Below are 54,973 nucleotides of genomic sequence, written 5' to 3' on the forward strand. Positions count from 1 at the left end.
GCGGTCCTGTGCAGCTCGGCGAAGGCCGACCCGCAGGGCTTCCTCGACCGCGCGGCCGCGGCCCGCTCCGGGGGGACGGCGCCGCTGGCGTCGACGGTGGTCAGCCGCTGGCTCACCCCGCCGTACGCGGCCGAGCACCCCGACCTGGTGGCCCGCCTCGAGGCGATGATCGCCGCGGCCGACGACGAGGGGTACGCGGCCTGCTGCGAGGTCGTCGCCGGCATGGACCTGCGGGAGGACCTGGGCCGGATCTCCGCGCCGACGCTCGTCGTCTCCGGCGCCGAGGACCCGGCGCTGCCGCCGGCGCACCAGGAGGGGATCGCCGCCGGGATCGCGGGATCGGAGCTCCTCTCGGTGAGCCCGGCGGCGCACCTGGCCAACCTGGAGCGCACGCTCGAGGTGACCGGGGCCCTGCTGGCGCACTTCGACGGGGCCGGCCGGTGAGCGACGCCCCGGTACCCGGCGGGCTGCCGGCCACCGACGAGGAGCGCCGCGCCGCGGGCATGCGCACCCGGCGCGAGGTGCTCGGCGACGCGCACGTCGACCGGGCGGTCGCCGGCACGACCCCGTTCACCGCCGGCTTCCAGGACTACATCACCCGTGTGGCCTGGGGCGACGTCTGGCAGCGACCGGGGCTCTCGCGCCGCGAGCGCAGCATCGCGACGCTGTCGATCACCGTCGCGCTGCGGCACTGGGACGAGTTCGCCCTGCACGTGCGCGCCGCGGTGAACAACGGCCTGACCGACGACGACATCGCCGAGGTGCTCCAGCACGCGGCCGTCTACGCCGGCGTGCCGGCGGCCAACCACGCCTTCAAGGTGGCCGGGCCGATCCTGGCCGAGCTCCGCGACACCACCGACGACTGAGGAGGGACACCCATGGCACTGCTCGAGGACGGCGCCTGGCACGGCAAGATCTGGACCGGCTCGTGGACCGACGGCTCCGGCGGCACGTACGACGCCGTCGAGCCCGCCACCGGCGACGTGATCGCGCCGGTCGGCAGGGCGACGCCGGCCGACGTGGAGGCGGCCGCCACCCGGGCCGCCGCCGCGCAGCGGGACTGGGCGGCGGCGCCGTTCGAGGAACGGGCGCGGGTGCTGCGCCGGGCCGGCCAGGTGCTCGAGGAGAACGCGGACGAGATCAGGGGGTGGCTGGCCCGCGAGTCCGGCGCCATCCAGCCCTTCGGCGACTTCCAGGTGCACACCAGCGCCCAGGAGTGCTACGAGGCCTCGGCGCTGCCCTCGCACCCCTACGGCGAGCTGCTGCGCACCGGCTCCCCGCGGCTTTCGTTCGCCCGCCGGGTGCCCGCCGGCGTGGTCGGGGTGATCGCTCCGTTCAACGTGCCGACGATCCTCGCCATCCGCGCGGTCGCCCCGGCGCTGGCGCTGGGCAACGCCGTGGTGCTCAAGCCCGACCCGCGCACCGCGATCTCGGGCGGCGCGATGTTCGCGCGCGTCTTCGAGGAGGCCGGGCTGCCGGCCGGGGTGCTCCAGGTGCTGCCCGGCGGTGCCGACGTCGGCGAGGCCCTGGTGACCGCGCCCGCCGTCCGCGTCGTCGCCTTCACCGGGTCCACCCGCGCCGGTCGCGCCGTCGGGGCGCTGGCCGGCCAGCACCTCAAGCGGGCGCACCTGGAGCTCGGCGGCAACTCCGCGCTGATCGTGCTGCCCGACGTCGACGTGACCGCGGCGGCGTCCGTCGGCGCCTGGGGGACCTTCGCCCACCAGGGCCAGATCTGCATGGCGACGTCGCGGCACCTGGTGCACGAGTCGATCGCGGAGGAGTACACGCAGGTGCTCACCGAGAAGGTCGCGAAGCTGCCGGTCGGCGACCCCTTCCGCGAGCAGGTGGCGATGGGGCCGCTCATCGACGCCGGCCAGCGCGACCGGGTACACGGGCTGGTGACCGCGTCGGTGGAGGCCGGCGCCTCGGTGCGCACCGGCGGCGAGTACTCCGGGCTGTTCTACCGGCCGACGGTGCTGGGGGACGTGACCATCGAGCACCCCGCCTACCAGGAGGAGATCTTCGGCCCGGTCGCCCCGGTGACCCCGTTCTCCTCGCTGGACGAGGTGGTCGGCCTCGCCTCCGGGACGGAGTACGGGCTCTCGCTGGGCATCCTCACCCGCGACGTCTACGCCGGGCTGCAGCTGGCCGAGCGGATCCCGTCGGGGCTGGTCCACGTCAACGACCAGACGGTGAACGACGAGGCGGTGGCCCCGTTCGGCGGGGTGGGCGCGTCGGGCACCGGTTCCCGCCACGGCGGACCGCAGGCGAACATCGAGGCCTTCACCGAGACCCAGTGGGTGACGGTGCGCGGGGACCTGCCCGCCTATCCGTTCTGACCGGCCGCCCGGCCTCCGGACAGGACGGCGGCGCGGCCGGCGGAGTCCGCACCGTGGAGCTCAGCCGGTCGGAGCTGCGGGACGTCGCCGGGTACGCGGTCGCCTGCGCGCTGCCGGCCCTGGAGGTCTACGAGCGGGCGTGTCCCGACGACGCGCGTCCGCGGGCCGCGGTGGAGGCCGCGCGGGCCTTCGCCGAGGGTGGCGAGCGGACGAAGGCCATCCGCGACAGCGCGTGGGCGGCGCTCCGGGCGGCGGGGGAGTGCCGCGACGCGGGGCGGGCCGCGGCGAGCGAGGCGGCCCGGGCGGCCGTCGCCGCCGCCGGGGCCCCGTACCTGCACCCGCTGGCGGAGGCGACCCAGGTGAAGCACGTCCTGGGCGCCGCCGCGCACACCGCCCGGGCGCTCGAGCTCGCCGCCGGCGAGGACCTCGACGGCGTCACCGCCACCGACCACCTCGCGCGGTGCCGCGACCTCGCCGGACCGGCCGTCGTCGACGTCCTGCGGCGCTTCCCCGCCGCCCCCGGCGGCGGCGGGCGGGTCGGCGAGCTCATCCGCCGGCTGGACGCGTCGCTCCGCTGACCCCGGTGCCGCGGCCGGGGGGCGCAGCGGGCGCCTCGTCCAACTCCCGTGCGGCCGCCTGCAGCACGGCGGCCCGGACCCGGTCGAGGGTCGGCGAGCGCAGCTTCCACTGCTGCCAGTGGAGGACGACGTCCACCCCGGCGGCCGGGTCGAGCGGGACGAGCCCGGTCCCCGACCCGCGCTCCTGCAGCCGCGGCACCATCCCCCAGCCCAGGCCCAGCGCGACGGCGGAGAACCAGTCCGCGGAAGCGGGCACGTAGTGCGCCGGCGGGCTCGCCCCCGGCCCGGCCACCGCGTGCAGGAAGCGGTGCTGGAGGTCGTCCTTGCGGTCGAACACGACGACCGGCGCCCGCGCGAGCGCCTCGACCGTGGGCCCGTCGGGGAGCCAGCGGCGCACGAAGCCGGGCGTGGCCATCGGCCGGTAGCGCATGCCGCCCAGCCGTGTGGAGGTGCAGCCGGGCACCGGGTCGGCCTCGGCGGTCACCGCCGCCATCACCGTGCCCGAGCGGAGCAGGGCGCTGGTGTGCTCCTGGTCGTCGCGGTGCAGGTCGAAGGCGACGTCGCCGGCCAGCGGGGCCAGGGCCGGCAGCAGCCAGGTCGCCATCGAGTCGGCGTTGACCGCGATGGGCAGGGTCGGCGGGGGAGCCGGGTCGGGGCCGCCGCCGTCGGCGCCGGGAGGACCGCCCGGACCGGCGCCCAGCTCCCGGGCGACGTCGGAGCTGAGCAGGTCGACCTGCCGGGCCAGCCGCAGCACCGCCTGGCCCGACTCGGTGACCTGCACCGGCTTGGTCCTGACCAGCAGGATCCGGCCGGTCGCCACCTCCAGCGCCCGGAGCCGCTGGCTGATCGCCGAGGGCGTCACGTGCAGGGCGCGGGCGGCGGCCTCGAGGGTGCCGCCGCGGACGGTCGCGTCGAGCGCCCGGAGCTGGGCGAGGTCGAGGTCCACGACAGCAACGCTAACGGTGCGGAAGAATCATGAGCTGGACCGGTGCGTGCGTGCTTCCTACGGTCGGTCCCGTGCTCACCACCCCGGCGCTCGTCGCCGCCGCCTCCGGGCTCGCGCTCGGGCTCGGCCTCATCGTCGCCATCGGCGCCCAGAACGCCTTCGTCCTGCGGCAGGGGCTGCGTCTGGAGCACGTGGCCGTGGTCGTGGCGGTGTGCGCGCTCTCCGACCTCGCGCTGATCGTCGCGGGGGTGGCCGGGGCCGGCGCCGTCCTGTCGAGCCTGCCGTGGCTGGTGCCGGTCGTCTGCTTCGCCGGTGCGGTCTTCCTGCTCGGCTACGGGCTGCTGGCCGCGCGGCGCGCGGCGCGGCCGGGCGCCCTGCTCACCGGGGCCTCGGGCGCGCGGGCCGGCCTGGCCGCCACCGTCGCCACGTGCCTGGCCCTCACCTGGCTGAACCCGCACGTGTACCTGGACACCGTGGTGCTGCTCGGCTCGACCGCCTCCACCTACGGCGAGCACCGCTGGCAGTTCGCCGCCGGGGCCGGCCTGGGCAGCGTCCTGTGGTTCACCGGCCTGGGCTTCGGCGCCCGCCTGCTGCGCCCGGTGTTCGCGCGGCCGGCGGCGTGGCGGGTCCTCGACGGGGGCATCGCGGTCGTGATGGTGGTGCTCGCCGTCTCCCTCGCCGTGCGCGGCGTCGCCGAGGCCTGACGCCGCCGGCGGGGAGGTCAGCCCCGGAGCCGCAGCGCCTGTCCCGGCCGCAGCTGCGCGCAGCGGTCGACGTCGTCGTCGGCGACGTAGGCGATGACCGGGTAGCCGCCGGTGACCGGGGCGTCGGCGAGGAACAGCACTGGGAGCCCCGACGGCGGCACCTGCAGGGCGCCGCGGACCATGCCCTCGCTCGGCAGCTCGCCCTCCCGCGAGCGGCGCAGCGGCTCGCCGTCCAGCCGCAGCCCGACCCGGTTGCTCTCGGCGGTGACCGTCCACGGGCGCGCGGTCAGCGCGGCCCACGCGTCGTCGCCGAACCAGTCCCGGCGCGGGCCGGGCAGCACCTGCACGGCCACCTCCCCTCCGGGGGGATCGGGCAGCGGCGCGAGGTCGACGCCGGGCAGCAGCTCCGACGCCGGTCCGACCGGCAGCACGTCGCCCACTGCGACCACGGGCGGGCCGAGGCCGGAGAGCAGGTCGGTCGACCGCGACCCCAGCACCGGCTCGACGGCGATGCCCCCGCGCAGGCCCACGTAGGTGCGCAGCCCCGTCTCGGGCACGCCCAGCCGGAACTCGCTGCCCGCCGGCAGGGCCACCGGCGCGTTGTGCGCCCGGGCACCGGAGCACCGGGCCCCCGTGGTCACCACGAGCAGGTCGGCGTCGGCCCGCAGCGCGAGGCCACCCAGGGTGACCTCCAGGAGCGCGGTGTCCGGGGCGTCGCCGAGCAGCCGGTTGGCCAGCGCCGCGGCCGCCCGGTCGGCCGCGCCGGAGCGGCCCACGCCGAGGGCGCCGCGACCGGGCCGGCCCAGGTCCTGCACGGTGGTCAGCGGGCCGGTCTCCAGGACCGTCACGGTGCGGCTCATGCCGCCACGAACCGCACCCGGACACCCGGCCGGAGCAGGGCCGCCGGGTCGCGGGACAGGTCGAACACGGCGACGTCGGTGCGGCCGATCAGCTGCCAGCCACCGGGCGACTCGCGCGGGTACACGCCGCTGAACGGCCCCGCCAGGCCCACCGCGCCGGCCGGCACGCGGGTGCGCGGGGTGTCCCGGCGCGGCACGTCCCACGGCTCGCCGTCAGGGGTGCAGTAGCCGAAGCCCGGCGCGAAGCCGCAGAAGGCGACGGTCCAGGTGACCCCGGTGTGCCGGGCGACGACGCCGTCCGGGTCGGTCCGGAACAGCGTGGCGACGTCGGCGAGGTCGGCGCCGTCGTAGTGCACCGGCAGTTCCACCGTCTCCCCGGTGCCCGCCCGTCCCGGCCGCGGCCGCACCCGCCGCACGGCGGCCTCGACGTCGGGCAGCGTGGCCGCGGCGGGGTCGGTGACGAGCAGGACGGTCCGGGCGGCGGGGACGACGTCCACCACCCCGGGGATCGGCTCGTCGACCAGCGCGGCGTAGAGGCCCAGGACGTCGTCCAGCCCGTCGAGCTCCACCAGCAGCGCGGTCGACCCGCTGGGCAGCACGCGCATCAGGCCGCGAAGGGGGCCAGCGCGACCCCCGCCCCGGTCAGCGTCTCCCGGACCCGCCGCGCGATCGCCACCGCGCCGGGGGTGTCGCCGTGCACGCAGATGGAGTCCGGGCGCAGGTGCAGCGACCCGCCCGCCACGTCGGTCACCGGCTCGCCCCGCGCCATGGCCAGGCAGCGGCCGGCGATCTCGTCGGCGTCGTGCAGCACGGCGCCGGGCTGCCGGCGGGGGACCAGCGTGCCCTCGGGGGTGTAGGCGCGGTCGGCGAACGCCTCGGCGACCACGGTCAGGCCGGCGTCGGCGGCCTGCCGCAGCCACGCCGACCCGGGCAGGCCGAGCACCGGCAGCGAGCGGTCGTACTCGACCACCGCGCGCACCACGGCCGCGGCCTGCTCCTCGTGCTGCACGATCGCGTTGTAGAGCGCGCCGTGCGGCTTGACGTAGCGGACGCGGGTGCCGGCCACGCGGGCGAAGGCCTCGAGGGCGCCGATCTGGTACAGCACGTCCTGGGTGAGCTCGTCGGGCGCCACGTCGACGAACCGCCGGCCGAAGCCGGCCAGGTCGCGGTAGGAGACCTGCGCGCCGATCGCGACGCCGGCCGCGGCGGCCTGCTCGCAGACCCGGCGGAGGATCACCGGGTCACCGGCGTGGAAGCCGCAGGCGACGTTCGCGCTGGTCACCACGCCGAGCAGCGCCTCGTCGTCCCCGAGGGTCCACTGCCCGAAGCCCTCGCCGAGGTCGGAGTTGAGGTCCATGGCGGAGATCATGGAGCCGGACATCAGAACAGGTCGATGACCGGCCGCACCGAGTTGGCCGCCAGGTAGAGGGTGACCAGCCAGGCCAGCCAGCCGATGACCAGCAGCCAGCGGGGGTAGCGGTAGCCGCCCAGCAGGTCGCCCCGCCGCGTGGCCACCCAGAGCAGGACGGCGATCCCGATGGGCAGCAGGAGCCCGTTGAAGGCGCCGGCGAACACCAGCAGCGTCGTCGGCGCCGTGCCGGCGGTGACGAACACGATCGTGCTCACCGCGATGAAGGCGACCACCAGCAGCGTGCGGGTGCGGTCGCTGGTGCGGTCGCGGGAGGTCAGGAAGGACACCGACGTGTAGGAGGCCCCGATCACGCTGGTGATCGCCGCGGCCCACAGGATCAGCCCGAAGACCCGCAGCCCGACCTCGCCGGCGGCCTCCTGGAACGCGGCGGCCGCCTGGTTCTCCTCGCCCAGGTCGGCGCCGCTGACGACGACGCCCAGGATCGCCAGGAAGAGGACGACCCGCATGATCCCGGTGACGACGATGCCGGTGACGGAGCCGCGGGTGATCGCCCGGACGTGCTCCGGGCCGGTCACGCCCGAGTCGAGCAGCCGGTGCGCGCCGGCGTAGACGATGTAGCCGCCGACCGTGCCGCCCACGAGCGTCGTGATCGTCAGGAAGTCGACCTCCTCGGGCCACACGGCGTTGCGCAGCGCGGTCCCGACCGGCGGGCTCGAGGTGATCGCGATCCACGTCGTCAGCACGATCATCGCCAGGCCGAGCACGACGACGATCCGGTCGACCGCCACCCCGGCCCGCCTGCTGAGGAAGACCCCGATCGCGACGACCGCCGACAGCGCGCCGCCGAGCGTCGGGTCGAGGCCGAGCAGGGCGTCGAGGCCGAGCCCGGTGCCGGCGACGTTGCCGATGTTGAACACCAGCCCGCCGACCACCAGCAGCCCGGCCATCGCCCAGCCGAGACCGGGGACGACGAGGTTGCCCAGCTCCTGCGCGCGGCGGCCGGAGACGCCGACCACCCGCCAGACGTTCAGCTGCAGCGCGATGTCGATGAGGATCGACACGAGGATGGCGAAGGCGAAGGCCGCGCCGAGCTGCACGGTGAACGTCGTCGTCTGGGTGATGAACCCCGGCCCGATGGCCGAGGTCGCCATGAGGAACATGGCGCCCAGCACCGTGGAGCGGGTGCCGGCCGCCATCCGGCCGCCGGCCGGGGGAGCTTCAGCGGTCGCCGTGGTGGCCGGGTCGGGCCGGTCGGCGGGGGGATGCGACATCGGCGCTCCTGCCGGGCGGGTGGCCTCGTCGGAGTCGCTCGCGAGCGGTTTCTGCGCTCGAGCGACTCCGACGACGCTAGGTCCGGCCCCGGCCGTCGGCAACGCGAGCCGGACGCGCCGGCCACTCCTGCACCCACTGCTCGCCGGGCGCCATCGCCGCCCACCGGCGCCCGGCCTCCCGCAGCGCGTCGGCCGCGGCGGCGAGCCGGTCGGCCGGGACGCCGCTGCGCGCCACCTCGCCGGGCAGCACCTCCGCGCCGTCGGCGAGGCGGTGCACCAGGTCGGCCAGCGCCTCGGCCCGGCCGATCGCGGCCGCCCGCTCCCGCTTGAGCCGCTCGGACCGCTCGCCGGCGTGCGGGGGACGGCGGCCCGAGACGTGCCGCATCGTCCCCCACACCGCGCCGTCGGCGACGCAGCCCCAGATGCCGTCGCGGATCCCGAGCTCCTCCTCGACCAGCGCGTGGACGAGGTCGTGCGGCAGCCCGGTCCCGCCGCCGGCGCCGCGGATCGCGTGGACGACGCCGTCCCGCTCGACCAGCGACTCCACCGCCCGCCGGTCGGCCATCCGCGTGAAGGTCAGCCGCACGACCCCCAGGGTCCGGGCGGCATCAAGCGGTTTCCCGCGCCGCCTCCTCCTTCACGACGTCGTAGCGGACGCACACGAACTCGCCGTTGACCGCCCACTCGGTCCGCCGCAGCTCCACGTGCCGGGGGAGCAGCGGCGCGCCGGCGCCGATCGTGACCGGGGCGATGGAGACGACGACCTCGTCGAGCAGGCCGAGGTCGGCGAGCTGGCCGGCGAGGTCGCCGCCGCCGACCACCCACAGGTCGCGGTCGCCGGCCGCCGCGACCATCTCCGCGTGCAGGGCGCGCAGCTCCGCCGGCGTGTCGGCGGCGGTGATCCGGATGTCGGCGCCGGGGTACGCCTCCAGGTCCCGGTGGGTGAGCACCCAGGCCGGCATCGAGTACGCCCACGACTCGGGGTCGTGCTCGCGGACCCAGCGGTAGGTGCTCGAGCCCATCACGATCGCGCCGATCCGCTTCTCGAAGTCGGCGTGGTTGAAGGGCCCGTCCTGGTCCATCTGCCGGGACAGCAGCCAGTCCAGCGAGTGGTCCTCGGTCGCGATGAACCCGTCGAGGGTGGTGGCGGTGTAGTAGACGGTGCGGGTCACGAGTCGCTCCTCCTGGTCAGCCAGTCGATCGGGTCGCCGGTGTCGATCACGACACCGGCCTCGCGCAGCAGGTGGCGCACGAGCTGCCGCCGGTGCGCGGCGTAGGTGAGGACGTGCGCGACGACGCTGCCGAGCACGAACGTCTCCGGCGGCTCGCACAGCGCGTCGACCAGCCGGTCGCCCCAGGCGCCGCGGCGCGCGATGTCGCGGACGGCGGCCAGCCAGCGCGGGGCGACCTCGTCGTGGCGGGCCAGCAGCGCCGCGGGGTCGTCGGCGCCGCGCACGGGGTGGTCGGCGCCCTCGATCGAGGCCAGCCACACCTCCTTGCTCCACACCAGGGTGTGCAGCAGGTCGGCCACCGACTCCTCGGCGCCGTCCCAGGGCAGCACCGACCAGCCCGGCAGCCGCCGCAGCCGGTACGCGCCGTCGTCCAGCTGCTTGGCGGCCTCGAGCAGCGCCCGGGTGTCCTCCACGTCGTGGTGGACCATCAGGGAGCTCACCTCGTCGGACGGGCCGCGGCCCGGCTCGTCGGCGACCCACAGGGACGTCGGCGGGTGGAAGTGGATGCCGTTGGGCGCCGGTAGCCAGTGCTCGTCGCGGCTGCGCGGCCCCCCGCCGGCGGTGCCGCCGCCCACGCTGCCCGGGGTGCGGCCGTAGGCGCGGGCGAACGCGCGCGCGAAGCCCTCCACCGAGTCGTACCCGGCGGCGAAGGCCGCATCGGTGACGCTCGACCCCTGGCGCAGCTGCCACGCCGCCCGCTCGAGCAGCACACGCCGGCGCAGCGCGACCGGCGGCTCGCCGGCGCCGCGGGTGACCTGCCGGCTGAAGTACCAGGGGCTGGCGTAGGCGTCGCCGGCCATCTCCGGCAGCGTGCGGTTGTCCTCGTCGAGCACCGCGTCGATCAGCTCGCGGAGGCGGTCGCGCCCCGCGGCGGGGGAGTGGCTGGACTCGGTCACGGGGAGAGTCTGGCGAGGACGGCGCCCCGCGCGCCCGACCGTTCTTGCGCTCTGCGGCCCGCCGTCCGCAGGGCCAGCATGGGGGCATGGCCGCGCCCGCCGAGCACCGCGCCCAGTACCGCGCCGGCCTGGCCGTGCCCACCTCGGGCGCCGCGCCGGGCCACACGCAGGCCAACCTCGTCGTCCTCCCGCAGGACTGGGCCTGGGACATGCTGCTGTTCGCCCAGCGCAACCCGCAGCCGGTGCCGGTGCTGGAGGTGACCGACCCCGGCTCGCCGGAGACGGCGCTGGCCCCCGGCGCCGACCTGCGCACCGACCTGCCCCGCTACCGGGTCTGGCGGGACGGCGAGCTGGTCGGCGAGCCCACCGACGTCGTGGACCTGTGGCGTGACGACCTGGTCGCCTTCCTGATCGGCTGCAGCTTCAGCTTCGAGACCGCCCTGCTCGACGCCGGGGTGCCGGTGCGCAACATCGAGCAGGGCCGCAACGTGTCGATGTACCGGACGTCGGTGCCCTGCCGCCCGGCCGGCCGGTTGTCCGGTCCGCTCGTCGTCTCCATGCGGCCCGTCCCGGCGGCGCTGGTGCCCGCCGCCGTCCAGGTGACCGCGCGGATGCCGCAGGTGCACGGGGCACCGGTGCACGTCGGCGCGCCGGACACCCTCGGCATCACCGACCTGGCCGCCCCCGACTACGGCGACCCGGTCGAGGCGCAGCCCGGCGACGTGCCGGTGTTCTGGGCCTGCGGGGTCACCCCGCAGGCCGCCGTCCTCGCCTCCCGGCCGCCGCTGGCGATCACCCACGCGCCCGGCCACATGTTCGTCACCGATGTCCCGGACGCCGCCTACCGGCTGCCGTAGGCAGAACCCTTCCGCCAGGCGGGAGACCCGTGGGAGCGGCCCGGTGACGGCGGTCACGCTGGGTGCCCTGCTGTCCGACCCCCGAGGAGACGAGCATGACGTCGATCGTCCGCGACCAGTGGTACGTGGCCGCCTACGGCCGCGAGGTCGGGCGCGAGCTGTTCAGCCGCACGATCTGCGGGGAGTCGATCCTCTTCTGGCGCACCGAGGCCGGCCAGGTCACGGCGATGAGCGACCGCTGCGTGCACCGCCGGTTCCCCCTGTCGGAGGCCCCCAGCCACCTGTCCGGCGACACGGTCGTGTGCGGCTACCACGGCTTCACCTACGGGGCCGACGGCGTCTGCGTCGCCGTGCCGGGGCAGACGCGCGTGCCGCGGACGGCACGCCTGAAGAGCTACCCCGTGGTCGAGCAGGACTCCTTCGTCTGGGTGTTCATCGGCGACCCGGAGGAGGCGGCGGGCACGCGCATCCCGCGGGCGCCGTGGCTGGACCAGGACGGCTGGGCGGTCGTGTCGGGCATGGAGCCGCTGGCCGCCCGCGCGAGCCTGCTGGTCGACAACCTCATGGACCTCTCCCACGAGACCTACCTGCACGGCGGGTACATCGGGACGCCGGAGGTCGCGCAGACCCCGATCACCACCGAGGTCGACGACGAGGCGGGCATCGTCTCCGTGAGCCGGCACATGGCCGACGCCGAGTGCCCGCCCTTCTACTCGAACAGCACGGGCCTGCAGGGGCGGATCTCCCGCTGGCAGGACATCGAGTTCACCCCGCCGTGCCTGTACAAGCTGCACTCCCGCATCGCCCCGGTCGGCTCCGTGCCGCGCGAGGACGGCAGCGACCCCGACGCCTTCCACGTCGAGGTCGTGTACGCCATCACGCCGGAGACCGAGCACTCCACGCACGACTTCTGGGCCGTCGCCCGCGACTTCGCCGTCGACGACGCAGACGTCTCGGCCTTCCTCGCCGAGAACAACCGCACCGTCGTCCTGCAGGACGTCGTCGCCCTCGACACGCTCGAACGGGTCATCGCCGGCGAGCCCGACGGCTACCAGGAGCTGTCGATCAACATCGACACCGGCGGGCTGGCCGCCCGCCGGATGATCGCCCGGCTGGCCGCGCAGGCCGACGGGACCCCGGCGGCGGCACCGGCGGCGGCACCGGCGGCGGCACCGGCGGCGGCACCGGCGGCGGCACCGGCGGCGGCACCGGCGCCGGCGGCCCGGTGAGCGCCGCGCCGTCCCGCGGGTCGCTGCCCGGCGCGGCGGTGGTCCGGGTCGAGTGGCTGCCCGGCTCCGACCGGCTGCGCGGCCGGTGCCACTGCGGCGCGGAGGCCGAGGGGGAGGACCCGGGCGCGATGTGGGAGTGGCTGCTCGCCCACCCGCGGCACCCCCGGGGCGGGCCCGGCGTCCCCCCGGCGCCCGCGGAGCTGCCGCCGCCGCCCGCGCACCTGACCAGCGGGCCGCGCCGCCGCGTGCCCGTGCCCGTCTGAGAGGAGAACCGTGCCCGACGAGGTGGAGCTGACGCTGCGCGTCGACCGCCGGACGACCGGGGCCGAGGGCGTCGTCGTCCTCGACCTGCGCGACCCGGCCGGCGCCGACCTGCCCGCCTGGGAGCCCGGGGCGCACGTCGACCTGCTGCTGACCGACGGGCTGACCCGGCAGTACTCGCTGTGCGGCGACCCGGCCGACCGCTCCGTGTGGCGGGTCGCGGTGCTGCGCGAGCGCGAGGGCCGCGGCGGGTCGGCGCACGTGCACGAGGAGCTGCACGAGGGCGCGGCCGTCGGCGTCCGCGGCCCGCGCAACCACTTCCCCCTGGTCGAGGCTCCCCGCTACCTGTTCGTGGCCGGGGGCATCGGCATCACCCCGGTCCTGCCGATGCTGCGCGCCGCCGAGGCCGCCGGCCGGGAGTGGGAGCTGCACTACGGCGGCCGCAGCCGCCGCTCGATGGCGTTCCTCGAGGCGCTGGAGGACGCGACGGGGCAGCGGGTCACGCTGCACCCGCAGGACGAGGTGGGCCTCATCGACCTCGACCGCCTGCTCGGGACGCCGCGGCCGGACACGCTGGTCTACTGCTGCGGCCCCGAGCCGCTGCTGGCCGCCGTCGAGGCCCGCTGCGCCGGCTGGCCCGAGGGCAGCCTGCACGTCGAGCGGTTCGCCCCCAAGGACGCCGGCGAGCCGGTGCGCACGGACGCCTTCGAGGTCGAGCTGGCCTCCGATGGGCGCGTGCTCACCGTCCCGCCGGAGCGGTCGGTGCTGCAGGTGCTCGAGGAGGCCGGCGTCGACGTCCTCTCCTCCTGCACCGAGGGCACCTGCGGCACCTGCGAGACCGGGGTGCTGGCCGGCGAGGTCGACCACCGCGACTCCCTGCTGACCCCCGCGGAGCAGGCCGCGAACGACACCATGTTCGTGTGCGTCTCCCGTGCGGCCGGCCCGAGGCTGGTGCTCGACCTCTGAGCGGCGTCCGGTGACCGGCGACCGGACCGCGGGCGGGAAGCTGCTCGCCGTCCTCGCCGCGTTCAGCCGCGAGCGCCCGGCCCTGACCCTCTCCGAGCTGGCCCGGGCGACCGGGCTGCCGCTGTCGACGGCGCACCGGGTGGTCGCGGAGCTGCGCGACTGGGGCGGCCTGGAGCGGGGCCCCGACGGCCGGCTGCGCGTCGGGCTGCGGCTGTGGGAGCTCGGCGCCCTGGCCCCGCGCGGGCTGGGCCTGCGCGAGGCGGCGCTGCCGTTCATGGAGGACCTCTACGAGGTGACCCACCAGAACGTGCAGCTGGCCGTCCGCGACGACACCGAGCTCGTGTTCGTCGAGCGGATCGCCGGGCGCGACGCGGTGCCGGTGCACACGCAGGTGGGTGGCCGCTTCGCGCTGCCGCCCACCGGGGTCGGGCTGGTGCTGCTGGCGCACGCGCCGGCCGAGGTGCAGGAGCGGGTGCTGGCCGGGCCGCTGCAGCGGTACACGGCGCACACCGTCACCGACCCGCGGCAGCTGCGCCGGGTGCTCGCCGAGGTCCGGCGCACGGGGGTGGCCGTGAGCGACCGGCAGGTGACCGCGGACGCCGTGTCCGTGGCCGCCCCGATCACCGCCGGGGACGACGTGGTCGCGGCCCTGTCGGTGGTCGTCCGCGGCGACTCCCCGGCCGCCGTCCGGGCGCTCACCCCCGGCGTCCGCGCCGCCGCGCGGGGCATCTCCCGGACGCTGGGCCCGGCGGCGGCGCGGACGTGGCCGGTGCACCCCGACGCGGCGGTCAGCGGCTGAGCACCCCGCTGCGGTCCAGGTCGGCGAGCAGGGTCGGCCCGGTCGGCTCCCAGCCGAGCTCGGCCCGCGCGAGGGCGCCCGTGGCCCGCTGGTCGAGCAGGAGGGCGGCGCCGAAGAGGCCCAGCCGGGCGACCGTCTCGGCGTCGGTGGAGCCCACCACATCGCCGGCGGCGGCCAGCCCGATCTCGCGCACGGTCGGGTTGTGCCCGCTGACGCCGAGGTACCAGCTGCCGGCCGGGGCCGACCGCAGCGCCAGCGCGTAGAGCCGGCCGAGGTCGGCGGCGTGCACGGTGGTCCAGTGCTGCTCGCCGCTGCCGGGGAGGACGACGGCGCCCCCGGCGGTGCGCGGGGCGTCGCGCAGCACCGCCGCGGGGATGCCCGCGCCGCCGTCGTGGACGATCCCCGGCGCGATGACGACCGACCGGACGCCGGTCGCGGCCGCCGCGCGCACCCGCGCCTCCAGCGGCACCCGCCACGCGGTCAGCTCCGGCGGGGCGGGCGGGGTCGACTCGTCGACGTCCCCGTCGCCGAGCACCCAGGCGCCGCCGGTGTGCACGTACGGCTTCCTGCTGCCGGCCAGCGCGGGGAGGACGGCGGCGAGCAGCGCGGCGTCGGCCGCGGCGCTGGTCGCGTCGCCGGGGGAGGCGGTGTGCACGAACCCGTCGGAGGCCCGCGCGGCCGCGGCGAGCAGGTGCCCGTCGGTCAGGTCGCCGCGGACGGGCGTGGCCCCGGCCGCGGCCAGCCGGGCGGCCGCCGCGTCGGTGCGGGCCAGCGCCGAGACGGTGTGGCCGTCGGTGAGCAGGGCGGGGAGGACGGCGGAGCCGATCAGGCCGGTTCCGCCGGTCAGGAAGACGTGCATCAGGGTCGGTCCTCTCGAGGGGTGGGGGTGGGGACGGGGGAGCGCTGGGCCAGGACGACGGTGGCCAGTGCGAGGGCCATGCCGGCCAGCTGGAGCGGGGTGAGCACCTGGTCGAGCAGCACCCAGCCCGCGGTCGCCGCGACGACGGGGGAGAGCAGGCCGAGGAAGCTGACCCGCGCGGTGGGCAGCGAGCCGACGCCGCGCAGCCACAGCACGTAGGCCAGCGCGGTGTTGACCGTGGCCAGGTAGAGCAGGCCGCCGGCCTGGCCGGCGGTCAGCGCGGGTGGCAGGCCCTCGGCGGCCAGCGCCAGCGGCAGCAGGAACAGCCCGCCGGCGGTGAGCTGCCAGCCGGTGAAGGCGAGCACCGGCACCGGCCGCCCCCACCGCTTGGTGAGGACGACGCCCGCGCCCATGCACGCGGTCCCGGCCAGGCCGGCGAGGACGCCGACGGGGTCGAGCGCGACCGGTCCGGTGACCACGATGAGGGCCACCCCGGCCACGCCGAGCAGGCCCAGCCGCAGGGTCCGGCCGCGCAGCCGCTCGCCGAGCAGCGGGACGGCGAGCACGGCGACGACCAGCGGCTGGGCGGCGCCGAGGACGGCCGCGACCCCGCCGGGCAGGCGGTAGGCCGCGACGAACAGCAGGGCGAAGAAGGCGCCCATGTTGAGCACCCCGAGCACGGCCGCCTTGCCCCACCAGGCGCCGCGGGGGAGCCGGCGCCCGAGGGCGACGAGCAGCAGCCCGGCGGGCAGCGCCCGCACCGTGGCGGCCAGCAGCGGGCGGTCGGGCGGCAGCCACTCGGTGGTCACCACGTAGGTCGTCCCCCAGGTCACGGGGGCGACGGCGGTCGCGAGGGTCAGGAGGCCGAGCCGGCGGTGGGCCGTCGGGACGGCCACCGGCAGGGGCAGGGCGGCGGTGGCGGTCATGACGAGATCGTTCGCCGTCATGTATCTCGATGTCAAGATATTTGAGCCCGGGTTTCTCACCGTCGTACGGGTGTGCGAGGATGGGGCCGTGACGGAGCGGGACGGCGTCGACGCGATCATCGACCAGTGGGCGGCCGAGCGGCCCGACCTCGAGACCGAGGCCATGGCGGTCTTCGGCCGGATCTACCGCGCCGCGCGCGTGGCCGGCGACGCCCAGGAGCGCTTCCACGCGCGGCACGGCATCACCCGCGCCGACTTCGACGTCCTCGCCACCCTGCGCCGGGCCGGTGGCTGGGAAGGCCTCTCCCCGGGCCGGCTCACCGCGGAGATGATGCTCAGCAGCGGCGGCATGACCAGCCGGCTCGACCGGTTGGAGCGGGCCGGGCACATCGTGCGCACCCCCGACCCGGCCGACCGGCGGGCCCTGATCGTCCGGCTCACCGAGAGCGGGCGGCGGCTGATCGACGAGGCGGTCGGCGCCGGGCTGGAGCAGCAGCAGCGGATGCTGTCCGACCTGCCCGCCGCGCGGCTGCGCCGGATCTCCGACGACCTGCGCGACCTGCTCGCCTCCGTGGAGCGGCACGCCGCCGAGCAGTGAGGGGTCAGCGGGCGCGCAGCCGCGAGTGCCGCCGGCCGTGGACGGCGTAGACCAGCCCGCCGAGCAGCAGCCACACGAGGAACCGCAGCCACGTCTCGACGCTCAGGTTGAGCATCAGGTAGAGGCAGGCCAGGGCCGAGACCGCCGGCAGCCAGGGCGACAGCGGCACCCGGAACGGACGGCGGAGGTCCGGGCGGGTCCGGCGCAGCACCGGCACGGCGGCCGAGACGAGCAGGAACGCGAACAGCGTGCCGATGCTCACCAGGTCGGCCAGCGTCCCCAGGGGCACCAGCGCGGCCAGCACCAGGACCAGCCCACCGAACAGCAGCGTGATCCGCACCGGCGTCCCGGTCCGCGGGCTCACCCCGGCGACGACCGGCGGCAGCAGCCCGTCCCGGCCCATCGCGAACCCGATCCGGCTGGCCGTCAGCAGGTCGACCAGGATCACCGACGTCAGCCCGGCGACGGCCGCCAGCGAGATCAGCGACGACGCCCACCCGGCGCCGACCTGGTCGAAGGCGTCGGCCAGCGGGGCGCCCTCGTCGAGGCGGTCGTAGCGGACCATGCCGACGACGACGAACGAGACCCCCACGTACAGCGCCGTCGACAGGGCGAGCGTGCCCAGCAGCCCCAGCGGCAGGTCGCGCGCCGGCCGCCGCGTCTCCTCCGACAGGTTCGCGACCGCCTCGAACCCGGTGTAGGCGAAGAACACCACCGCGGCCGCGGTGAGCACGCCGCCGACGCCGAAGGCCACGGGGTCCAGCCCCGCGACCGCCTCCAGCAGCGGCCGCGCGAGCCCGCCCTCGCCCTCGGCCGGCCGCGACGGCGGCACGAACGGCGTCAGGTTGGCGCCGGTGACGAACCAGGCGCCGGCCACCACGATGAAGACGCACACCGAGACCTTCACGACCACCAGCGCCGAGGTCACCCAGGCCGCCTCCCGGATGCCGAGCACCGCGACGGCGACCAGCACCACCACGATCAGCGCCGCGCCGACGTTCACCGGCGCGTCCTCGCCGAACAGCGACGTCGGCAGGTCGAGCAGGTTGCCGACGTAGCCCGACCAGCCGCGGGCCACGACGGCGGCGCCGAGGGCGAACTCGAGGAACAGGTCCCAGCCGATGATCCAGGCGACCAGCTCGCCGGCGGTGGCGTAGGCGTAGGAGTAGGCGCTGCCCGCGGTCGGCACCGAGGAGGCCAGTTCGGCGTAGCAGAGCGCCGCCAGCGCGGCGACGACCCCGGCCAGGGCGAACGACACCACGATCGCCGGGCCGGCGTTCTGCTTGGCCTGCACCCCGGTGAGCGTGAAGATCCCCGTCCCGATCACCACCCCGATGCCGAAGCCGACCAGGTGACGGGCGCTCAGCCGCCGGCGCAGCCCCCCGCTGCCGCCGGCCCCCTCGGCGTCGCCGGCCTCGGCACGGATGTCCTCGACCGACTTCGTCCGGAACAGGTCCACCCGGCCATGCTGGGTGCCCCGGCCCCGGACCGCGCGCCGGATGGGGCGCTCAGACCTCCTCGACCGGGAACGTCCGGCTCGGGGCGACGAACTCGTCCTGCGCGGCGACCAGCAGGATCTCCCGGGAGCCCGCGGCCTCGGTGGCGGCGAGCAGGCCGTGCACCGACGCCGCGGCCCGGGTGACCGCCTCGGCGGCCGAGCGGGTGTCCAGCCAGTGGGCGAGGAACAGCGCGGCGATGGCGTCGCCGGCGCCGTTGACCGAGACGTCCAGCCGCGGCGTGCGCACCCGCCAGTGCCGCCCGCCCTCGGAGGCGAGCAGGTCGACGGCGTCGTCCGGGGTGTCCTCGGCGACCAGCGAGGTGGTGAGCACCACCCGCGGCCCGAGGGCCTGCACGGCGGCGACGGCGTCCTTGACCGAGGCCAGCGAGCCGGTGGTCTGCCCCGAGAGCAGGTCGAGCTCGTAGTGGTTGGGGGTGACCAGGTCCGCGGCGGGGACGGCGACCTCGCGCATGAACTCCGGGATGCCGGGGCGGACGAAGACCCCGCGGCCGACGTCGCCGATCACCGGGTCGCAGCAGTAGACCGCCGCCGGGTTGGCCGCGCGCACCCGGGCGACGGTGCCGACGACGGCGTGCCCGATGTCGGCCGACCCGAGGTAGCCCGACAGCACGGCGTCGCAGCCGCCGAGCACCCCGCGCTCGGCGATGCCCTCGACGACCTCGTCGACCGCCTGCCCGTCGAAGACCCGGCCGCGCCACTCGCCGTAGCCGGTGTGGTTGGAGAACTGCACGGTGTGCACGGGCCACACCTCGATCCCCAGCCGCTGCAGCGGGAACACGGCGGAGGAGTTGCCGACGTGACCGTAGGCGACGTGGGACTGGATCGACAGGACGGCGGTCATGGCCCCGTACCGTGCCACAGTGCTCGTCCGCGACGCCGTCCCGTCCGACGCCGGCCGCTGTGCCGAGGTCTACGCCCCCTACGTCACCGGCGCCACGATCTCGTTCGAGACCGAGCCGCCGTCGCCGGCGGAGATGGCGGCGCGGATCGCCCGGGCGCAGGAGCGGCACGCCTGGCTGGTCGCCGAGGACGGCGGGACGGTCGTCGGCTACGCCTACGGCGGCGAGTGGATGTCGCGGGCGGCGTACCGCTGGACCTGCACGGTCAGCGTGTACGTGGAGACCGGCCGGCGGCGCACCGGCGCGGGCCGGGCGCTGTACGAGGCGCTGTTCGAGCGGCTGGCCGCCCGCGGCCACCGCACCGCGCTGGCCGGGGTGACGCAGCCGAACCCGGCCAGCGAGGGGCTGCACCGGGCGCTGGGCTTCGAGCCGGTCGGCACCTTCACCCGGGTCGGGTACAAGCACGGGCGCTGGCACGACGTCACCTGGTTCCAGCGGCCGCTCACCGACGAGGCGGGCCCGCCGGCGCCGCTGCGCTGACCGGACGGGGTCGCGCCCGGGCGGCGCCGTCCCTCCGTCGGACGGTGCCGCCCGGGCGCGGGCTCGGGGGGTCAGGCCCGCGTCGTCACCAGTCGACGCCGGCCCGCTCGGTGCCGGTGCGCTGCAGGCCGCAGCCGGCGATCCGGTAGGTGTTCATGACGGTCAGCCGCGGCGTGTACACGTGCACGCTCACCGCCGGGAGCACACCGACGTTGGAGACCTGGTGCACGTGGTGCGGCCCGAACGGGCGCACCCGGCCGGCCGACAGCAGGGTCTCGTCGTCGCGCACGCCGCCGGTGCGCGTCTCGGCGACGCTGAGCTCGGTGAGCGCGCCGTGCACGACGGCGAACGCGCCCGCCGACCCGCCGTGGTCGTGCAGCGGCGTGCCCTGGCCGGGCAGCCAGGACAGCAGCCACACCTGGGCGGCGGCCAGGTCGTCGTGCAGGGCCGGGTCCACGGCCGCGGCGGCGGTCGCCGGGTCGAGCAGGTGGGTCCACCGGCCGGCCGGCCGGTACTCGACGAGGGCGGCCCAGGCGGGGGCGTTGGCGGCCAGCGCGGCGGCCAGGGCCGCGGCGCTCGTCCGCCGGGCGGTGACCTCGTCGGCGGGGCGTCGGACGGGGGTGGTGGAGGTGATCGTGCGGAGGAGGTCGGCGGCGGGGGAGGGCAGGGCGGCGGTGCTGAGGGTCACGGGGGTCCTGACGGGAGGCGCGGCTCCGCTCGGGGAGCTCGCGGGGGGAACGGGGGATCGGCGGCGTCAGGAGGCCGGACACAGCGCGCTGGCGACCCGCAGCAGGTCCACGGCGGACCGGCGGTACAGGGCGGGGGTCGCGGGCACGTCGGCGAGCCAACGCCACGGCGCAAAGCCTGTCAAGTCCATCGGGTTGATGGGAATTTCGTGTCGGGTCGCCGCGCCGGTTCCCTCACGGGCAGCCGTCGGTGACCAGCACGGCCGTCGCGGCCGCGCCCAGGGCGTCGACCTCCGTGGCCAGCCGGCGCAGCGGCACCGGGTGCGGCGACCGCAGCAGCGCGGTCAGGCGCCGGGTCGCGCGGGCGACGCGCTCGCGGGCCGCCCGCTCGTCCTCGCCGGGCAGCCCGTCGACGCCGAAGGGCTCGCCGAGCTCGGCGCACAGACCGGGCAGCCGGCGCAGGAGGTCGGCGCAGCCGGCCGCGAGCCGCCACCAGGTGCCCGCCGCCAGGGGTGCCGGGGCTCGGCCGCCGGCGTCGGCCCACCGGAGCAGAGCCACGACGTCGGCCCACACGGCGTCCGAGACGACGCACGTCACCGCCGAGCAGTCCGGCGGCCGGTGGGCGAGGACCGTGGCGTGCGCGGTCGTGGGGTCGAAGAGCCAGTGGCGTCCGTCCATGCCGCCAGGCTCGCGCCCCCGGGTGGGAGGGGCCGGTCAGCGGACTGGGAGCTGCCTGGCAGCGGTCGCCGCGACCAGCGCGCCGGCCGCCCGGTCGAGCGCGGCCCGGGCCGCCGGCCAGGGGGTGCCCGCCGGGAACTCGCCGAGGAGGACGACGACCCGGCCGTCGGCCAGCAGGCCGGCCGAGTGCAGGTGCCGGCGGCCGCCGACGCAGCACATCCACCCCTGCTTGGCCGCGACCGCCCCCGCCGCCCCGAGCACGCCGAAGACCTGGTCGAAGCCGTCGGCGGCCACCGGGCTCACCCCGCGCAGCAGGTCGCGGATCGACGCGTCGACCGGCCGGGTGCCGCGGGCGACGGCGGAGAGCACCACCGCCACGTCCCAGGCCGTCGTCGGCGCCAGGCCCCACTGGCCGCGCACGGGTGGCGGCCCCGTGCCGATCAGCCCGTGGCGCGCGCCGGCGGCCGTCACCAGGGCGGCGCCGTCGTGGCGCACCCACAGCGCGCTCATCGCCGCGTCGTCGGACCGGGTGAGCGCCCGCGCCATGAGGGCCAGGTCGTCCCAGGTGAGCGGCGCCGTCCCGGCGGTGAGCCGGGTCAGGAGCTCCTCCACGACCAGCAGCTTGACCAGCGACGCGGTGGGCAGCTGCCGGCCGGGATCGGCGGCGGTGAGCAGGTGGCCGTCGGGGGACAGGACGACGGCGCTGATCGACCCGCCGGCGGCCCGCGCGGCGTCGGCGACCTCCGGGGGCGGGGGCACCGGCTCCGGCGGCGGGGGTGGTGCGGGGTCACCGGCCGGTCCGGCCGGCTGCGCGGCGCCGGTGCCGCCGGCCGCCTCCGGCGGCTGCGCCGCGTCGCAGGGCAGCACGGGCACGAGCGCGAGCCCGCCGGCGACCACCAGCGTGGCCACCCAGCACAGGACCCTGCGGTGCGACGCCCGGGCGGCGGGCGCCGCGGCGCGGCGCATGGCCCGCAGGCTCCTCCCCGAACCTGTGAGGAAGCTGTGATCCGGGTGGCCGTCCCGGGGCGACACGCCCGACACGGCCGACCGGGCAACGGCGCGGAAACGGAGCGGCCCCGGGTGGGGCGCGGTGGTAACCGGATCTCGTCCCGGACGTCACCCCGGCGACACGGCGCACCGGCAGCCTGGGCGCATGAGCCGACGCCGCCCCGGGTGCCGGGACCGCGCATGAGGATCGCCCTGGTCACCGCCGGGGGTGAGACCTCCGGCGGCGTGGCGTACACGCTCGCGCTGGCCGGGGCGCTCGTCCGCGCCGGGGCCCGGGTCACCGTCTGGTCGCTCGCCGGCGCCGGCCGCTCCGGGCCGGTGGACCCGGCCGTGCGGGTCCGGACCGTGCCCTTCCCGGACGTGCCGGGGGAGGACGGCGGAGCGCGGGACCTCCGGGCGGTCACCGCGCTGGGGACGGCGTTCGCGGCGGCGGGGGAGGAGTACGACGTCGTCCACGCCCAGGACGCGGTCGGCGCCGGCGCGGTCCCCTCCTGCGTGCGCACCGTGCACTCCCTCGACGGCGCCGCCGGGCCGGCCGGCCCCGCCGGGCGGGCGGCCGTGCCGCCGCGGGCGGTGTTCTGCCGGTCGGCGGCGGTCGGCGCCGCGGTCCGCGCCGAGCCGGGTCACGCGGTGACCGTCGTCCCCGCCGGGGTGGACGCCGGCCGCTTCGCCGCGGCCGCCGGGACCCAGGGCGCCGCCGGCCGGGGGCGCTGGCGGGCCCGGCTGGGCCGCTACGTCCTGGCGGTGGGCGGCGTCGCGCCGCGGCCGGGCCTGCTGGACGTGGTCGAGGCGATGGCGACCGTCCAGCTGGTGCGCCCCGACGTCACCCTGGTCGTCGCGGGCGGTGACGGCCTCCCCGGTCCCCGGGGTGCCCGGGCCGTGCTCGACGCCCGGGCGCAGGAGCTGGAGGTCTACCCGCTGGTCCTCGGCGACGTGCCGGCCGACGAGCGGGCCGCCCTGGTGGCCGCGGCCGACGTCGTGGTGCTCCCGACGGCCGGGGACGGGTCCGGGGTGGCCGGCCTGGAGGCGCTGGCCGCCGGGGTGCCCGTCGTGGCCCGCGACCTGCCGCTGTGGCGCGAGGTCCTCGGCGACACCGCGGCCCTCGCCTCCTCCCCGGCCCGCCTCGCTGCCGCGGTGCTCGCCGCCGGCGACCCCGACCCGGCACGGGTCGCCGCCGGCCGGGCGCGGGCCGCGGGGCACACCTGGGAGGCCGCCGCCCGGGCCCACCTGCGCTGCTACGCGGCCCTGGTCGCCGAGGCGCGCCAGGCCGCCGCCGTGTGACGCGACAAACGGGCAACCCTTGCTGCCGTTCCCGGCAGAAGCTGGCAGAAGTGGGAGTGGAGGCACCCGGCCCCCGCGCCGATATCCCAGCGTCGGACCGAGCCGGGATCGACCAGCGCCGGAGCAGACGGCACGGAACGGGGGTGCGCGGTGCAGGGGTCGGGGCCGGTGCGGGACCTGGGGACCGCCGAGCAGGTGGCCACCGGGCCGGCCTGGTGGCTGGTCGACGGCGCCGACCGCGTGGTCGCCGGTCCCTACGCCGACCAGGGCGAGGCGGTCTGGGCCGCAGGCCCGCTGGGCCCCGAGGGCGCCGGCGGGGGCGCGCCGGCCTACGGCATGCGGCGCGAGACCGGCCGGCTGGCCCGCCGTCCGTCCCCGGAGGACCGCGCGTGGCTGGCCGACCTGTCCGGTGAGCTCGAGCGGGTCGGCGAGGAGTGGGACCCGCTGGTCGACGACGCCTCCCCGCTGGTCGGCCTGCTGTGCCAGCTCGGTGCCTCCCTCGTGGAGGTCGGCCTGCCGCTGCACGACTGCAGCGGCCGCACGGCCACCCGGTCGCGCGGCGGGGTGTGCCTGACCCCCAGCCCGCTGGAGGACGGCGTCGTCGTCGCCTGGACCCAGCACCTGCGCACCACGCGGGAGGCGCCGCGCTCCCCGGAGACCGAGCGCTGGCTGCAGGAGACGATGAACCGGACCCTGACGAGCCTGCTCACCGGCCTGGGCTTCACCACCGCGCCGTTCGGCGGGAGCAGCGCGGCGCTGGTGACCGGCCGCCGGGCGACGACCGGGTCCGCCGGGGACGCGACCGGGGACGCCGCCGAGGACGCCGGGGAGGGCTAGGCGGGGCGCTCGGCGGCCAGGTGCGCGCCGAGGTTGCGCAGCGCCTTGCGCAGCTGTCCGCCGGCGAACCGGACGAGCAGCGCCCCGACGAAGCCAGGGCTGGTCTCCTGGGCCATCGTGTAGTCGACCCGCGTGCCGGACCCCTCGGGGGTCAGGACGAAGTCCTCGGCCAGCGCGGTCACGGCCGGCAACCCGGCCTCGTCGACCCGGAAGGCCCAGTGGCGGCCCGGCTCCCAGGCGAGCACGGTCTCCAGGAACCGCGAGCCGCGCGCGAACACCTCGCGCTGCGAGCCCACGCCGTGCGGCCCGGGGGTGAGGTAGCGGCCGGCGTCGGTGAAGCCGGGGAACCAGGCGCCCCAGCCGGCCGGGTCCTCGGCCAGCGCGGCGAAGACGGCCTCCGGGGAGGCCGGCAGGACGTCGCTCACGGTCACGCGGTGCTTCGCGGTCCGGGTGAAGTCCAGGTCGACGGCGCGCAGGGTCCTCGGCATGAGGGGCACCGTAGACGGCCCGGTACCGCTTCCGGGAGGGCCGGCGGCTCCGCTGCCGGGGACGGCGGGCGGCGGTCGTTACGGTGACCTGCCGTGGACCCCGCGCCGACCGGCCTCCCCCCGGACCCCCGCCCCGACGTCCGCCCGGCCGCGGGCCCGCTGCGCGGGATCCGCGTCGTCGAGCTGGCCGGGCTGGGGCCGGGCCCGTACGCCGGGATGCTGCTGGCCGAGCTCGGCGCCGACGTCCTGCGGGTCGACCGGCCCGGCGGCGGGTCGGTGCTGCTGCCGCCGCAGCGCGAGCTGCTGCACCGCAGCCGGCCGTGTGCCGCGGTCGACCTGAAGCGTCCCGAGGGGCGGGACCTGGTCCTGCGGCTGCTCGACTCCGCCGACGTCCTCGTCGAGGGCCTGCGACCGGGGGTGACCGAGCGGCTGGGCCTGGGACCGGACGACGCGCTGGCCCGCAACCCGCGGCTGGTCTACGCCCGGATGACCGGCTGGGGGCAGACCGGCCCGCGCGCGACCGAGGCCGGGCACGACATCAACTACCTCGGGCTGACCGGCGCGCTGCACGCCATCGGACCCGCCGACCGGCCCGTGCCGCCGCTCAACATCGGCGCGGACTTCGGCGGCGGGTCGCTGTTCCTGGTGGTCGGGGTCCTGGCGGCGCTGCTGGAGCGCGCCGGCAGCGGCCGGGGCCAGGTGGTCGACGCGGCGATGGTCGACGGCGCCAGCTCGCTGGTGACGATGGTCCAGGGGATGCTCGCCGCCGGCCTGTGGCAGGACCGCCGCGAGGCCAACCTGCTCGACGGCGGCGCGCCGTTCTACACGACCTACGCCTGCGCCGACGGCCGGCACGTCGCCGTCGGCGCGCTGGAGCCGCAGTTCCACGCCCGCCTGCTGGAGGGCCTCGGGCTGACCGGGCAGCTGTCGGCCCAGCACGACGTCGCCTCCTGGCCGCAGCACCGGGCCGCGATCGCCGCCGTGTTCGCCACCCGCACGCGGGACGAGTGGGCCGCGCACTTCGCCGGCACCGATGCGTGCGTCACCCCGGTCCTCGGCCTGGGGGAGGCGCCGCACGACCCGCACCTGGCCGCGCGGGGGAGCTACCTCGAGGTCGACGGCGTCGCCCAGCCCGGCGTGGCCCCGCGCTTCTCGCGCACCCCCGGCGCGGTGCGCAGCGGACCGCGGTCCCCCGGCCAGGACACCCGGACGGCGCTGGCCGCCTGGGGCGTGCCCGGCGACGAGGTGCAGCGCCTGCTCGACGACGGCGTCGTGACGCAGGCCGGCGAGGCGCGGTGACCGCCGTCGAGGGGACCCCGCTGGCCGCGCTGCTCTCGGTGCGCGAGCTGGGGACCGACCGCTGGGTGGCCGAGGAGCTGGCCCCGGGGCGGCACAACGGCCTGTACGGCGGCCAGGTCGCGGCCCAGGCGCTGGTGGCCGCCGCCCGCACGGTCGACGGCGAGCGCGCCCCGCACTCGCTGCACGGCTACTTCCTGCGCCGCGGCGACGCGCGGCTGCCCGTGCGGTTCGACGTCGACCGCGACCGCGACGGCCGCTCCTACTCGGCGCGCACCGTCGTGGCCCGGCAGGAGGAGCGCGTCGTCTTCCGGATGACGGCGTCCTTCACCCGCCCCGAGGAGGGCCCCGACCGGCAGGCGGTGGCGATGCCGGGGGTCGCCGGGCCGGAGGAGGCGCAGCCGCTCCCGCCGATCCTGCCCGGCGTCGAGGTCCGCGACCCCGGCCCCCGGGCCGAGCGGCAGCACCCGATGCGGACCTGGGTCCGCGTCCCCGGTGCCGGGGCGGAGGACCCGCTGCACGCGGCGGCCGCGCTCGTCTACGTCTCCGACCTGTTCAGCGGGCTGGCCGCGCTCATCGGCCCGCGGGTGCGCGCCATGGCGAGCCTCGACCACGCCGTGTGGTTCCACCGGCCGGTGCGCCTGGACGACTGGGTGCTCATGGACCACGTCGGCAGCTCGGTGGCCGCCGGCCGCGGCTGGTACACGAGCACGCTGTTCGACCGCTCCGGGGCAGCGCTGGCCAGCGCGGCCCAGGAGATGGTCGTCCGGGAGGCCCGGGACCCGGAGGACGCCGCGACGTAGCGGTCAGCCGGCCCGGAGCACGGCGGCCAGCTGCTCGACCGCCCAGTCGACCTCGGCGGCGGACACCACCAGCGGCGGGGCGAGCCGGATCGTGGCGCCGTGGGTGTCCTTGGTGAGCACCCCGCGGGCGGCCAGCCGGCGGCAGGCCTCGCCGCCGGTCATCAGCGCCGGGTCGACGTCCACGCCGGCCCACAGCCCGCGGGTGCGCACCGCGGTCACGCCGGCGCCGACCAGCCCGCCGAGCCGGCCGGCCAGCCGCGCGCCGAGCTCGCGCGCCCGGGCCTGGTACTCGCCGGTGGCCAGCAGCCGCACCACCGCGTGCCCGACGGCGCAGGCCAGCGGGTTGCCGCCGAACGTGGAGCCGTGGCTGCCGGGGGTGACGACGCCGAGGACGTCGGCGCGCGCCACGACCGCCGACACCGGCAGGATCCCGCCGCCCAGCGCCTTGCCCAGCACGTAGACGTCGGGCCGCACGCCCTCGAGGTCGCAGGCGAAGGTGCTCCCGGTGCGGCCGAGGCCGGACTGGACCTCGTCGGCGAGGAACAGGACGCCGGCCTCGTCGCACGCGGCCCGGACGGCGGCCAGGTAGCCCGCCGGCGGGACGACGACCCCCGCCTCGCCCTGCACCGGCTCCAGCAGGACGGCGACCGTGTCGGGGGTCAGCGCAGCCCGCAGCGCCGCGGCGTCCCCGAACGGGACGACGTCGAAGCCGGGGGTGAACGGGCCGAAGCCGTCACGCGCCACGGGGTCGGTGGAGAACCCGACGATCGTCGTCGTCCGGCCGTGGAAGCCGCCCGCGGCGACGACGACCCGCGCCCGGCCGTCGGGCACGCCCTTTCGCCGGTACCCCCAGCGGCGGGCCACCTTGATCGCCGTCTCCACGGCCTCGGCGCCGGTGTTCATCGGCAGCACGAGGTCCATGCCGGCCAGGGCGGCGAGGTCGCGCGCGAAGGGGCCGAGCCGGTCGTTGCCGAAGGCCCGGCTGGTGAGCGTGACCCGGTCCAGCTGCTCGCGGGCCGCGGCGACCAGGGCCGGGTGGCGGTGGCCGAAGTTCAGCGCCGAGTAGCCGGCCAGGCAGTCGAGGTAGCGGCGGCCCTCGACGTCGGTCACCCAGGCGCCGGAGGCCTCGGCGACGACGACCGGCAACGGCGCGTAGTTGTGCGCGGTGACCGCCTCGGCCAGCGCGACGTGCTCGGAGGTGGCGGACAGGAGCGTGCCCATGGCGCATCGTCTGCCGCTCCGGCGGCGCGCGGAAGGGGGTGGCGCGTGCTCAACCGAACGGTTGACAACCGCAGGGTGCCGGTCCTACCGTCTTCCTCAACCGGTCGGTTGAGCAAGCAGGAGGTCGGCATGGCGGCGGACCCGCTGTCTCGGGTGTTCGCGGCCCTGGCCGACCCGACCCGCCGGGACATGGTGGCGCGGCTGACGCTCGGGGACGCGACGGTCAACGAGCTGGCGGCGCCGTACGACATCAGCCTCCAGGCGGTCTCCAAGCACGTGCGCGTGCTCGAGGACGCGGGGCTGGTGAGCCGCAGCCGGTCGGCCCAGCGCCGGCCGGTGCACCTGGAGGCGGAGGTGTTCGACCTGATGACCACGTGGCTCGAGCGCTACCGGCGCGCCGCGGAGGAGCGCTACTCCCGTCTCGACGACGTCCTGGCGGCGATGCCGGACGACGACAGCCCCACCCCACCCCGAGGAGGAGCACGGCCATGAGCACGCCCACCACCAACCAGACGCAGATCGTCCTCGACCCCGAGGTCCCCCTGGTGCGGATCACCCGCGAGTTCGACGCACCGCCCGCGAAGGTCTTCCGGGCGCACACCGACCCCGAGCTGGTGAAGCGCTGGAACGGCCCGCGCGGCCACGAGATGCGGGTCGACTCCTGGGACTGCCGGACCGGCGGCTCCTACCGCTACGTGCACACCGCCGCTGGCGAGGAGGCCGGCGGGGAGGGCGGGGGCGAGTACGCGTTCCGCGGCTGCTTCCACGAGATCCGGCCCGACGAGCTGATCGTGCAGACCTTCACCTGGGAGGGCATGCCCGACGGCGTCGCCCTGGAGAAGATGGTGCTCGAGGAGCTGCCCGGCGGCCGCACGCGGCTGACCGCCACCTCGCTGGTCGACTCGTTCGCCGACCGGGACGCCTTCGTGGCCAGCGGCATGGAGACCGGGGTCGTCGAGGGCTACGAGCGGCTCGACGAGGTGCTCGCCGGCGGCTGAGCCGGCCACTCCGCGGGTCGTCTCCGGACGTTGCCGGCCCGATCCGGCCGGCAACGTCCCGAACCCGCCGGCAGAGTCGTCGCCTGACCGAGCGGCTGCCCTAGGCCGGGCGGGAGGGCAGCAGCCCCTCCTGGTGGTCCAGCTCGCGCTCGAGGATCCGCAGGCTCGCGTCGGGCAGCCGGCCGGCGTCGCGCCAGCGCAGCAGCTCCTGCCGCTCGGCCTCCAGCACCGCCCGCCGGACGCTGAGGGCCGCCTCGTACTCCGGCGACACCGGGATCTCCCCGCCCTCGGCGAACTGCAGGACCGACAGCCGGCGCTCGTAGCGCTCCAGCCGGCCCTGCAGCGCGGCGCGCAGCCCGTCGATCGCCTGGTCCTCCAGGTCGGTGTGCTGCTCGCCGTCGAGCTCCTCCAGCCGCGCCAGCCCGGCCCGCACGGCGGCGGTGCGGGCCTGGTTGCGCAGCCGGGCCTCGTCGGCGGCGTCGGCCCGGACCCCGAGCGCCCGGACGAGCGGGGCGAAGGTCAGCCCCTGCCCGACCAGCGTGACCAGCACGGCGACGAAGGCGCAGAACAGCAGCAGGTCGCGGTCGGGGAACGGGTCGCCGGCGTCGGTGGTGAGCGGGAGCGTGAAGATCGCCGCCAGGCTGATGACGCCGCGGGTGCCCGCCCAGCTCAGCACGGTGATCTCGCGCCAGGACAGCCGCCGCTCGCTGGTCCGCCCGCTCCACGCCGTCGCCGACCGGCCCCCGACGTGCGGGGACCCCTCGTCGGCGACGTCGCCGCCCAGGCGGGTGTGCATCCAGCCGGGCAGCGACTCGGTGAGCAGCAGCCACAGCGGCCGCAGCAGCAGCATGACGCCGACCGTGATCGCCACGGCGGTCACGATCGTGGACACCGCGTACTGGCCCAGCCCGCCGATGACCGCCGGCAGCTGCAGCCCGATCAGCAGGAAGACGACGCCCTCGAGCAGGAAGTCGACCAGCCGCCACACCGCCCGGGTCTGCAGCCGGGTCTGCCCGGACTGCCAGTACGGCGCGTTGTGCCCGATGACGAGCCCGGCGACGACGACGGCGAGCACCCCCGAGACGTGTACCGACTCGGCGAGCAGGTAGGCGACGAACGGGGTGGCCAGCGAGAGCGCGTTCGACGCCAGGGGGTCGCGGCGCAGCACCCGCAGCGGGCGGACGCCGTAGGCGACGACGAGCCCGGCCGCGACCCCGCCGGCGGCCGACAGCGCGAACTGGCCGGCCGCGGCCGGCGTCGAGAACCCGTCGCCCTCCGCGGCGGCCACGGCCACCGTGAGCAGGGTCAGCGCGGTCGCGTCGTTGAGCAGGCCCTCGCCCTGGATCAGGGTGAGCAGCCGCGGCGGCAGCCCCACCCGGCGGCCGACGGCCAGCGCGGCCACCGGGTCCGGCGGGGCGACCGCGGCGCCCAGCGCGATCCCCGCCGCCAGCGTGGCGCCGGCGACGAAGAGGGCGAACCCGATGCCGATGAGCACCGCCGTGGCGAACACCAGCAGGACCGAGAGGCTGACCACCGTCCGCAGGTTCTTGCGGATCGCCAGCAGCGAGGAGTCCAGCGCCGCGCTGTACAGCAGCGGCGGCAGGACGAGCGTCAGGACCAGGTGCGGGTCCAGGACGACGTTCGGCCCCGGCAGGTAGGCGTAGGCGATCCCCGCGAGGGTGAGCAGCGCCGCCGCCGGCAGCCCGGTGTGCTCGGCCACCCAGTGGACGACGACGGTGACGGCGACCGCCGCCAGGAGCATGAGGAGGACGGTCTCGGCACCCACCGTCACAGCCTGCCAACCCGGCGCGCCGCGCTCACGTCGACGCCCCGCGGCCTCCTCCAGGGCACCGCCCCGAGCGTGCGAGGGGGAGGAGGTCCTCCGTCACGCGGCGATGGGCGACATCGCCCCGGCGGTCAGCTCGACCGCACGCAGCCGGCGCTCGGGGGAGGGCGACTGGAAGGCGACGATCAGCTCGTCGGCGTCGGCGAGCTCGCGGAAGGCGGTCAGCTGCTCGCGGACCTCGTCCGCCGTCCCGATCGCGGTGTGCGTGAGCATCCCGTCGACGTGCACGCCGGCGCCGCCGTCGAGCAGCAGGTCGGCCTCGGCGTCGGAGAGCTCGCGGCCGCGCCCGAACAGCCCGACGGCCAGCCGCCGGCGGACCTGCTCGAGGTCGGCGCGGGCGGCGTCGGTGCTGTCGGCGGCGACCACGTTGACCCCGGCGATCACGTAGGGGGCGTCGAGCTCGGCCGAGGGGCGGAACTCGCTGCGGTAGGCGGCCACCGCCTTCTGCAGCAACTGGGGCGCGAAGTGCGACGCGAACGCGTAGGGCAGCCCGAGCGCGGCGGCGAGCGTCGCGCCGAACATCGAGGAGCCCAGGACGTAGAGCGGCACCCGCGATCCCTTGCCGGGGACGGCGTCCACGCCCGGCACCCGGGTCTCGCCGGCCAGGTAGGCCTGCAGCTCCAGCACGTCCTGCGGGAAGCGGTCGGCGGAGGCGTGGTCGCGGCGCAGCGCGTACATCGTGTTCTGGTCGCTGCCCGGCGCCCGGCCCAGACCCAGGTCGATCCGGCCCGGGTACATCGCGTCGAGCGTGCCGAACTGCTCGGCGATGGTCAGCGGCGAGTGGTTGGGCAGCATCACGCCGCCGGCGCCCAGCCGGATCGTGCTCGTGTGCGCGCCGACGTGGCTGATCAGCACGCTGGTCGCCGAGGAGGCGATGGTCGGCATGTTGTGGTGCTCGGCGTACCAGACCCGCCGGTAGCCGTGCTCCTCCGCGGCGCGGGCCAGGGCGACGCTGGCGGCGATGCTCTCGCCGGCGGTCTGCCCGGGCGCGATGGGGGCGAGGTCGAGGACGGACAGCGGCAGCGACGGGGACGGCGACGGCATGCCAGAGGCAACCGTGCCCGCCGCCCGCGGCTTCCCGCGGGCACCCCCGTCGGTAGGTGGTGCCGGGCACGTCGCGGCGGGAGGGTGGCGGGGTATCCCGTCGCCGTGATGCGGAGGCCCCTCATGAACGCCGCCCAGCCGCCCGTCCCCTCCTACGCCAGCGGGACGTCGACCGTGCCGCTGCTGGGCGACACGATCGGCGCGAACCTCGACCGCACCGTCGCACGGGTGGGGGAGCACGAGGCGCTGGTCGAGTGCGCCACCGGCCGCCGGTACAGCTACCCGCAGTTCGCCGCCGAGGTCGACGCGGTCGCGCTCGGACTGGACGCGCTCGGCGTCGCCAAGGGCGACCGGGTCGGCATCTGGGCGCCCAACTGCGCGGAGTGGGCGTTCGTCCAGTACGCGACGGCGAAGCTCGGCGCGGTCCTGGTCAACATCAACCCCGCCTACCGCACCCACGAGCTGGCCTACGTGCTGCGCCAGGCCGGCATCTCCGTGCTGGTCAGCGCGCCGGAGTTCAGGACCAGCGACTACCGGACGATGGTCGGCGAGGTCCGGGGCGAGTGCCCGGCCCTGCGCGAGGTCGTCTTCCTCGGCGACCCGGAGTGGGACCGGCTGTTGGAGACCGGGCGGGCCGGCGACCGGGGGCTGCTGGCCCGCCGGGAGGCGGAGCTGTCGGCCGACGACCCGATCAACATCCAGTACACCTCGGGGACGACGGGCTTCCCCAAGGGCGCCACGCTCACCCACCACAACCTGCTCAACAACGGCTTCTTCGTCGGCGAGGGCTGCGGCTACACCGAGGCCGACCGCATCTGCATCCCGGTGCCCTACTACCACTGCTTCGGCATGGGGATGGGCAACCTGGCGGCCACCAGCCACGGCGCGACGATGGTGGTCCCGGCGCCCGGGTTCGACCCCGCCGCGACGCTGCGCGCGGTGCAGGACGAGCGCTGCACGTCGCTGTACGGCGTCCCGACGATGTTCATCGCCGAGCTCGCGCTGCCCGACATCGGCGACTACGACCTGTCGTCGCTGCGGACCGGCATCATGGCCGGCTCCCCGTGCCCGGTGGAGGTGATGAAGCGGGTCGTCGCCGAGATGGGGATGACCGAGGTGACCATCTGCTACGGGATGACCGAGACCTCGCCGGTGTCGACCCAGACGGGCGCGGACGACGACCTCGACCGGCGGACGTCGACGGTCGGCCGGGTGCACCCGCACCTGGAGGTGAAGGTCGTCGACCCCGAGACCGGGCTGACGGTGCCGCGCGGCGAGCCGGGGGAGCTGTGCACCCGCGGCTACTCGGTGATGCTCGGCTACTGGGAGGAGCCCGAGAAGACCGCCGAGGTGATCGACGCCGCGCGCTGGATGCACACCGGCGACCTCGCGGTGATGGACGCCGAGGGCTACGTGAACATCGTCGGCCGGATCAAGGACATGGTCATCCGCGGCGGCGAGAACGTGTACCCGCGGGAGATCGAGGAGTTCCTCTACACCCACCCCGACGTCGTCGACGCGCAGGTGATCGGCGTCCCCGACGAGCGCTACGGCGAGGAGCTCATGGCCTGGGTGCGGCTGCGCGAGGGCGCCGAGCCGCTCACCGCCGAGGGGCTCCGGGAGTTCTGCGCGGGCAGGCTCGCCCACTACAAGGTCCCGCGCTACGTCAAGGTCGTCGACGCGTTCCCCATGACGGTGACCGGCAAGATCCGCAAGGTCGAGATGCGCGAGGTGTCGGTGCGCGAGCTCGGTCTGGAGGCCGCCGCCGCCGTGCGCAACGCCTGACCGGGCGTCACACCCGGGAGCGGACGGCGCCGAGGGCCCCGGCGCCGTCCGGGACCACCGGCAGGACGTCGACGAGCCCGACCACGCCGATGAGCCGCCGGACGCACCGGCTGGCCGCGACCAGCCGCACGTGCCCACCGGCGGACAGCGCGGCCTGCCGGACCACCAGGAGGGCGGTGACCCCCGCGCCGTCGACGAAGGACACGCCGCCGGCGTCGACGGTCCAGGCCGGGGAGGGGCCGGCCCGCAGGACCGGCACGGCGTCGGTCAGCAGGTGGGCGGAGCAGTGGTCGAGCTCCCCGACGAGCGTCACGCGGCCGAGGAGGACGTCGACCGCCACGAACAGCAGGGACTCGTCGAGGGTGGAGGAGGGGAGTGCGGCGAGCGACATGGCCGACCTACTCGGGAGGACGTGGTGCGGGCCGTCTCTTCGACCGACGGGACCACCGTAACCGGAATGGTTGGGTTCCACACCCATCCGCCGGCCTGAATTCCCGTGGACGTCCAACTACCTGCGCTATGGTTCCTTGGACGTCCGAGTACCTCGTGTCTGGAGCCCGCCGTGACCGCCGCGCCGCTGCACGTCCCCGTCCACCCGGTCCGGTTCGTGACGGCGGCCAGCCTGTTCGACGGGCACGACGCCGCGATCAACGTGATGCGCCGGCTGCTGCAGAGCCAGGGCGCGGAGGTGGTGCACCTGGGCCACGACCGCGGGGTCGACGCCGTGGTGCGGGCCGCGGTGGAGGAGGACGTGCAGGGGGTGGCGATCTCCTCCTACCAGGGTGGGCACGTCGAGTACTTCTCCTACCTGCGCGAGCGGCTGACCGCGGCCGGCGCCGGGCACGTGCAGGTGTTCGGCGGCGGGGGTGGCGTGATCGTGGCCGAGGAGATCGCGCTGCTGCGCGAGCGCGGGGTGCGGATCTTCTCCCCGGAGGACGGCGCCCGGCTCGGGCTGCCCGGGATGGTCAACGAGCTGATCCGGGAGTGCGACGTCGACCTGGCCGCCACCGCGCCCGACGCCGACGCCGTCCTGGCCGGCGACGCGGCGGCGCTGGCCCGCGCGGTCACCGTGCTGGAGGCCGGCCGGGCGCCGGAGCTCGCGGCGGCGCTCCGGGAGGCGGCCGCGGCGCGCACCGTGCCGGTGCTGGGCATCACCGGCACCGGCGGGTCGGGCAAGTCCTCGCTCACCGACGAGCTGCTGCGCCGCATCCGGCTGGACCAGGGCGACCGGCTGCGGGTGGCCGTCGTGGCGATCGACCCGACCCGCCGCCGCGGCGGGGGAGCGCTGCTGGGCGACCGGATCCGGATGAACGCGCTGGAGGAGACGGTCGGCGGCGACCGCACCTACTTCCGGTCGCTGGCCACCCGCACCGCCGGCGCGCAGGTGCCCGAGCACCTGGACGACGTGCTGGCCGCGGTGAAGGCCGCCGGCTTCGACCTGGTCGTCGTCGAGACGCCGGGCATCGGGCAGGGCGACGCGGCGATCGTGCCCTTCAGCGACGTCTCGCTGTACGTGATGACGCCGGAGTTCGGCGCCGCCTCGCAGCTGGAGAAGATCGACATGCTCGACTTCGCCGACGTCGTCGCGGTGAACAAGTACGAGCGCCGCGGCGCCGAGGACGCCCGCCGCGACGTCGCCCGGCAGATGGTGCGCAACCGCGAGGCCTTCGGGCAGCCGTGGGAGTCCATGCCGGTGTTCGGCACCAGCGCGGCCCGCTTCAACGACGACGGCGTCACCGCGCTGTACCAGCACCTGCGCGCGCTGCTCGCCGAGCGCGGCCTGCCGGTGGGCGAGGGGGTGCTGCCGGCCGTCGACGTCCGCGCCTCGTCCGGGCTGTCCAGCGTCGTCCCGTCGTCCCGGTCGCGGTACCTGGCCGAGATCACCGAGACCGTGCGCGGCTACCACCGGACCACCGAGGAGCAGGCGGAACTGGCCCGCCGCCGGCAGCACCTGACCACCGCGGCGGAGGTGCTGGACGGGGACGCGGCCGAGGCGGCCCGGGCGGCCGCCGAGGGCACCGGGCTGCTGCCGGAGGTGGCCGGCCTGCTGGAGCGCTGGCCGGCCACGGTCGAGCAGTACTCCGGCGACGAGCTGACCTACACCGTGCGCGGCAGGGACATCACCGTCCCGCTCACCCGCGAGACGCTGTCGGGGACGAAGGTGCGCCGGGTGGCGCTGCCGCGCGCCCGCGACGACGGCGAGCTGGTGCGGTTCCTGCGGCGGGAGAACCTGCCCGGCGCCTTCCCGTTCACCGCCGGCGTCTTCCCGGTCAAGCGGGAGGGCGAGGCGCCGGCGCGGATGTTCGCCGGCGAGGGCGACCCGTTCCGCACCAACCGCCGGTTCAAGCTGCTCAGCGCCGGGCAGCCGGCCACCCGGCTGTCCACCGCGTTCGACTCGGTCACCCTCTACGGCCGCGACCCGGAGCTGCGCCCCGACGTCTACGGCAAGGTCGGCATCTCCGGCGTCTCGATCGCGACGCTGGACGACATGCGGGCCCTCTACGACGGGTTCGACCTGTGCGCGCCGACCACGTCGGTGTCGATGACGATCAACGGCCCGGCCCCGGCGATCCTGGCGATGTTCCTGAACACCGCGATCGACCAGCGGCTGGCCGCCTTCCGGGCCGAGGAGGGCCGGGAGCCCGACGCCGCCGAGGCCGAGGAGATCCGGGCGTTCGTGCTGTCGACGGTCCGCGGCACGGTGCAGGCCGACATCCTCAAGGAGGACCAGGGCCAGAACACCTGCATCTTCTCCACCGAGTTCGCGCTGCGCTGCATGGCCGACATCCAGGAGTGGTTCATCGACCACCGGGTGCGCAACTTCTACTCGGTGTCGATCTCCGGCTACCACATCGCCGAGGCCGGGGCGAACCCGATCAGCCAGCTGGCCTTCACACTGGCCAACGCCTTCACCTACGTCGAGGCCTACCTCGCCCGCGGCATGGCCATCGACGACTTCGCGCCCAACCTGAGCTTCTTCTTCTCCAACGGGATGGACGCCGAGTACACCGTGATCGGCCGGGTCGCCCGGCGGATCTGGGCGGTGGCCATGCGCGAGAAGTACGGCGCCGGCCCGCGCGCCCAGCAGCTGAAGTACCACGTGCAGACGTCGGGGCGGTCGCTGCACGCCCAGGAGATGGACTTCAACGACATCCGCACCACGCTGCAGGCGCTGTGCGCGATCTACGACAACGCCAACAGCCTGCACACCAACGCCTACGACGAGGCCGTGACGACCCCGTCGGCGCACTCGGTCCGCCGCGCGCTGGCCATCCAGATGATCATCGACCGCGAGTGGGGCCTGGCCCAGAACGAGAACCCGCTGCAGGGCTCGGCGATCGTCGAGGAGCTGACCGACCTGGTCGAGGCCGCCGTGCTCGAGGAGTTCGACCGGATCGCGGAGCGCGGCGGCGTGCTCGGCGCGATGGAGACCGGCTACCAGCGCGGCCGCATCCAGGACGAGTCCATGCTCTACGAGCACCGCAAGCACGACGGCTCGCTGCCGATCATCGGCGTCAACACCTTCCTCGACCCCGACCGCGCCTCGGCGCCGGCCGGGCCGCTGGAGCTGGCCCGCGCCACCGAGGACGAGAAGAAGTCCCAGCTCGCCCGCCTGGAGGACTTCCACGCCCGGCACGCCGCCGAGGCACCGGCCGCGCTCGCCCGGCTGAAGGAGGTCGCGATGGGCGGGGGCAACGTGTTCGCCGAGCTCATGGACGCCGTCCGGGTCTGCTCGCTGGGGCAGATCAGCGAGGCCTTCTTCGAGGTGGGCGGCCGGTACCGGCGCAGCGTGTGAGGAGGCGTCGGTCATCATGACCGCCGTGAGCACGCCGTCCCTGCCCTTCGACCCCGTCGCGGCGGCGACCCGGCAGTGGCGCGAGCACGGCTGGGAGCACGCGGCGGTCGGCATGGAGGCGGTCACCTCGCTGATGCGCGCCCAGGCGATCGTGCAGGCGCGCGTCGACGAGGTGCTGCGCCCGCTGCAGCTCACCTTCGCCCGCTACGAGCTGCTGATGCTGCTGTCGTTCACCCGCACCGGCGCGCTGCCGATGGCGAAGGCCGGCGCCCGGCTGCAGGTGCACCCGGCGAGCGTCACGAACGCGGCCAGCCGGCTGGAGGCCGCCGGCCTGGTGCGCCGCCGTCCGCACCCGGAGGACGGCCGCGGCGTCCTCGTCGAGATCACCGACGCCGGCCGCGCCCTGGCCGCCGAGGCCACCGCGCGCATCAACGAGGTCTTCGCCTCGCCCGAGCTGAGCAACGACCGGATGCGGGAGCTGATCGACATCCTCCGCGAGCTGCGCCGCTCCGCCGGCGACTTCGCCGACTGACGGCGGTGCTCCTCGACGACCTCGGCGCGCCGGTGCCGCTGCCCGCGCCGCCGCGGCGGGTCGTCTCGCTAGTCCCGTCGCTGACCGAGGCGCTGGCGGCCACCGTGCCCGACCGGCTGGTCGGCGCCACCGACTGGTGCACGCACCCGGCCGGCCTCGACGTCGCCCGGGTCCGCGGCACGAAGAACCCCCACCGGGCGGCGATCGCGGCGCTCGCCCCGGACCTCGTCGTCGCCAACCGGGAGGAGAACCGGCGGCTCGACGTCGACCGGCTGCGCGCGGCCGGCATCCCGGTGTGGGTGACCGTGGTCGAGTCGGTGGACGAGGCGCTGGCCTCGCTGCGCCGGCTGTTCGGCGAGGCGCTCGGGGTGGGGGAGCCCGGGTGGCTGGCCGAGGCGACGGCGGCGTGGGCCGCACCGGCGCCGGTGGCCGGGCTGCGGGTCGCCGTCCCGATCTGGCGGGATCCGTGGATGGTGGTCGGCCCGCGCACCTTCGCCGGCGACGTGCTGGCCCGGCTCGGCCTGGTCAACGCCTTCGGCGAGGGCGAGGACCGGTACCCGCACGTGACGGTGGACGAGATCTGCGCGCGGGCCGAGGCCGTCCTGCTGCCCGACGAGCCCTACCGCTTCACCGCCGACGACGGCCCCGAGGCCTTCCCCGGGCTGCCCACCGCGCTGGTCTCGGGGCGTGACCTCACCTGGTACGGCCCCTCGCTGGCCGGCGCTCGCGCCCGCCTCGCCGCCGCGCTCACCACCCTGGCCTGACCGGCGGACCGGACGGGCCGCCGGGGCCCTAGGGCACTTCGCGCGCGCCGGGCCCCGGGCCAGCATGGGTGCATGAGCAGCAAGCCCCTGCGTTGCCGGCTGGGGTTCCACTCGTACGTCCAGCGACGGCCGGACGACGAGCGCAGCCACGGGCCGGACCACAAGATCTGCCGACTCTGCGGCAAGCACAGCGGCGTCCCGTACGGCAACGTGCCCTCGGCCGGGATGGGAGGCCCCGGCGGCATCGGCTGACGCCCGCCACGTCGAGGCGGTCAGGCGGGGCGGGGGCGCTCGACGTGCGGGCGGGACTGCCAGCGCGCCCAGTCGGCGCTCACCTCGCCGGCCGCCCGCAGCAGCCTCGGCAGGTGCTCGCCGAGCAGCCGCTCGGTCGAGGTCTCCGCGGCGTGCACGGTCACGTTCATCGCCGCGCGCACCGCGCCGGCGCCGTCGCGCACCGGCACCGCCACCGAGCGGACGCCGGGCGCGAGCTCCTCGTCGGCCAGGGCCCAGCCCCGCGCCCGCACCCCGGTCAGCTCCTCGCGCAGCTGCTCGACGGTCCGGCCGGGGACGGCGGGCAGCCCGGCCCGGCTCGGCTCGGCGAGGACGCCGTCCAGCTCGGCGGGAGGCAGGGCCGCGAGCAGCACCTTGCCCTGCGACGTCCGGGCGGCGGGGAAGCGCGTGCCGATCTCGACGCGCAGCGCGATCAGCTTGGGCACCGACACCCGGGCGACGTAGACGATGTCGGAGCCCTCGAGCTGTGCCATCGACGACGACTCGCCGGTCTGCGCGACCAGGTCCTCCAGGTGCGGCCGGGCGACGTCCCACAGGCCCAGCGACCCCACGTAGGCCATGCCCAGGTCGAGCACCCGGGGCGTCAGCTCGAACCCGGCGGCGCCCGACCGGACGTAGCCGAGCTCCTCCAGCGTGAGCAGCAGCCGCCGCGCGGTGGGCCGGGCCAGCCCCGCCGCCGTCGCCACCTCCGACAGGGACATGACGCGGTGGGCGGGCCCGAAGCAGGCGAGCACGTCGAGGCCGCGCGCCAGCGCCTCGACGAAGTCCGGCCCCGCCCCGCGTCCCGCCATCTCGCTCCTCCCGCCCCGGAGGAGGTCCGTCGACGGGACGCCGACGGGCCTCCTCCGCGTCCTCATCGGCCCAGCACGCGGTCCTCGCCGCCGGCCCGCTTGGACTCGTCCTTGTAGTCGCTGTACTGGTACGGGTTGTCGAGGATCTCGGCCTCGGCCTCGGGCATCTCGGGGAACATCCCGGCCTGCCAGACCTCCTCGCCGCACTCGCCGCGCAGGTACTCGATGGTGTCCTCGACCTCGCGCCGGACGGCGGCCAGGTCGACGCCGACCAGCTCCCCCTCGCTCTTCACGACCCGCCCGCCGACCAGCACGGTGTGCACGTCGGCGCGCTGGGCCTGGAAGGCCACGTGCCCGAAGGGGTTCAGCAGCGGGAAGGAGACCGGCGAGCGGTCGTTCTTGACCAGGACGACGTCGGCCTTCCGCCCCGGCTCCAGCCGGCCGAGGTCGCCGTCGCGGCCGATGGTGTGCGCGCCGCCGCGGGTGCACCACTCGACCACGTCGCGGGCCCGCAGCCGCAGGTGGGTGATCGTCTCGCCCTTGAGGTGGGCGTCCATGTGCTCGGACATCCGGTCGGCGTTGAGGGTGGCCCGCATGGCGGAGAACATGTCGCCGCTCCACCACACGCTGGTGTCCATCGACAGCGAGACGGGGATGCCGTACTTCAGGACCTGCTCGGTCGGCGCGTGCCCCTGGCCGGCGCTGCACTCGCTCTCGGTGGCCACGGAGATCGAGCCGCCGGTGCCGGCGATGCGCTGGTAGCTGTCGGCGGTGAGGGTGGCGGCGTGCACGTACGTCGTCTCCGGCGTCATGAAGCCGCCGTCGTACATCTGCTGGATGCCGGTGTCGTTGGTGGCCGCCCACACGCCGGCGTGCGTGGTCACCGGCAGCCCGAGCTCGCGGGCCACCTCGAACGCCGCCTTCTCCGGGAACGCCGGGTCGCCGGTGACGTCGAAGGCCAGCTGCACGCCCATCATGTCGTCGCGCTCGTCGCGCAGCCGCTCGAGGAACGACCGGACGGCGGGGTCGGCCGTCCACTCCCACGGTCCGGCCTGGATGTTGCCGTAGGCGAAGACGAAGCGGCCCGGCGTCGAGCGGAGCGCGTCGAGCGCGGCCTCGGCGTGCTCGACGGTCTGCAGGTTGTGCGACCAGTCGACGGTGGTGGTCACGCCGGCGTCGAGGGACTCGATGGCGGCCAGCCGGTTGCCGGCGGCGATGTCCTGCGGCCGGAACTTCTTGCCGTGCTCGAGGTAGTACCAGACGAAGTACTGGGTGAGCGTCCAGTCGGCGCCGTAGCCGCGCATCGCGGTCTGCCACATGTGCCGGTGGGTGTCGATCATGCCCGGCATGACGATACCGCCGGTCGCGTCGACCTCCTGCGTGCCCTCGGGGACGTCGAGCCCGGCGCCGATGGCGGCGATGCGTCCGTCGGTGACCAGGACGTCGGTGTTCGTCAGCACGCTGCCGGCGTCGTCCATCGGCAGGACGGTCCCGCCGCGCAGGACGATCGGCCGGCCGGCCTCGGTGCTGGTCATGGGCTCCTCCTCGACGGGGACGACGACACTGTCGGACGGTCGTCCGCTGTACGGACGCACGCCGGGTGCGGCCACCCTGGCCGTGACCTGGACCACCTGTCAAGGCGGTGGACGGACGATCTCGTCCGGTTGACAGCTCCGCGACAGCGGCCGGAGACTCCGGCGGACGGCTGTCCGTACAGCGGGCGCCGGGGACAGTGGGCGGCGGAGGGACACGTACGGCGATGACGACGAACGCGACCGGCGGGCCGCTGTCCGGCCTCCTGGTGGCCGACTTCTCCCGCATCCTCGCCGGGCCCTACGCCACGATGCTGCTGGCCGACCTGGGCGCCGAGGTGGTGAAGGTCGAGGGCCCCGGTGGGGACGACACCCGCACCTGGGCGCCGCCGGTCCGGCAGACGGCCGGGGGCGACGTGGCGACCTACTACCTGGGCGTCAACCGCAACAAGCGCTCGGTCGTCCTCGACCTCAAGGACCCCGGTGACGCGGAGGCCGCGCGCGAGCTGGCCCGCCGCGCCGACGTCCTGGTCGAGAACTTCAAGCCCGGCGGCCTGGCCCGTTTCGGCCTGGACTACGCGTCCGTCTCCGAGACCAACCCGGCGCTGGTCTACGCCTCCATCAGCGGCTTCGGCAGCGGCCCCGGCGGGCGCTCGCTGCCCGGCTACGACCTCATCGTGCAGGCGATCTCCGGCTTGATGAGCCTGACCGGGGACCCCGGCGGGGACCCCTACCGGGCCGGCGTCGCGGTGTTCGACGTCATGGCCGGCCTGCACGCCACGATCGGCGTCCTGGCCGCGCTGGAGCAGCGGCACGTCACCGGCCGCGGGCAGCACGTCGAGGTCAACCTGCTGTCGTCGGCGATGTCGGGGCTGGTCAACCAGACCAGCGCGTTCGTGGCCGGCGGCGTCGTCCCGTTCCGGATGGGCAACAGCCACCCCAGCCTGTTCCCCTACGAGCCCATGGCCTGCGCCGACGGCGACCTCATCATCACCGCCGGCAACGACGGCCAGTTCCGCAAGCTGGTCGAGGTGCTGGGGCTGCCCGAGTTGGCCGACGACCCGCGGTTCCTGCGCAACGAGGACCGCAACAGCAACCGCGAGGAGCTCCGCCCGCTGCTGGTCGAGCGGCTGCGCACCCGCACGAAGATGGAGTGGTTCCGCGACATCATCGGCGCCGGCGTGCCCTGCGGGCCCATCAACACCGTCGACCAGGGCGTCGCCTTCGCCGCGGAGGTCGGCCTCGACCCGGTCGTGACGGTGGGGGAGGGCGACGCCGCCGTGCCCTCGATCCGCAACCCCATCCGGTTCTCCGAGACCGCCGCCTCCTACCGGCTGCCCCCACCGCGGGTCGACGAGCACGGCGACGAGATCCGGACGTGGCTGGCCACCCCGCAGGAGGAGTCGTGAGCACGCCGGAGTACCCGACGGCGCTGGGCGCCTCGACCCGGGAGACCATCACGCTGCTCGGGCACGACCTCGCCCGCGACGTCATGGGCACCGTCGGCTTCGGCGAGCTGGCCTTCTGGCTGGCCACGCAGCGCCGTCCCTCCGCCGGGGAGACCCGGGTGTTCGAGGCGGTGCTCGCGGCGCTGGCCGACCACGGCTTCACCCCGACGGCGATCGTGACCCGGCTGACCTACCTGTCGGCGCCCGACTCCGTGCAGGGCGCGCTCGCCGCCGGCCTGCTCGGCGGCGGCTCCCGCTTCCTCGGCGTGACCGAGGACTGCGGCCGGTTCCTGCACGACGTGCTGGCCGCGGCGCCGCAGCTGCCCACCGACGACGCCGGCTGGGACGCCCTCGCCCGGGAGACGGTGCGCGCCCGGCGGGAGGCCGGCCGGTTCGTGCCCGGGCTGGGGCACCACGTGCACAAGGACGGCGACCCGCGCACCCCGCGGCTGTTCGAGATCGCCGCCGAGGAGGGGCTGACCGGGCCGCACCTGGCGCTGTTCGCCTCGATCGGGCGGGTGCACCCCGAGGTGCTCGGGCGCACCCTCCCGCTCAACGGCGCCGGTGTCTGCGGCGCGGCCCTGGCCGACCTCGGCCTGCCGCTGGAGCTGCTCCGCGGGTTCGCGCTGCTCGCCCGGACCGCCGGGCTGATCGGGCAGCTCGCCGAGGAGCTGCGGCACCCGGTGGCCAACGACGTCTTCCTCTCCGTCGACCTGAACAACCGCTCCGTCGCCCCCGACCCCTACACGGCCCGGCCGCTCCCCGGCTCCCGGCCGGCGGCGGGGGACTGACGCCGTGCGCGCCGCCGTCCTGACCGCGCCCGGGTCCACCCCGCAGTGGGCCGGGCACCCGGACCCGCAGCCGGGCCCGGGCAGCACGCTGGTCCGCGTCGCGGCGGCGGCGATCGTCCCGCTGGACCTGCTGTGCGCCTCCGGGACGTCGTACTTCGGGGCGCCGGCCTGCCCGTACGTGCCGGGCACCCAGGGCGTCGGCGTCGTCGAGCGGTCGGCGGCGTTCGCCCCCGGCACCCGCGTCTTCTTCGAGACCACCGCCGGCCGGGCACCGGGCGACGGCAGCCTCGCCGAGCTGTGCGCCACCGGCGACGACATGGTCGTGCCGATCGAGGCCGACGTCGCCGACGTCGAGGCCACCGCGCTGGGAATGTCGGCCGTGGCCGCCTGGATGGCGCTCACCGCCCGCGGCCGGTTCCGGGCCGGCGAGCGGGTGCTCGTGCTCGGCGCCGGCGGTGCCGTCGGCCAGGCCGCGGTGGGCGCCGCGCGGGTGCTCGGCGCCTCACGGGTCGTCGCCGTCTGCCGCTCGGACGAGGCGCAGGAGCGGGCGCGGCGGGCCGGCGCCGACGCCGTCGTCCCGCTGGCCGGGGACCTCGCCGCCGACGCCGCCGCGCTGACCGCCGCGCTGCGGGAGGCGCTGGAGGGGGACGTCGACGTCGTGGTCGACCCGGTCTGCGGCACCGCCGCGACCGCCGCGGCCCGGCTGCTGGCCCCGGGCGGGCGGCTGGTCAACCTCGGTGGCGCGTCCGGCGACACCGCCGAGTTCTCCTCCGCCGTGCTGCGCAGCCGGTCGGCGGAGGTCCTCGGCTACACGAACGTCAGCCTGACGCCCGAGCAGCGCCGCGAGGCCCTGGGCGCCGTCTTCGCGCACGCGGCCGCCGGCGACCTGGCCGTCGACTCCGAGCAGGTGCCGATGGCCGACGTCGCCGGCGCCTGGGAGCGCCAGGCCGGCGGACGCGCGAGCCGGCGCCTGGTCCTCACCCCCTGACCCGACCCGACCCGACTGGAGGAGCGATGGAGCTCGTCACCGAGGAGAACATCACCGACCTCGCCGTGCAGCGGTGGCAGACCGCGCACGACCCGCGGACGGCCGAGCTGCTCACCGCGCTGGTCCGGCACCTGCACGCCTTCGCCCGCGAGGTGCGGCTGACCGAGGCGGAGTGGATGGCCGCCATCCAGTGGCTCAACCGCACCGGGCGGATCAGCAGCGAGAAGCGGGAGGAGTTCATCCTCGCCTCCGACGTGCTCGGCCTGTCGATGCTCGTCGTCCAGATGAACCACCGGCTGGACCCGCAGGCGACGCCGGCGACGGTGCTCGGCCCCTTCCACATCGAGGGCTCCCCGGAGCTCGGGTTCGGCGGGGACATGTCCGACGGGCTCGACGGCGTGCCGCTGTACCTGCACGGCACGGTGCGCGACCTGGCCGGGGAGCCGGTGCCCGACGCCGAGCTCGACGTGTGGCAGGCCGACGCCGAGGGGCTGTACGAGTCGCAGCACGCGGAGGTCGACGAGGCCCGGCTGCGCGGCATCTACCGCAGCCGCGACGACGGCACCTACTGCGTGCGGACCATCGCCCCCAAGGGCTACACCATCCCGATGGACGGGCCGGTCGGCGAGCTCGTCTCGGGCACCGACATCAGCCACTTCCGGCCGGCGCACGTGCACTTCCTGCTCGCCGTCCCCGGCTACGAGCCGCTGGTCACCCACCTGTTCCAGGAGGGGGCGGAGTACCTCGACAGCGACGTCGTCTTCGGCACCAAGCAGGAGCTGGTCGTGCGGTTCGAGGAGCGCGAGCCCGGCCCGACGCCCGACGGCGGCACCAGCGCGGTGCCGTGGCTGGAGGCCAGGTACGACTTCGTGCTGCAGCCGGCGGGCTGAGTGCGGGGAGGGCCGGCGCGGGTAGGGGCCCGCCCATGACGCGGCTGAGCGCCTCCACCCTGACCTCGCTGGGCCCCTCGGTCTGGACGCCGCGCTACGACCGCTCGGCGATCCGGCCGGGCATCGTGCACCTCGGCGTCGGCGGCTTCCACCGCTCCCACCAGGCGCTCTACGTCGACCGGCTCCTCGAGTCCGGCGAGGGCGAGGGCTGGGGCATCTGCGGGGTCGGCGTGCTGCCCGGCGACCGGCGGATGGCCGAGGTGATGGCGGCGCAGGACTGCCTCTACACGCTCGTGGTCAAGCACCCCGACGGCTTCCTGGACGCGCGCGTGGTCGGCTCGGTCGTCGAGTACCTGTTCGCCCCCGACGACCCGGAGGCGGTGGTCGAGCGGATGGCGGCCGGACAGACGCGCATCGTCTCGCTCACGGTCACCGAGGGCGGCTACAACACCTCGGCGGTCACCGGCGAGTTCGACGCCGACGCGCCCGCCGTCCGGGCGGACCTGGCGCCGGGCGCACGACCCCGCACGTCCTTCGGGCTGGTCACCGAGGCCCTGGCCCGGCGGCGGGCCCGGGGCCTGCCGCCCTTCGCCGTCGTCTCGTGCGACAACATCCCGCACAACGGCGACCTGGCCCGCCGCAGCTTCGCCGCGTTCGCCGCGCTGCGCGACCCGGACCTGGGGGAGTGGGTGGCCGCCGAGGTGCCCTTCCCGAACTCCATGGTCGACCGGATCACCCCGGTCACCACCGACGACGACCGCGCCGAGCTCGCCCACCGCTTCGGCGTGGAGGACGCCTGGCCGGTCGTCTGCGAGCCGTGGACCCAGTGGGTCCTGGAGGACTCCTTCCCCGGCGGCCGGCCGCCGCTGGAGGACGTCGGCGTCCAGCTGGTCGCCGACGTCGCGCCCTACGAGCTGATGAAGCTGCGGCTGCTCAACGCCGGCCACCAGGTGCTGGCCCACCTGGGCCGGCTGGCCGGCCTGACGTACGTGCACGAGGCCTGCCAGGACCCGCTGTTCCGCGAGTTCCTCCGCGGCTACCTCGACGAGGAGGCCACGCCGACGCTCGCCCCGGTGCCGGGCATCGACCTGCGCCGGTACAAGGCCGACCTGGTCGGCCGCTTCGCCAACCCGCAGGTCCGCGACACCCTCGACCGGATCCGGGAGAACGCCTCCGACCGGGTCCCGCAGTTCCTGCTCCCGGTGATCCGGGCCAACCTGGCGAGCGGCGGGGAGGTCCGCCGCTCGGCCGCCGTGCTCGCCGGCTGGGCGCGGACGGCGGAGGGGGACGACGACGCCGGCCTGCCGCTGGCGCTGGTCGACCCGCGGGCCGGCGAGCTGGGGGCCCGGGCCGACCGGCAGGCCGCCGAGCCGCTGGCCTTCCTCGACGACCCCGACGTCTTCGGCGACCTCGCCGCCGACGCGCGCTTCGCGGCGGCCTACCGCTCGGCGCTGGCCTCGCTGCGCGAGCGGGGCGCCCGGGCGACCGTCGCGGGCCTGGTCGACCCGCCCCGCCGGGGCGCCGGCCGGGGCTGACGGCGACCCCCGGGTCGGCCGACCGGGTGGTCCCGGGCGCGGGAGTGCACGTCCCCGCCACGGGCAGGGCAGGATGCCCCGGGTGTCCTCCGACGGCGGTACGACGACCTCGCCCGGCCTGCGCGTGCCCGGTCCGCGCCCCCCGGCCGAGGTGCCGCCGCGCACCGGCGGCCGGCTGCTCGTCCCCGGCGAGACCTGCTGGCGGATCGAGCGGGCCGACCGGCACGCCGTCTTCGTCGACGCCGCCGACTACTTCGCCACCCTGAAGAAGGCGGTGCGCAACGCCCGGCGCCGTGTGCTGTTCATCGGCTGGGACTTCGACCCCCGGATCCGGCTGGACCCCCGCGCCGGCGGCCGGTCCCGCGACGACCGGCTGGGCCGGGTGCTCGAGGCCGCCGTCCGGGCGAACCCGGAGCTGGAGGTGGGCGTGCTCCAGTGGGACCTGGGCATGGCGTACGCGCTGGCCCGCGGGCTGGCGCCGATCGTGCTGCTGAACCGGCGCACGCCCGATCGGCTGACGTTCGCCGTGGACACCCACCACCCCGTCGGCGGCGCCCACCACCAGAAGATCGTGGTCGTCGACGACTGCCTGGCCTTCGCCGGCGGCATCGACGTCACCGCCGACCGCTGGGACACCCCCGAGCACCGCGACCGCCACCCGTTCCGGGTGCGGCCCCGGACCCACCGCCCCACCATGCCGTGGCACGACGTGACCAGCCTGGTGACCGGCCCGGCGGCGCGCGCCGTCGGCGACCTCGCGCGCGAGCGCTGGGAGAGCGCCACCGGTGAACGGCTGGAGCCGGTCACCGACGTCGAGGCCTGCTGGCCCGAGGGCGTCGAGCCGTTCCTCACCGACGTCGACGTCGCGATCTCGCGGACCCGTCCCGAGCACGGCGGGACCCCGCTGGTGCACGAGATCGAGCTGCTGTGGCTGGCCGCGATCGCCGCGGCGCGGCGGACCGTGTACATCGAGACGCAGTACTTCGCCAACCGCCGGATCGCCGAGGCGATCGCGGAGCGGCTGCAGGAGGAGGACGGGCCGGAGTTCGTCGTCCTCAACCCGCACGAGGCGTGGGGGTGGCTGGAGGAGAAGGCCATGGGCTCGGCCCGGGCCGCCCTGCTGGAGATGGTGCGCCGGGCCGACCGGCACGGCCGCTTCCGCCTGTACGTGCCCGTCACCGAGGGACGGCGGTCGGTCTACGTGCACGCGAAGGTGCTGGTCGTCGACGACCGGCTGCTGCGCATCGGCTCGGCGAACCTGAACAACCGGTCGATGGGGCTGGACACCGAGTGCGACCTCAGCATCGAGGTCGCCGCGCAGCAGGGGGACCAGGCGCCGGTGGCCGCCGCCGTCGTGGCGCTGCGGGACCGGCTGCTGGCCGAGCACCTGGGGGTCGAGCCCGCCGAGGTGACGGCCGCCGTCGAGCGGAACGGGGGGTCGCTGCTGGGTGCCGTCGAGGAGCTGCGCCGTCCCACCGGCCGTTCCCTGGTGCCGTTCACCCCGCCCGACCTCGGACCGGTCGAGCAGCTGCTCGCCGACACCCGGCTGCTGGACGCCGAGCGCACGCCCAACCGCCGGCAGCGGGTCCGCCAGGCCTTCGGCCGGCGGCGGGCGCGGCGGCCGCTGACCGGCTGAGGCGCGGAGCTCAGCCCAGCAGCTCCTCCAGCTCGGCCCACGACCCGACGACGGCCGCCACCCCGGCCTCGCGCAGCGCGGCCGCTCGGTCGTCCCGGTCGGCCGCCGGCACGAACTGCAGGATGCCCACCGTGGGGTAGCCGGCGGCGACCGCGGACAGGGCGCCGTTGACCGAGTCCTCCACCGCGACCGCCTCGTCCGGGGTCACCCCCACCTCGCCGCCGGCGTGCACGTACACCGCCGGGTCGGGCTTGCTCGTGGGCTCGGCCAGCGAGTCCTCCGCGCTGAACCGCCGGCCGGCCGGGAAGAGCGGCGCCAGGCCGGTCACCTCCAGGCACGCCCCGAGCCGGGACGACGCGCTGGAGGTGACCGCCGCGAGCGAGAACCGGCCGGCCAGGCGCTCCAGCGGCTCCCGCACCGCCGGGTCCGGGCGCAGGACGGCCCGCAGGTGCGCGGTCACGACGTCCTTCTCCTCGGCGACCCAGCGCTCGAGGTCCGCACGGGTCAGCTCGCGGCCGTACCCGGCGGCGAGCTCCGCGGCCGCCGCCCGGAAGTTCTTCCCGTTGGTCTTCCGCTGCAGCTCCTCCGGGGCGAACGCCCGCTGCGCGCCCAGCCCGGCGAGGAACCGGTTGGTGACGTCGGCCGAGGCGGCGTAGGCCGGCTCCTCGGAGGGGAAGAGGGTGCCGTCGGCGTCCACGAGCAGCGTGGTGACGGCGGCGGGGTCCAGCGGGAGGGAGCGCCCGGTCACCCGGCCCGCCCCCCGCCCGCGGCCGCGCCGTCGCGGACCGCCAGGAACCGCTGCACGACCTCGCACGGGCCCTCGTCCTCGAGGGCGGACAGGGCGTCCTGCACGCAGTCGGCGAAGCGGGGGTCGCGCCCGATGGAGTCGAAGACGGCCTGCTCCGACAGCAGGGGCGAGGCGTCGCTGCCGGCCTCCTGCGCGACCGGCACCAGGTCCATGCGCGGCCCCGCGACCGGGACCTCGTCCCCGGCGTAGTCCTGCCCGCGCAGGAAGCGCAGCCAGCCGGCCACGGCCACGCACAGCAGGTGGTGCGGCCGCCCGGCGTCGAGGGCCGCGCGCACCGACGGCAGCACGTAGTTGGGGATCTTCGTCGAGCCCCGCCGGGCCAGTCGGGCGAGCTGGTCGGCCATCCGCGGGTTGGCCAGCCGGTCGAGCAGGGTGGCCTGGTACCCCGCGAGGTCCAGGTCCGGGACGTCGGGCAGGGACGGCGCGATCTCCTCGGCCATGAGCCGGGTGAGGAACTCCCGCAGGACCGGGTCGGCCATGACGTCGGCGGTCGTCCGGTGGCCGGCCAGGTACCCGAGGTAGGCGATCGAGCTGTGCCCGGCGTTGAGCAGCCGGGTCTTGATCGTCTCGTAGGGGGAGACGTCGGGGACGAACCGGACGCCGACGTCCTCCAGCGGCGGACGGCCGTTGCAGAACTCGTCCTCGACCACCCACTGCCGGAACGGCTCGGTGATCACCGGCCAGCGGTCGTCGACGCCCAGGGCCTCGGCGACCGCGTCCCGGTCCTCGGGGCTGGTGTTCGGGGTGATGCGGTCGACCATGCTGCTGGGGAAGGCGACGTTCGCGTCGATCCAGCCGGCGAGGTCACCGCCGTCCTTCTCGTCGCGGAGGTGGGCGAACGAGACCACCGAGGTGCGCGCCGCGCGCCCGTTCGACTGCATGTTGTCGCAGCTCATCACGGTGAAGGGCGGCAGCCCCGCCGACCGCCGCCGGTGCAGCGCCTCCACCAGGTAGCCGAACACCGTCGACGGGGTGCCCGGGTCCTCGAGGTCACCGGCGACGTGCTCGTCGTCGGCGTCGAACTCCCCGGTGTGGGCGTCGATGCGGTACCCGGTGCCGGTGATGGTCAGGCTCACCAGGCGGGTGCGCTCGTCGGTCAGGGCCGTGAGCACCGCCTCCGGGTCGTCCGGGGCGTAGAGGTAGCCGGTCAGGACGCCGACGACGGTCGCGCGGTCGCCGTCCTCGGCCCGCTCGACCACCGTGTAGAGGCGGTCCTGCGCGTCGAGCACCTCGCCGATCTCGCGGCTGTGCAGGCCCACCCCGACCACGCCCCAGTCGGCCACCCCGCGCCGGGCGAGTTCCTCGAGGTAGACGGCCTGGTGCGCGCGGTGGAAGCCGCCGACGCCGATGTGCACGATCGCCGGGACGAGTGCGCTCCGGTCGTAGCCGGGCACCGAGACGGCGGCCGGGAGGTCGGTCAGGGTGCGGTCGGACAGGGGCACGGCGGAGGCCGTGCCCCGGGGCGGAGCAGAGGTCATCGAGGTCTCTCGGAGAAGAGGGGCGCCGTCCCGGGGTGGCTGCTCACCCGAGGCGCCCGCTCTCCCTGCCCGCCGCGAGCGGCGGCAAACCGGCGCGGGACGTGATGTGGTCGGCCGGCCGCGGGGTAGGGCGCGAGAGGGCCGGCCGACACCCTGGTGACCGACCACCCGGTGCCGCTACCGCTGCACCTCGACCTCCAGGCGTCGGCCGGCCTCCAGCTGCTCGTCGCGGCCGCGACGTGGCTGCGCGGGGAGCCGTCGTCGCCGGTGGGCCGTGGCCGCGCGGGGGGTGTTCGAGCTGCTCCGGGCGTCCACCACGCGGGTGCCGGCCGGGCCGGCCCGGCTCGTCGGCGCCGGTGGCACGGCGTGACGGGCGGGGCGGATTCCGCACCGGAGGCGTTTCGCCGGGGCGTGTGCCGGGCAGGTGCCCCCGACCGGACGGGTGGAGCGCACCGCCGCGGACCGGACGCACGAGCGAGGACGGCTCATCCCGTGGACCTCCAGCGCCCCTCCCGACGACCGCCCGCCACCGGGGGGAGGGGGCTCCGTGGTCGCGCGGCCTGACGTCCGGCGGCCGCTGTCCGCCGTCCCCCCGATCACCGGCGGCTGGGAGCGCCCCTCGGAGCACCAGCTGCGCGGCATGCAGCCCGAGGCGTGCCTCGACCTGGGCTGGGGCCGGCTGGTGTTCGGCCAGACCTTCGACGACCCCGGCCGGCTGGTCGAGGCGCTGCGCGCCGAGCGGGACGGGCGGCGCGACGTGTGCATGTACCCGCGCGACCCGCAGGTGCTGGTGGGGACGGCGCCCGACGAGCTCTTCCTCGACCCGTCGCTGACCTTCCGGCTGGACCTGCACCGCTACCGGCCCCGCCGGGACCTCATCGGCGGCGTCTTCGTCCGCACCGTCGCCTCGCCGGCCGACGTCGAGGCCATGGTCCGGGTCACCGACCTGGCCGGGCTGGTCCCCGGCGACCCCGACTCGGTGTGGCGCAACCACGCCGGGCGCACCGTCCGCTACCTGGTCGCCGAGGACCGCCGCACCGGCCGGGTCGTCGGCACGGTGACCGGCGTCGACCACGTGCGCGCGTTCGGCGACCCGGAGGGCGGCACGAGCCTCTGGTGCCTGGCCGCCGACCCGCGGGAGGCGCCGCCGGGTACTGGCGAGGCGCTGGTCCGGGTGCTCGCCGAGCGCTACCTGGCCCGGGGCCGCAGCTACCTGGACCTGTCGGTGCTGCACGACAACGCCCGCGCCATCTCGCTGTACCGCCGGCTCGGCTTCCGGCAGGTGCCGGTCCTGGTGGTCAAGCGCCGCAACGGCGTCAACGCGCCGCTGTTCGTGCCGGCGCCGCCCGGGCTGGACGAGCTCAACCCGTACGCGCGGATCCTGGCCGACGAGGCGCTGCGCCGCGGGATCCGCGTGGAGGTCACCGACGCCGCGCACGGGGAGATGCGCCTGACGCTCGGCGCCCGCAGCCTGCTCACCCGCGAGTCGCTGTCGGAGCTCACCACGGCGGTGGCGATGAGCCGCTGCGACGACAAGCGGGTGACCAGGCGGGTGGTCGCGGCGGCCGGGGTGCGGGTGCCCGAGGCGGTCGAGGTGGCCGCGGGCGACCTGCAGCCGGCGCTGGACCTGCTCGGCCGCTGCGCCGAGCTGGTGGTCAAGCCCGCCCGGGGCGAGCAGGGGAAGGGCATCACCGTCGGCGTGCGCGACGGGACGGGCCTGCGCGCGGCCGTCGACCTGGCGCTGCGGCACTGCCCGGACGTGCTGGTGGAGGAGTGCGTCCCCGGCGAGGACCTGCGGGTGGTCGTCATCGACGGCGAGGTGGTGGCCGCCGCCGTCCGCCGCCCGGCCGAGGTCGTCGCCGACGGCGTCTCCGACCTGACGGCCCTGGTGGCGGAGCGCAGCCGGCAGCGCGCACGGGCCACCGGCGGCGAGTCGCGGATCCCCCTGGACGCCACGACGGCCGCGGTGGCGGCCGAGGCCGGCTGGGCGATGGACGACGTCCCGCCCGCGGGCACCCGCATCCGGGTCCGCCGGACGGCGAACCTGCACACCGGCGGCACGATCACCGACGTCACCGACCGGCTGCACCCGGGAATCGCCGCCGCGGCCGTGCGCGCCGCCGGCGCGATCGGGATCCCGGTCACCGGCCTGGACTTCCTCGTCCCCGACCTCGACGGTCCCGAGCACGTGTTCATCGAGGCCAACGAGCGGCCCGGCCTGGCCAACCACGAGCCGCAGCCGACCGCGCAGCGCTTCGTCGACCTGCTGTTCCCGGAGACCCGGCGCCGCTGACGGGGGGCCGGTCCTGCCGCGCGCGGCCCCGTCGGGGAGGATGGGGTGCACCTGTGGGAGGGACGACGACCGTGGCCAAGCACCGCGCCTCCGACGCGGACCCCAGCGACTTCGACGCGGCGACCACCGCGCTGACCGACGTGACCGGGGACTACCTCGTCGACGCCGCGCACACCCGCATCGGCATCCGGGCCCGCCACGCCATGGTGACCACCGTGCGCGGCTCGTTCCGGGAGTTCGAGGGCGAGGCGCACCTGGACACCCGCGACCCCGCGGCCAGCCGGGTCACGCTGCGGATCGCCACCGCGAGCGTCGACACCGGCCAGCCCGACCGGGACGCGCACCTGCGCTCACCGGACTTCCTCGACGTCGAGACCTTCCCGGCGATCGTCTTCACCTCGACCGCCGTGGAGCAGGTCGACGACGACGTCTACCGGGTGACCGGCGACCTGACGATCCGCGACGTCACCCGGCCGGTGAGCATCGACTTCGCGCTGACCGGCTCGGCGATGGACCCGTTCGGCAACGCCCGCGTCGGGTTCGAGGGGGCGCTGGCGATCAAGCGCAGCGACTGGGGGCTGACCTGGAACACCCCGCTGGACACCGGCGGGGTCCTGGTCAGCGACCGGATCCAGATCGAGTTCGACGTCTCGGCGATCCGCGCGGCCTGACCGCAGCCGCCGGTGTATCCCTACCAACCCGGTCGGATTTGACGGGGTTCACGGTGAGCCGCCAGGCTCGGTCCCCGTGGCCGCAGGCGCGAGCACCTCAGCCGGACAGCAGCACGGTGCGCAGCTCATGCGCGCCGTCGGCCCGGGTGGCCTCGTAGAACCACCGGGCGCCGCCACCGGGCAGGGCGACCACGTCGGCGTAGCGGAGGCCCCCCGGCGGGTGCGGGCTCTCGAGCAGCGGCCCGCCGTCCGCCGCGCGGAAGCCGAGCTCGCCGTCGTGCACGGCCAGCCCCGTGCGCTCCTCCCAGTTCTCCTCCGCGGTCGCCCGGCCGTCGTAGACGGCCCACGTCCGCGAGCCGTCGAGCACCACGGCCGTGAAGCGGACCCCGCGGGCGTCCCAGCTGCCCGGCGTCCCGGCCAGCGCGGTGCCGCGCCACGTCCACCCGACCCCGTCGGGGCTGGTGGCGTGCTCCGTGGTCATCCGGTCGGTCGCGTCGGGGTCGTCGAGCGGGTGCACCGACGCCCACAGGTGCCACTGCGAGCCGTCGAACCGCACGACCGGGTCCTTGACCGCCGCGAGGTCGCTGCCGGGCAGCACCGTCCGCGCCGGCGCGGTGGCCAGGCCCGCGACGTCGTCGGCCTCCAGGAGGTCGACCCGCCAGTGCTTCGTCCCCGGCGTCGCGCAGCTGACGTAGAGGCGCCACCGGCCCTCCGGGGTGCGCACCAGCGCCGGGCGCTCGAGCGACTCCGCGCCGAAGCGGTCCTTGCCGAGGGCGGCCACCGGCTCGAAGCGCACGCCGTCGTCGGACCGGGCGAGCACGTTGCCGAAGCCGCGGCCCTCCCCGACCGGCCGGCGCAGCCGATAGGCCAGCCACCAGGTGCCGTCGACCAGTTGCGCCGACGGGCCGCCGGCCCACGACCCGGGCCGCGCGTCCTCCGGCTCCACGACCACCTCGGCGTCGGCCCACAGGCGCTGCGGTTCGGGCGGGCGCGGAGCGGGGACACGGGTGCGGCTGGCGGTCACGCCGCGTGTCTACACCCCGCCCGACCGGTACCCGCCACCCGACCGACCCCACCGAGCCCAGGAGGGACCCCATGCGCGCACCGGCCGGCCGGCTGCCCGACTTCGTCATCGCCGGCGCGCCCAAGGCCGGGACGACGGCGCTG

57 protein-coding genes and 1 pseudogene (2 of these 58 only partly in view) are annotated in these 54,973 nt (G+C 76.2%); 32 read left to right on the forward strand and 26 right to left on the reverse strand.

Going from position 1 to position 54,973, the window contains the following annotated elements; translation table 11 throughout:
- The 4 genes in view from pcaD to ACI8AX_RS08525 are tightly spaced (at most 53 nt apart) and all read left to right on the forward strand, a layout consistent with a single transcriptional unit that may run on beyond the window.
- A protein-coding gene (gene pcaD / locus ACI8AX_RS08510; protein ID WP_456549365.1) for a 3-oxoadipate enol-lactonase crosses the window boundary here: on the forward strand, positions 1–444 show its 3' portion. The gene continues 330 nt to the left of window position 1, outside the view; 444 of the gene's 774 nt are visible here — the last part of the coding sequence; its start codon lies beyond the left edge, outside the window; the stop codon is at positions 442–444.
- Positions 441–866 (forward strand): 4-carboxymuconolactone decarboxylase, encoded by a 426-nt coding sequence (gene pcaC / locus ACI8AX_RS08515; RefSeq protein ID WP_456549366.1) that lies wholly within the window; start codon positions 441–443, stop codon positions 864–866. Before pcaD ends, pcaC begins: the two co-directional genes overlap by 4 nt.
- Positions 867–878: 12 nt before the next feature.
- Positions 879–2,339, forward strand: a complete 1,461-nt coding sequence (locus ACI8AX_RS08520) for a benzaldehyde dehydrogenase (protein WP_456549367.1) — start codon at positions 879–881, stop codon at positions 2,337–2,339.
- A gap of 53 nt (positions 2,340–2,392) precedes the next feature.
- Positions 2,393–2,917 carry a putative immunity protein gene (locus ACI8AX_RS08525; RefSeq protein ID WP_456549368.1) on the forward strand — a complete coding sequence of 175 codons (525 nt, stop codon included), beginning with the start codon at positions 2,393–2,395 and terminating at the stop codon, positions 2,915–2,917.
- Here the strand turns inward: ACI8AX_RS08525 and ACI8AX_RS08530 are convergent.
- On the reverse strand, positions 2,886–3,863 hold the full coding sequence (locus ACI8AX_RS08530; RefSeq protein ID WP_456549369.1) for a LysR family transcriptional regulator ArgP: 978 nt from the start codon (positions 3,861–3,863) through the stop codon (positions 2,886–2,888). The two genes, ACI8AX_RS08525 and ACI8AX_RS08530, sit on opposite strands and share 32 nt — an antisense overlap.
- Positions 3,864–3,934: 71 nt before the next feature.
- Here ACI8AX_RS08530 and ACI8AX_RS08535 point away from each other — a divergent pair, with 71 nt between their 5' ends.
- Positions 3,935–4,567: a LysE/ArgO family amino acid transporter gene (locus ACI8AX_RS08535; protein ID WP_456549370.1), complete on the forward strand. Its 633-nt coding sequence runs from the start codon at positions 3,935–3,937 to the stop codon at positions 4,565–4,567.
- Positions 4,568–4,584: 17 nt separating this feature from the next.
- Here the strand turns inward: ACI8AX_RS08535 and ACI8AX_RS08540 are convergent, their stop codons facing one another.
- The 7 genes from ACI8AX_RS08540 to ACI8AX_RS08570 form a co-directional block, all read right to left on the reverse strand.
- Positions 4,585–5,427 carry a 5-oxoprolinase subunit C family protein gene (locus ACI8AX_RS08540; protein ID WP_456549371.1) on the reverse strand — a complete coding sequence of 281 codons (843 nt, stop codon included), beginning with the start codon at positions 5,425–5,427 and terminating at the stop codon, positions 4,585–4,587.
- On the reverse strand, positions 5,424–6,032 hold the full coding sequence (locus tag ACI8AX_RS08545; RefSeq protein ID WP_456549372.1) for a 5-oxoprolinase subunit B family protein: 609 nt from the start codon (positions 6,030–6,032) through the stop codon (positions 5,424–5,426). Before ACI8AX_RS08545 ends, ACI8AX_RS08540 begins: the two co-directional genes overlap by 4 nt.
- Positions 6,032–6,808: a LamB/YcsF family protein gene (locus ACI8AX_RS08550; RefSeq protein ID WP_456549373.1), complete on the reverse strand. Its 777-nt coding sequence runs from the start codon at positions 6,806–6,808 to the stop codon at positions 6,032–6,034. The genes ACI8AX_RS08545 and ACI8AX_RS08550 overlap by 1 nt, the downstream gene beginning before the upstream one ends.
- Positions 6,808–8,070, reverse strand: coding sequence for an NRAMP family divalent metal transporter (locus tag ACI8AX_RS08555; protein ID WP_456549374.1), 1,263 nt, complete (start codon positions 8,068–8,070; stop codon positions 6,808–6,810). Before ACI8AX_RS08555 ends, ACI8AX_RS08550 begins: the two co-directional genes overlap by 1 nt.
- Positions 8,071–8,146: 76 nt before the next feature.
- A complete protein-coding gene (locus tag ACI8AX_RS08560; RefSeq protein WP_456549375.1) occupies positions 8,147–8,656 on the reverse strand; it encodes a hypothetical protein in 510 nt (169 codons plus the stop codon).
- A 22-nt stretch (positions 8,657–8,678) separates the two neighbouring features.
- The gene (locus ACI8AX_RS08565; protein WP_456549376.1) at positions 8,679–9,242 is read right to left on the reverse strand and encodes a dihydrofolate reductase family protein; all 564 of its coding nucleotides are present in this window, start codon (positions 9,240–9,242) and stop codon (positions 8,679–8,681) included.
- Entirely contained in the window at positions 9,239–10,198 is a 960-nt protein-coding gene (locus ACI8AX_RS08570) for a helix-turn-helix domain-containing protein (protein WP_456549377.1), read from the reverse strand. The genes ACI8AX_RS08565 and ACI8AX_RS08570 overlap by 4 nt, the downstream gene beginning before the upstream one ends.
- 86 nt (positions 10,199–10,284) lie before the next feature.
- Between ACI8AX_RS08570 and ACI8AX_RS08575 the strand changes: the two genes are divergently transcribed.
- From ACI8AX_RS08575 to ACI8AX_RS08595, 5 genes and pseudogenes are all read left to right on the forward strand, one after another.
- Positions 10,285–11,055 (forward strand): putative hydro-lyase, encoded by a 771-nt coding sequence (locus ACI8AX_RS08575; protein WP_456549378.1) that lies wholly within the window; start codon positions 10,285–10,287, stop codon positions 11,053–11,055.
- Positions 11,056–11,150: 95 nt separating this feature from the next.
- A complete protein-coding gene (locus ACI8AX_RS08580; RefSeq protein WP_456549379.1) occupies positions 11,151–12,284 on the forward strand; it encodes a Rieske 2Fe-2S domain-containing protein in 1,134 nt (377 codons plus the stop codon).
- Positions 12,281–12,547, forward strand: coding sequence for a hypothetical protein (locus tag ACI8AX_RS08585; RefSeq protein ID WP_456549380.1), 267 nt, complete (start codon positions 12,281–12,283; stop codon positions 12,545–12,547). The genes ACI8AX_RS08580 and ACI8AX_RS08585 overlap by 4 nt, the downstream gene beginning before the upstream one ends.
- Positions 12,548–12,566: 19 nt before the next feature.
- Positions 12,567–13,511 (forward strand): annotated as a pseudogene (locus ACI8AX_RS08590) (PDR/VanB family oxidoreductase); the annotation flags it as partial.
- Positions 13,512–13,521: 10 nt separating this feature from the next.
- Positions 13,522–14,310, forward strand: coding sequence for an IclR family transcriptional regulator (locus tag ACI8AX_RS08595; RefSeq protein ID WP_456549381.1), 789 nt, complete (start codon positions 13,522–13,524; stop codon positions 14,308–14,310).
- Here ACI8AX_RS08595 and ACI8AX_RS08600 read toward each other — a convergent pair.
- On the reverse strand, positions 14,300–15,169 hold the full coding sequence (locus ACI8AX_RS08600) for an NAD-dependent epimerase/dehydratase family protein (RefSeq protein ID WP_456549382.1): 870 nt from the start codon (positions 15,167–15,169) through the stop codon (positions 14,300–14,302). The two genes, ACI8AX_RS08595 and ACI8AX_RS08600, sit on opposite strands and share 11 nt — an antisense overlap.
- Positions 15,169–16,095, reverse strand: coding sequence for an EamA family transporter (locus tag ACI8AX_RS08605; protein ID WP_456549383.1), 927 nt, complete (start codon positions 16,093–16,095; stop codon positions 15,169–15,171). The genes ACI8AX_RS08600 and ACI8AX_RS08605 overlap by 1 nt, the downstream gene beginning before the upstream one ends.
- An 88-nt stretch (positions 16,096–16,183) precedes the next feature.
- On the opposite strand from ACI8AX_RS08605, the gene ACI8AX_RS08610 reads away from it, so the two are divergent.
- Positions 16,184–16,693 (forward strand): MarR family winged helix-turn-helix transcriptional regulator, encoded by a 510-nt coding sequence (locus ACI8AX_RS08610; RefSeq protein ID WP_456549384.1) that lies wholly within the window; start codon positions 16,184–16,186, stop codon positions 16,691–16,693.
- 4 nt (positions 16,694–16,697) lie between these two features.
- Here ACI8AX_RS08610 and ACI8AX_RS08615 read toward each other — a convergent pair whose 3' ends face one another.
- Together ACI8AX_RS08615 and pdxY are read right to left on the reverse strand one after the other, a co-directional pair.
- Positions 16,698–18,152 (reverse strand): APC family permease, encoded by a 1,455-nt coding sequence (locus tag ACI8AX_RS08615; RefSeq protein WP_456549385.1) that lies wholly within the window; start codon positions 18,150–18,152, stop codon positions 16,698–16,700.
- Between the two features lie 49 nt (positions 18,153–18,201).
- Entirely contained in the window at positions 18,202–19,053 is an 852-nt protein-coding gene (pdxY, locus tag ACI8AX_RS08620; RefSeq protein ID WP_456549386.1) for a pyridoxal kinase PdxY, read from the reverse strand.
- Between pdxY and ACI8AX_RS08625 the strand changes: the two genes are divergently transcribed.
- Positions 19,052–19,591 carry an N-acetyltransferase family protein gene (locus tag ACI8AX_RS08625; RefSeq protein ID WP_456549387.1) on the forward strand — a complete coding sequence of 180 codons (540 nt, stop codon included), beginning with the start codon at positions 19,052–19,054 and terminating at the stop codon, positions 19,589–19,591. The two genes, pdxY and ACI8AX_RS08625, sit on opposite strands and share 2 nt — an antisense overlap.
- Before the next feature lie 85 nt (positions 19,592–19,676).
- Here the strand turns inward: ACI8AX_RS08625 and ACI8AX_RS08630 are convergent, their stop codons facing one another.
- The 4 genes from ACI8AX_RS08630 to ACI8AX_RS08645 form a co-directional block, all read right to left on the reverse strand.
- Positions 19,677–20,279: a cysteine dioxygenase gene (locus ACI8AX_RS08630; RefSeq protein ID WP_456549388.1), complete on the reverse strand. Its 603-nt coding sequence runs from the start codon at positions 20,277–20,279 to the stop codon at positions 19,677–19,679.
- Between the two features lie 66 nt (positions 20,280–20,345).
- A complete protein-coding gene (locus ACI8AX_RS08635) occupies positions 20,346–20,468 on the reverse strand; it encodes a putative leader peptide (RefSeq protein ID WP_456549389.1) in 123 nt (40 codons plus the stop codon).
- 43 nt (positions 20,469–20,511) lie between these two features.
- Positions 20,512–20,955, reverse strand: coding sequence for a hypothetical protein (locus tag ACI8AX_RS08640; RefSeq protein ID WP_456549390.1), 444 nt, complete (start codon positions 20,953–20,955; stop codon positions 20,512–20,514).
- A gap of 36 nt (positions 20,956–20,991) precedes the next feature.
- Complete coding sequence (locus ACI8AX_RS08645) at positions 20,992–21,921, reverse strand: LppW family protein (protein WP_456549391.1); 930 nt, start codon at positions 21,919–21,921, stop codon at positions 20,992–20,994.
- Between the two features lie 222 nt (positions 21,922–22,143).
- Here ACI8AX_RS08645 and ACI8AX_RS08650 point away from each other — a divergent pair, with 222 nt between their 5' ends.
- Both ACI8AX_RS08650 and ACI8AX_RS08655 read left to right on the forward strand, forming a co-directional pair.
- Complete coding sequence (locus ACI8AX_RS08650; protein ID WP_456549392.1) at positions 22,144–23,244, forward strand: glycosyltransferase; 1,101 nt, start codon at positions 22,144–22,146, stop codon at positions 23,242–23,244.
- Positions 23,245–23,412: 168 nt separating this feature from the next.
- Positions 23,413–24,081, forward strand: coding sequence for a hypothetical protein (locus ACI8AX_RS08655; RefSeq protein ID WP_456549393.1), 669 nt, complete (start codon positions 23,413–23,415; stop codon positions 24,079–24,081).
- Here the strand turns inward: ACI8AX_RS08655 and ACI8AX_RS08660 are convergent.
- Positions 24,078–24,569 carry an SRPBCC family protein gene (locus ACI8AX_RS08660; RefSeq protein WP_456549394.1) on the reverse strand — a complete coding sequence of 164 codons (492 nt, stop codon included), beginning with the start codon at positions 24,567–24,569 and terminating at the stop codon, positions 24,078–24,080. The two genes, ACI8AX_RS08655 and ACI8AX_RS08660, sit on opposite strands and share 4 nt — an antisense overlap.
- Before the next feature lie 93 nt (positions 24,570–24,662).
- Between ACI8AX_RS08660 and ACI8AX_RS08665 the strand changes: the two genes are divergently transcribed.
- Together ACI8AX_RS08665 and ACI8AX_RS08670 are read left to right on the forward strand one after the other, a co-directional pair.
- Complete coding sequence (locus ACI8AX_RS08665) at positions 24,663–25,868, forward strand: CaiB/BaiF CoA transferase family protein (RefSeq protein WP_456549395.1); 1,206 nt, start codon at positions 24,663–24,665, stop codon at positions 25,866–25,868.
- On the forward strand, positions 25,865–26,668 hold the full coding sequence (locus ACI8AX_RS08670; protein WP_456549396.1) for an acyl-CoA thioesterase: 804 nt from the start codon (positions 25,865–25,867) through the stop codon (positions 26,666–26,668). The genes ACI8AX_RS08665 and ACI8AX_RS08670 overlap by 4 nt, the downstream gene beginning before the upstream one ends.
- Before the next feature lie 3 nt (positions 26,669–26,671).
- Here ACI8AX_RS08670 and rocD read toward each other — a convergent pair whose 3' ends face one another.
- Positions 26,672–27,889 carry an ornithine--oxo-acid transaminase gene (rocD, locus tag ACI8AX_RS08675; protein WP_456549397.1) on the reverse strand — a complete coding sequence of 406 codons (1,218 nt, stop codon included), beginning with the start codon at positions 27,887–27,889 and terminating at the stop codon, positions 26,672–26,674.
- A gap of 129 nt (positions 27,890–28,018) precedes the next feature.
- Between rocD and ACI8AX_RS08680 the strand changes: the two genes are divergently transcribed.
- Positions 28,019–28,381, forward strand: a complete 363-nt coding sequence (locus tag ACI8AX_RS08680; RefSeq protein WP_456549398.1) for an ArsR/SmtB family transcription factor — start codon at positions 28,019–28,021, stop codon at positions 28,379–28,381.
- The gene (locus ACI8AX_RS08685; protein WP_456549399.1) at positions 28,378–28,887 is read left to right on the forward strand and encodes an SRPBCC family protein; all 510 of its coding nucleotides are present in this window, start codon (positions 28,378–28,380) and stop codon (positions 28,885–28,887) included. The genes ACI8AX_RS08680 and ACI8AX_RS08685 overlap by 4 nt, the downstream gene beginning before the upstream one ends.
- Before the next feature lie 100 nt (positions 28,888–28,987).
- Here the strand turns inward: ACI8AX_RS08685 and ACI8AX_RS08690 are convergent, their stop codons facing one another.
- Positions 28,988–30,673, reverse strand: coding sequence for a Na+/H+ antiporter (locus tag ACI8AX_RS08690; RefSeq protein WP_456549400.1), 1,686 nt, complete (start codon positions 30,671–30,673; stop codon positions 28,988–28,990).
- 99 nt (positions 30,674–30,772) lie between these two features.
- Positions 30,773–31,777, reverse strand: a complete 1,005-nt coding sequence (locus ACI8AX_RS08695) for an LLM class flavin-dependent oxidoreductase (protein WP_456549401.1) — start codon at positions 31,775–31,777, stop codon at positions 30,773–30,775.
- A gap of 123 nt (positions 31,778–31,900) precedes the next feature.
- Between ACI8AX_RS08695 and ACI8AX_RS08700 the strand changes: the two genes are divergently transcribed.
- Positions 31,901–33,562, forward strand: a complete 1,662-nt coding sequence (locus tag ACI8AX_RS08700) for an AMP-binding protein (RefSeq protein ID WP_456549402.1) — start codon at positions 31,901–31,903, stop codon at positions 33,560–33,562.
- A gap of 7 nt (positions 33,563–33,569) precedes the next feature.
- Here ACI8AX_RS08700 and ACI8AX_RS08705 read toward each other — a convergent pair whose 3' ends face one another.
- Entirely contained in the window at positions 33,570–33,953 is a 384-nt protein-coding gene (locus tag ACI8AX_RS08705; RefSeq protein ID WP_456549403.1) for an STAS domain-containing protein, read from the reverse strand.
- 171 nt (positions 33,954–34,124) lie between these two features.
- Here ACI8AX_RS08705 and icmF point away from each other — a divergent pair, with 171 nt between their 5' ends.
- The 4 genes from icmF to ACI8AX_RS08725 all read left to right on the forward strand — a co-directional run bounded on the left by icmF (position 34,125) and on the right by ACI8AX_RS08725 (position 38,906).
- Positions 34,125–37,358 carry a fused isobutyryl-CoA mutase/GTPase IcmF gene (icmF, locus tag ACI8AX_RS08710; protein ID WP_456549404.1) on the forward strand — a complete coding sequence of 1,078 codons (3,234 nt, stop codon included), beginning with the start codon at positions 34,125–34,127 and terminating at the stop codon, positions 37,356–37,358.
- A gap of 25 nt (positions 37,359–37,383) precedes the next feature.
- Positions 37,384–37,890 (forward strand): MarR family winged helix-turn-helix transcriptional regulator, encoded by a 507-nt coding sequence (locus ACI8AX_RS08715; protein WP_456549405.1) that lies wholly within the window; start codon positions 37,384–37,386, stop codon positions 37,888–37,890.
- Between the two features lie 5 nt (positions 37,891–37,895).
- Positions 37,896–38,654 (forward strand): helical backbone metal receptor, encoded by a 759-nt coding sequence (locus ACI8AX_RS08720; protein WP_456549406.1) that lies wholly within the window; start codon positions 37,896–37,898, stop codon positions 38,652–38,654.
- 72 nt (positions 38,655–38,726) lie between these two features.
- Complete coding sequence (locus tag ACI8AX_RS08725; protein WP_456549407.1) at positions 38,727–38,906, forward strand: hypothetical protein; 180 nt, start codon at positions 38,727–38,729, stop codon at positions 38,904–38,906.
- 20 nt (positions 38,907–38,926) lie between these two features.
- Here the strand turns inward: ACI8AX_RS08725 and ACI8AX_RS08730 are convergent, their stop codons facing one another.
- Entirely contained in the window at positions 38,927–39,736 is an 810-nt protein-coding gene (locus ACI8AX_RS08730) for an IclR family transcriptional regulator domain-containing protein (RefSeq protein ID WP_456549408.1), read from the reverse strand.
- Between the two features lie 62 nt (positions 39,737–39,798).
- Complete coding sequence (locus ACI8AX_RS08735) at positions 39,799–41,271, reverse strand: amidohydrolase family protein (RefSeq protein WP_456549409.1); 1,473 nt, start codon at positions 41,269–41,271, stop codon at positions 39,799–39,801.
- Between the two features lie 224 nt (positions 41,272–41,495).
- Between ACI8AX_RS08735 and ACI8AX_RS08740 the strand changes: the two genes are divergently transcribed.
- The 6 genes from ACI8AX_RS08740 (at position 41,496) to ACI8AX_RS08765 (ending at position 48,556) form a co-directional block, all read left to right on the forward strand.
- Entirely contained in the window at positions 41,496–42,677 is a 1,182-nt protein-coding gene (locus ACI8AX_RS08740) for a CaiB/BaiF CoA transferase family protein (protein WP_456549410.1), read from the forward strand.
- Positions 42,674–43,507 carry a citryl-CoA lyase gene (locus ACI8AX_RS08745; protein WP_456549411.1) on the forward strand — a complete coding sequence of 278 codons (834 nt, stop codon included), beginning with the start codon at positions 42,674–42,676 and terminating at the stop codon, positions 43,505–43,507. Before ACI8AX_RS08740 ends, ACI8AX_RS08745 begins: the two co-directional genes overlap by 4 nt.
- Positions 43,508–43,511: 4 nt before the next feature.
- Entirely contained in the window at positions 43,512–44,495 is a 984-nt protein-coding gene (locus ACI8AX_RS08750) for a quinone oxidoreductase family protein (protein WP_456549412.1), read from the forward strand.
- A gap of 26 nt (positions 44,496–44,521) precedes the next feature.
- The gene (locus ACI8AX_RS08755) at positions 44,522–45,385 is read left to right on the forward strand and encodes a dioxygenase family protein (RefSeq protein ID WP_456549413.1); all 864 of its coding nucleotides are present in this window, start codon (positions 44,522–44,524) and stop codon (positions 45,383–45,385) included.
- 35 nt (positions 45,386–45,420) lie between these two features.
- Positions 45,421–46,920 (forward strand): mannitol dehydrogenase family protein, encoded by a 1,500-nt coding sequence (locus ACI8AX_RS08760; RefSeq protein ID WP_456549414.1) that lies wholly within the window; start codon positions 45,421–45,423, stop codon positions 46,918–46,920.
- A 73-nt stretch (positions 46,921–46,993) separates the two neighbouring features.
- Positions 46,994–48,556 carry a phospholipase D-like domain-containing protein gene (locus ACI8AX_RS08765; protein WP_456549415.1) on the forward strand — a complete coding sequence of 521 codons (1,563 nt, stop codon included), beginning with the start codon at positions 46,994–46,996 and terminating at the stop codon, positions 48,554–48,556.
- A 10-nt stretch (positions 48,557–48,566) separates the two neighbouring features.
- Here the strand turns inward: ACI8AX_RS08765 and ACI8AX_RS08770 are convergent, their stop codons facing one another.
- Positions 48,567–49,304 (reverse strand): HAD family hydrolase, encoded by a 738-nt coding sequence (locus ACI8AX_RS08770; RefSeq protein WP_456549416.1) that lies wholly within the window; start codon positions 49,302–49,304, stop codon positions 48,567–48,569.
- A complete protein-coding gene (locus ACI8AX_RS08775; protein WP_456549417.1) occupies positions 49,301–50,806 on the reverse strand; it encodes a mannitol dehydrogenase family protein in 1,506 nt (501 codons plus the stop codon). Before ACI8AX_RS08775 ends, ACI8AX_RS08770 begins: the two co-directional genes overlap by 4 nt.
- 583 nt (positions 50,807–51,389) lie before the next feature.
- On the opposite strand from ACI8AX_RS08775, the gene ngg reads away from it, so the two are divergent.
- On the forward strand, positions 51,390–53,135 hold the full coding sequence (gene ngg / locus ACI8AX_RS08780; protein ID WP_456549418.1) for an N-acetylglutaminylglutamine synthetase: 1,746 nt from the start codon (positions 51,390–51,392) through the stop codon (positions 53,133–53,135).
- A gap of 53 nt (positions 53,136–53,188) precedes the next feature.
- A complete protein-coding gene (locus tag ACI8AX_RS08785) occupies positions 53,189–53,806 on the forward strand; it encodes a YceI family protein (protein WP_456549419.1) in 618 nt (205 codons plus the stop codon).
- 97 nt (positions 53,807–53,903) lie between these two features.
- On the opposite strand, the gene ACI8AX_RS08790 is transcribed toward ACI8AX_RS08785, so the two are convergent.
- Positions 53,904–54,830, reverse strand: a complete 927-nt coding sequence (locus ACI8AX_RS08790; protein WP_456549420.1) for a hypothetical protein — start codon at positions 54,828–54,830, stop codon at positions 53,904–53,906.
- A gap of 71 nt (positions 54,831–54,901) precedes the next feature.
- Between ACI8AX_RS08790 and ACI8AX_RS08795 the strand changes: the two genes are divergently transcribed.
- Positions 54,902–54,973, forward strand: the beginning of a protein-coding gene (locus ACI8AX_RS08795; protein ID WP_456549421.1) for a sulfotransferase family protein. It continues 906 nt past the right edge of the window; only the first 72 of its 978 coding nucleotides appear in the window; its start codon is at positions 54,902–54,904; its stop codon lies beyond the right edge, outside the window.

This window comes from Blastococcus sp. SYSU D00813 (assembly GCF_054050735.1).

Excerpts from the sequence above, each read along its gene's own strand:
- ACI8AX_RS08680 (WP_456549398.1), top strand. The coding sequence starts at position 28,019 with ATGGCGGCGGACCCGCTGTCTCGGGTGTTCGCGGCCCTGGCCGACCCG.
- ACI8AX_RS08580 (WP_456549379.1), top strand. The coding sequence starts at position 11,151 with ATGACGTCGATCGTCCGCGACCAGTGGTACGTGGCCGCCTACGGCCGC.
- ACI8AX_RS08575 (WP_456549378.1), top strand. The coding sequence starts at position 10,285 with ATGGCCGCGCCCGCCGAGCACCGCGCCCAGTACCGCGCCGGCCTGGCC.
- ACI8AX_RS08685 (WP_456549399.1), top strand. The coding sequence starts at position 28,378 with ATGAGCACGCCCACCACCAACCAGACGCAGATCGTCCTCGACCCCGAG.
- ACI8AX_RS08700 (WP_456549402.1), top strand. The coding sequence starts at position 31,901 with ATGAACGCCGCCCAGCCGCCCGTCCCCTCCTACGCCAGCGGGACGTCG.
- ACI8AX_RS08765 (WP_456549415.1), top strand. The coding sequence starts at position 46,994 with ATGCCCCGGGTGTCCTCCGACGGCGGTACGACGACCTCGCCCGGCCTG.
- ACI8AX_RS08705 (WP_456549403.1), bottom strand. The coding sequence starts at position 33,953 with ATGTCGCTCGCCGCACTCCCCTCCTCCACCCTCGACGAGTCCCTGCTG.
- ACI8AX_RS08755 (WP_456549413.1), top strand. The coding sequence starts at position 44,522 with ATGGAGCTCGTCACCGAGGAGAACATCACCGACCTCGCCGTGCAGCGG.
- ACI8AX_RS08550 (WP_456549373.1), bottom strand. The coding sequence starts at position 6,808 with ATGTCCGGCTCCATGATCTCCGCCATGGACCTCAACTCCGACCTCGGC.
- ACI8AX_RS08650 (WP_456549392.1), top strand. The coding sequence starts at position 22,144 with ATGAGGATCGCCCTGGTCACCGCCGGGGGTGAGACCTCCGGCGGCGTG.
- ACI8AX_RS08625 (WP_456549387.1), top strand. The coding sequence starts at position 19,052 with ATGGCCCCGTACCGTGCCACAGTGCTCGTCCGCGACGCCGTCCCGTCC.
- ACI8AX_RS08730 (WP_456549408.1), bottom strand. The coding sequence starts at position 39,736 with ATGGCGGGACGCGGGGCGGGGCCGGACTTCGTCGAGGCGCTGGCGCGC.
- ACI8AX_RS08605 (WP_456549383.1), bottom strand. The coding sequence starts at position 16,095 with ATGACCGCCACCGCCGCCCTGCCCCTGCCGGTGGCCGTCCCGACGGCC.
- ACI8AX_RS08740 (WP_456549410.1), top strand. The coding sequence starts at position 41,496 with ATGACGACGAACGCGACCGGCGGGCCGCTGTCCGGCCTCCTGGTGGCC.
- ACI8AX_RS08635 (WP_456549389.1), bottom strand. The coding sequence starts at position 20,468 with ATGGACTTGACAGGCTTTGCGCCGTGGCGTTGGCTCGCCGACGTGCCC.
- ACI8AX_RS08555 (WP_456549374.1), bottom strand. The coding sequence starts at position 8,070 with ATGTCGCATCCCCCCGCCGACCGGCCCGACCCGGCCACCACGGCGACC.
- ACI8AX_RS08540 (WP_456549371.1), bottom strand. The coding sequence starts at position 5,427 with ATGAGCCGCACCGTGACGGTCCTGGAGACCGGCCCGCTGACCACCGTG.
- ACI8AX_RS08545 (WP_456549372.1), bottom strand. The coding sequence starts at position 6,032 with ATGCGCGTGCTGCCCAGCGGGTCGACCGCGCTGCTGGTGGAGCTCGAC.
- ACI8AX_RS08760 (WP_456549414.1), top strand. The coding sequence starts at position 45,421 with ATGACGCGGCTGAGCGCCTCCACCCTGACCTCGCTGGGCCCCTCGGTC.
- ACI8AX_RS08660 (WP_456549394.1), bottom strand. The coding sequence starts at position 24,569 with ATGCCGAGGACCCTGCGCGCCGTCGACCTGGACTTCACCCGGACCGCG.
- rocD (WP_456549397.1), bottom strand. The coding sequence starts at position 27,889 with ATGGGCACGCTCCTGTCCGCCACCTCCGAGCACGTCGCGCTGGCCGAG.
- ACI8AX_RS08600 (WP_456549382.1), bottom strand. The coding sequence starts at position 15,169 with ATGCACGTCTTCCTGACCGGCGGAACCGGCCTGATCGGCTCCGCCGTC.
- ACI8AX_RS08640 (WP_456549390.1), bottom strand. The coding sequence starts at position 20,955 with ATGGACGGACGCCACTGGCTCTTCGACCCCACGACCGCGCACGCCACG.
- ACI8AX_RS08735 (WP_456549409.1), bottom strand. The coding sequence starts at position 41,271 with ATGACCAGCACCGAGGCCGGCCGGCCGATCGTCCTGCGCGGCGGGACC.
- ACI8AX_RS08645 (WP_456549391.1), bottom strand. The coding sequence starts at position 21,921 with ATGCGCCGCGCCGCGGCGCCCGCCGCCCGGGCGTCGCACCGCAGGGTC.
- ACI8AX_RS08725 (WP_456549407.1), top strand. The coding sequence starts at position 38,727 with ATGAGCAGCAAGCCCCTGCGTTGCCGGCTGGGGTTCCACTCGTACGTC.
- ACI8AX_RS08520 (WP_456549367.1), top strand. The coding sequence starts at position 879 with ATGGCACTGCTCGAGGACGGCGCCTGGCACGGCAAGATCTGGACCGGC.
- ACI8AX_RS08695 (WP_456549401.1), bottom strand. The coding sequence starts at position 31,777 with ATGCCGTCGCCGTCCCCGTCGCTGCCGCTGTCCGTCCTCGACCTCGCC.
- pdxY (WP_456549386.1), bottom strand. The coding sequence starts at position 19,053 with ATGACCGCCGTCCTGTCGATCCAGTCCCACGTCGCCTACGGTCACGTC.